Here is a 57,671-nt window from a genome sequence, read left to right on the forward strand (position 1 = left end):
TAGTTTGACATAGCAGTATGGCGTAGGAATATGCCACATCACGTACCTAAGTGATGAATAAGAGAAGAAAACAAAACGTATTTATTATCATTGAGACACGTCTTAATGATGCAGCTTTTTAGATTGACCCTTTTTTGTCTAGCGACAATAGCGACATGGCCCCACCTGATCCCATTCCGAACTCAGCAGTGAAACGTGTTAGCGCCGATGGTAGTGTGGGAGTTCCCATGTGAGAGTAGGACATTGCTAGGCTTCTATTTAGAGAAACCTGTAGCTGACGCTACAGGTTTTTTGTCTAAACCTTATGACTTAGCTAATTTTAAAGTTAATTAACTCATAAAGTTTTTAGTCTGATGACAATAGCGACATGGCACCACCTGATCCCATTCCGAACTCAGCAGTGAAACGTGTTAGCGCCGATGGTAGTGTGGGAGTTCCCATGTGAGAGTAGGACATTATCAGACTCCTATTAAAGAAGCCCGATTCGAAAGAGTCGGGCTTTTTGCTGTCTGATATAAATCATACTAATTGAAATAATTAATCGCCTATTCTGGAATGGCTTAAATATCAAAGACCTATGTTGCTTGCAGGGATGCAGGAACTTATGTCTAATTCGGAACAATAAATATCTACTTTCAATCCCTATAGTGAGCTATTACTCAATCAAGTGCCTTGCTCTTGATTATTTATCCTCACTTATAGTTATACCAATTTGATTAACCATTTAATTAATTAAATTGGTATAATTTAAAATGTTGGTAAATTAATTATTCTGTTTGTATAACCTGTAGGTGAATCTATTTATGTCATGGCAACCTAGTATGAATTGGCAGCATGCCAAACAACGCGCGCATGTTTTAAGCCAAATCAGAGCATTTTTCCTAGAGCGTAATGTTATTGAAGTGGATACGCCCTTGTTGTCTCATGCAACGGTTACCGATGTATATTTAGATGCTTTTATAACGCAATTTAACTATTCACAAAACAGTCATTGCGATGAGTCAATCCCTCTGTATGCCCAAACATCACCTGAATTTTCCATGAAACGTTTACTGGCCAGTGGTTATGGTTGTTGTTATCAAATTTGTAAGGCTTTTCGTCATGAGCAACATGGCCGGTACCATAATCCAGAATTTACTATGTTGGAATGGTATCGAATAGGTTTTGATCATTTTCGCTTAATGGATGAAGTTGCCGAGCTAATGAAGTTAATCTTGGCTTGTAAAAATGTTGAATTCATTAGTTATCAAGATCTCTTCAAGCGTGAAGTTGATATGGATCCTTTGATAACAGATAAGAACGAATTAATTGCACTGATTATTAGTCATGATAAATTAAGTGATTGGTTGCTAGAAGAAAATTCTATTGATGCGTTACTGCAATTTGTCATGGCTGAGCTGATAGAGCCTTGTATTGGTAAAGAGGTACCATGCTTTGTTTATAACTTTCCTGCGAGCCAAGCTTCTCTTGCAAAAATAAGTTCAACAGACCCGAGAGTCGCGGAGCGTTTTGAGTGTTATTTCCATGGTATTGAACTAGCCAATGGCTTTCATGAACTTACTGACGTTGAGCAACAAAAACAACGTTTCATGCAGGATAACGTTATTAGGGCTCAACTCGGCAAAGTTGAACCGACTATTGATGAAAATTTCATTTCAGCACTGGAACATGGTTTGCCACCTTGTGCTGGAGTTGCTTTGGGTATTGATAGACTGATCATGCTCGCTTTATCTGTGAATAAAATTGATCAGGTTATTACTTTTCCGATAATAAATGCTTAGCCTAGCCTACGCTACGAATAGGTTAGACTAATCAGCTAATCGGGCATATTTAATTCTTTTAACTTTCTTGTTAAAGTATTTCTGCCCCAGCCTAAGCGTTTGGCCGCTTCTTGCTTATGCCCTTGGGTGTGTTTTAATGCGCTTTCGAGCAATATTTTTTCAAACTCAGGTAGCACTTGCTCGATAATATTACTCTTACCCGATGATAATTCTTTGTCGAGCCAAGTTTTTAAATTATCTTGCCAGCTATCATGTGAATTTTTCACATTGAGTGGCTTTACCGTAAGTTCACTAGGTAAATCTGATATTAAAATTTCTTTACCACTCGCCATCACAGTAAAAAATCGACATATATTTTCTAATTGCCTAACATTGCCTGGCCATTCACATTGCTCTAAATAACCTAGAGTACTTTTATGCAATGTTTTAATTTCTACCGCTAATTCTTTTGCTGCTTGCTTTAAAAAGTGCTGCGCTAATTGGTTAATATCTTCTTTTCTTTCGCGCAAGCTAGGTATTTGGATCCTGATGACATTGAGTCGATGAAATAAATCTTCACGAAAGTCACCGCTATTGACGCGCTTTTCTAGGTTTTGATGTGTAGCGGCAATAATTCGCACATCGACTTGTATCGGTGAATGACCACCAACCCGATAAAATTGACCATCTGAGAGCACCCTAAGTAACCTTGTTTGAATATCGAGTGGCATATCACCAATCTCATCTAAGAACAGGGTACCTTGGTGTGCTTGTTCGAAACGGCCATGTCGTACAGCACTTGCGCCGGTAAACGCACCTTTTTCGTGACCAAATAGCTCCGACTCTATTAAGTCTTTTGGTATAGCGGCCATATTGAGTGGTATAAAAGGTGCGGACGAACGTGGACTGTGCATATGCAGTGCGTGTGCAACAAGCTCTTTACCCGTACCGGACTCACCATTGATCAGTACACTAATACTCGAGCGGGATAGTCGGCCGATAGTCCTAAATACTTCCTGCATAGAGGGTGCTGCACCTATAATGCCAACCGTGTCAACAGATGGAACATTAAGTTGTTTTGTCGACTTTAATTCTCGAGCATGAGTTAAAGCTCTTTTGGCCAGAGTAACTGCGTCAGTAATATCAAAAGGCTTGGGTAAATACTCAAACGCTCCCCCTTGATAGGCATTCACTGCACTATCTAGATCTGAGTGAGCAGTCATTATGATGACGGGAATGTGGCCAAATTGGTCATTAATCTTACCTAATAGCGTCATGCCATCAATGTTAGGCATACGTATATCAGAAATAATCACCTCGGGTTGGTTATGTTCTAAAGCAATTAATAGATCTTCTGGATTATGAAACGTGCCAACAGTTATGTTGGCATTTGACAGGGCTTTTTCTAGCACCCATCGGATTGAGCTATCATCATCGACGATCCATATTTGTTCGGTGACCATTAGTTTTTCTCACTTTCAAAAGGTATTAAAATAGTAAACTCTGTATGTCCAGGTCGACTTTTACAGGATAATTTTCCGTGATGCTGATGAATAATAGTTTGGCAAATAGAAAGCCCTAAGCCGGTACTCGATGGACTACCTGAGACCATAGGATAAAATAATGTACTGCGGATATGCTCAGGAATACCCGGGCCGTTATCAATTATACTGATTTCTGCACAAAGCTTGATACGCTTACCATTAATAGTTTTATTGCTTGCGGCACGAGTTTTTAAGGTAATTTTACCTTCACCATTTAATGCTTGCATGGCGTTATGGACAATATTGATCACCGTTTGCTGGAGTTTGTCTTGATCAAAGGTTAATTCTGGTATTGATGGGTCATAGTCGCGGGCTAAGGTAATATGCTTAGGGTTATCAAATTTAGACAGTTGAAATACTTTTTCAATCACAATATGAATATTTTGTAATTTCATTAGCGGCCGATTGTTAGGTCCTAATAGTCGGTCGACTAAGTTGGTTAACCTATCGGCTTGTTCTATGATCATTGCGGTGTATTCTTTTTGTTCGAGGTTAAGTTCTAAATCCAACAATTGTGCTGCACCGCGCAGACCACCGAGGGGATTTTTAATTTCATGGGCAAGACCACGGATAAGATCGCGTGCAGACTCCCATTGTTGTTGTTGAAAAGCTTCTGCACTGATCTGTTTTTGTTGATCAATTTGCTTGAATTCGAGCAAAATGTGCGGACATTGCTCGAAAGTAACTGAAGAGGCGGTAATTTCAACCGTGATTTGTCGCTGATCAAAAAATTCAATTGTCACATCGCTATCACTGAACTCTTGTCCTGTCGTCAGTAGCTGTTGTAAGCGTTTACTATTAATAGGGGTATTGTAAAAGACTTGGTCAATGGGCAGTCGGTATATTTTACTTAAGCTTTTAACTAGTAAAGCTTCAGCAGCCGGATTGACATAGCAAATAGCGAGTTCACGGTCTAACACCACAACGGCTGTTACCATTTGGTTAGGTAAAGCTTGTTGATAGTGCTTTTTTATTTTGTTTAAATTTATCGCATTGCGAAACATTACTTTTCCTTGCACTAAAATGGTGCGTTAAGTAACGAGTGTAAATAAAGTTGGTGCAATATGCACTGAAATCCGGCTAGTTTGCCTTGTTAACCGATGCTCTGTGCATATAAAACGTTACTGGAGGAGACGTTGCAATAACCTTGCCTTTATCATTAAGTAAGGACATTTTTATTTGATGCTCACCACGATCAATATCTCGAAGAACGAACATTGAGTGTGTTTGTGGTTCTTTATAGGGTTTGTCATCTACATATAGTTGTATAGTAAGGCCGCGTTTGAAAACGGGCTTAATTCGACCTGAAACGTAAGCTGAACCGGTATTATCTCTGATGGTTGCTTTGTTCTTCGGTTGAATAATTTCTACTTGATAATTGTTATCTATGGCTTTAGGTTTTATGTCTAAAATTGAGGTGTCGATTGAGGATTTTACTGTATTAGGTGTTTTGACATCTAATTCTACCGCACCAGGTTTAGGGCTATCAGAAAAAACCAGTACCCCTTGCTCGTTACGCCAGACATAAACTTGAGCAGAGCCTGCAAACACAGTAAAAGCTTGTGTTAGCAATAGCATAAAAATGCAAAAACGTGCAGTGTGAATCAAAAATAATATCCCTGTTAAAAATGTTCAGTCTTAATCTATCCAAGTAATGTTAAATTTACCACAAAAAAAGCTCACCGAAGTGAGCTTTTTACTTATCTATCTATTTGAAGCGCTATACGCTGTAGTACATATCAAATTCAATTGGGTGGGTCGTTGAATTTAATAATTCTACTTCGCTACGCTTGATGCCAATGTAAGCGTCGATCATGTCTTTATCCATAACACCACCTTCTGTTAAAAAGTCCATGTCATTTTCTAAAGCATCTAATGCTTCGCCTAACGATGTGGCAACTTGTGGAATCTCTGCTGCTTCTTCCGCTGGTAAGTCATAAAGATCCTTGTCCATAGCATCGCCAGGGTGAATTTTATTTTTAATTCCGTCAAGACCAGCCATTAGCATTGCTGAGAAGCCTAGGTAAGGGTTCATTGTTGGATCAGGGAAGCGAACTTCGATTCGCATTGCTTTTGGCGATGGCACAATTGGAATACGAATTGACGCAGAACGGTTACGTGCCGAGTACGCTAACATTACTGGCGCTTCAAAACCAGGTACAAGACGCTTGTAAGAGTTAGTCGAGGCATTAGTAAAAGCATTGAGTGCTTTAGCATGCTTGATGATACCACCAACATAATAGAGCGCCATTTCAGATAATCCGCCGTACTTATCACCAGAGAATAAGTTAACACCATCTTTAGCAAGAGATTGATGAACATGCATACCGGTACCGTTATCGCCGACTAATGGCTTAGGCATAAAAGTTGCTGTTTTACCGTAAGCGTGAGCAACGTTGTGAACAACATATTTATATATTTGCACTTCATCGGCTTTTAATACCATGGTATTAAAGCGACAAGCGATCTCGTTTTGACCTGCAGTAGCTACTTCATGGTGATGCGCTTCAACAACTAAGCCCATTTCTTCCATCACTAAACACATAGCTGAACGAAGATCTTGTGATGAATCGACTGGTGACGTAGGGAAATAACCGCCTTTTACACCAGGACGATGTCCCATATTGCCTTCTTCGTATTCTGTACCAGAGTTCCAAGCGGCTTCTTTATCATCTATTTTATAAAATGAACCACTCATGTCGGTATGAAAGCGCACATCATCAAAAACGAAAAATTCTGGTTCTGGGCCAATCAAAACACTATCGGCAATGCCAGTGCTACGCATATAATCTTCAGCGCGTTTCGCAACTGAACGAGGATCACGGCTGTAGCCCTGCATTGTTGAAGGTTCAAGAATGTCACAGCGAACATTCAAGGTAACGGCTTCAGTAAAAGGGTCAAGTACCGCAGACTCAGCAATAGGCATCATCACCATGTCTGATTCGTTAATACCTTTCCAACCTTCAATTGAAGAACCGTCAAACATTTTGCCGTCTTCAAAAAAATCTTCTGTTACTTGATGATGAGGAATTGAAATGTGTTGTTCTTTACCTTTAGTGTCAGTAAAGCGTAAATCAACAAATTTGACGTCATGTTCTTTAATTAGATCTAAAACTGCGTTTGACATTAAAAGTCTCCAGTGTAGTTGGTGCTTAAATTTTATAGTTAGTGCTTAAATTTTATAGTTTGTGCTTAAATTTTGAAAAATTTAATTCTCTATTGACTGTGCTTAAGCGAATACTATGCCAAAGCTAAAGTCATTGAAATATATCGCTTTAATGTTTTCCATTAATTTAATCTGCACCATTATCGTGCGCTATTTGCTGCATTGTGGTGCGTATACTCTAATCTGATCATCGGTAATATACTAACAGAATAATATTTTGTTGGTTATATTTTTCTATTGCGGTGTATTTGCTGCGACTTGTGCTGTATAATATGCGCCCAATTGTAGCCCTATTCGTTAATTTGCTTAAAGTAGCAATAAACGAAAGTAACAGCGAGTAACGCCTGTGTTAGATAAATTAAGAAATGTGGCAATTATTGCTCACGTTGACCACGGAAAAACCACTTTAGTTGATAAATTATTAGAACAGTCAGGTACGCTAGACGCCCGAGGCGGTCTAGAAGAACGTACGATGGACTCAAATGATATCGAAAAAGAACGTGGTATCACCATCTTAGCTAAAAACACGGCTATTAACTGGAATGGCTACCGTGTAAACATTGTAGATACTCCTGGCCATGCTGATTTTGGTGGTGAAGTTGAACGTGTAATGTCAATGGTAGATTCAGTTTTACTTATTGTTGATGCACAAGAAGGCCCTATGCCACAAACGCGTTTTGTTACGAAAAAAGCGTTTGCTCAAGGTTTAAAGCCGATTCTTGTTATAAATAAAGTCGATAAGCCTGGTTCTCGCCCTGATTGGGTTATGGATCAAGTTTTTGAATTATTTGATAACCTTGGTGCTACTGACGAACAACTTGACTTTAAAGTTGTTTACGCTTCAGCAATCAATGGTTGGGCTACGCTTGAAGAAGGCGCAACTGGTACAGACATGACACCTCTATTTGATACTATTCTTAAAGAAGTGCCAGCACCAGTAGCGGACCCTGAAGGTCCATTTCAAATGCAAATATCTCAACTTGACTACAGTTCTTACTTAGGTGTTATTGGCGTTGGCCGTGTTACACGTGGTTCTGTTAAGCCGAATCAACAGGTGACTATTAAACTAGCCACTGGCAAGCTTCATAACGCTAAAGTAGGTAAAGTATTTGGTTACTTAGGCCTAGAAAGACTTGATATTGAAGAAGGTTTTGCCGGTGACATTATTGCCCTTACCGGTTTAGGTGAATTAAAAATATCTGATACCGTTTGTTGTCCAACAGAAGTTGAAGGTTTACCGGCATTATCTGTTGATGAACCTACCATCAATATGACTTTCCAAGTAAATAACTCACCATTTTGTGGTAAAGAAGGTAAGTACGTTACTTCACGTAACATTAAAGAGCGTTTAGAAAAAGAGCTTGTTCATAACGTTGCGTTACGTGTTGAAGAACTTGGTGATCCAGATAAATTTAAAGTATCGGGCCGTGGTGAGCTTCATTTAGGTATTCTAATTGAGAATATGCGCCGTGAAGGTTTTGAATTAGCGGTATCGCGTCCAGAAGTTATTATTCGTGAAATTGATGGTCAGATACAAGAACCGTATGAAACAGTGACTATTGATGTTGAAGAACAACATCAAGGTTCTGTTATGGAAAAAATGGGCATCCGTAAAGCTGAATTAACTGATATGGCACCTGATGGTACAGGTCGTATTCGTATGGACTTTATTATGCCAAGTCGTGGTTTAATCGGTTTTCAAACTGAATTTATGACCTTAACTTCTGGTTCAGGTCTAATTTATCATACCTTCTATGAATATGGCCCGCATAAAGGTGGTGATATCGGCCAACGTAAAAATGGCGTAATGATTGGTAATGCAACCGGTAAAGCATTAACCAATGCGATATTCAACTTACAGTCTCGTGGTCGTATGTTGATCGGACACGGTGTTGATATTTATGAAGGTCAAATTATCGGTATTCATAGTCGTGACAACGATTTAACCGTCAATGCGCTTAAAGGTAAGCAATTAACTAACGTTCGTACTGCTGGTACAGATGAAGCACAAACGTTAACGCCGCCTATCGTTATGTCACTTGAGCAAGCGCTTGAGTTTATTGATAATGATGAATTAGTGGAAGTTACGCCGCTAAGTATTCGTATTCGTAAAAGATTCTTAAAAGAAAACGATCGTAAACGTGAAGGTCGTGGACCAAAATAATATCGTAAGCTAATCTCGATATAAAGCCATCTAAAGCAATTTAGGTGGTTTTTTTTTTGCTAATTTTTGTAAAATAGTCGCTAATACCAATTTGATGAAATAAGTAAATTACTTTTTCATTTTAACCATTAAAAATGAACAGGTAATTATACTAGTTCCATTAAGTTTGTGATCTTGTTGTGCGCAGGAAAAATAATTCAAGGTAAGGCGCTCGATTGAGCAATAGCTAGCTATTGGGATTGAGAGCAACACAGCCTTGAGCTACTTTAACTAGTACAAGTGAGCAATAACTTAATGGGATTGGTATTAGTCAACTTGTTATAAAAATTAGCAATAGTTCTATAAATAACATGGATGACTTTATTTATAAGGTAAAATTATTGAGATTATGACTACCGTTATTTTAGCCATTGCCTTAAAATAAATATAATGGTTCTAACTAGAAGTTTATATGCACCCGAAATTAGCAGAAATAAAACAGCATCGTTATATCGAATCAGCTCTTGGTTTTTTGTTATTATTTTTTAATAATTTTCAAAAAGAACGTATTCATGTCACCGCCGGTTATTTATCTTATGTTACCTTGATGTCTTTAGTACCTTTAATGGTGGTGATGTTATCGGTGATGACCGCTTTTCCCATTTTTTCTGAAATAAGAGAATTGATAGAAAACTTTATCTATCAGAACTTTGTCCCCGCTTCTGGCGATGTTGTGCAAGAGCACATTACCGGCTTTGTCAGTAATGCTTCTAAAATGTCTGTTATAGCGATAACTGCGTTATTTATTCTTGCCATGTTACTTATTTCAGCGATTGATCAATGTTTAAATAAATTATGGCGAGTCAATGAAAAACGTCGAATCATCACTTCATTTTCAATGTATTGGATGGTGCTAAGCTTGGGTCCGGTGTTGGTGGGTAGTAGTTTAGTCATGACCTCTTATATTCTTTCATTGGTATCGATAGGAGATTATGACTTATTAGGGCTAAGTAATATTGTTGTTCAGGCTCTGCCGTTAGTCGCTTCAATAGCAGCCTTCTTCATTTTATATATGGTGGTGCCAAACAAGGTCGTTCCGGCTAAGTTTGCGCTTGCGGGGGCGACCTTAGCCGCAGTGCTATTTGAAATTGCAAAAAAAGCTTTTGCAATTTATGTGACACAACTTCCTTCTTATGAGGCTATATATGGTGCGCTATCCAGTATTCCTATCTTATTTTTATGGGTATACTTAAGCTGGTTGGTGGTGCTTGTTGGGGCATTATTTACGGTATCATTAGAAGATTATGACAGCGAAAAAAAGACAAAATTATCTCAGCAAGACGCTAATTAAATATAAGTAGACCAAATAAATTATCCATAAGGAGCGGTATATGTCTAGAGTGCTTTTCCCCAATATAGCGGTTTATCAACAACAATGGCTTGAGGTCGGTGATGGCCATCAGCTCTACCTTGAGCAATCAGGTAATCCCAATGGTATTGCCGTAGTATATCTACATGGTGGCCCTGGTGGTGGTACAAGCAAAGATCATCGTCGATACTTTGATCCCGACAAGTATCGTATTATTTTATTTGATCAACGTGGTTGTGGACGCTCTACACCATCGCCAAGTGTTCGCCATAATACCGCGGCTCATTTAGTTGCTGATCTTGAGCTAATCCGTCAACATTTAAGCATATCACACTGGTTAATTGCCGGAGGTTCATGGGGCACAACCTTGGCATTGCTTTATGGCATTCAATATCCTGAAACTGTGTTAGGTTTTATTCTAAGAGGGGTTTTTCTTGGTACAACGGCTGAATACAACTGGTTATACAGTCAGGATGGAGCAGCAAAATTTTTTCCTAAATATTACCGAGAATTTACTGAGCAACTTATCGACGTTAAAGCTAATAATATTGTTCAGGGCTATTATGATGTACTAACTGGAGCCAATGAAATTGCTGCTATTGCTGCCAGTAAAGCTTGGTGCTTATGGGAGCTTAGGTTGTCAACCATTGAGCATCATCCTGTTGATGTCCACCACATAGAAGATTCACATCAAGCGTTATGTATGGCGAAAATATCAAGCCATTATTTTGTCAATAAATGCTTTATCGATGAAGGTTTGATTTTAGCTTCAATTGAAAAAATTAAAGCCATACCGGCGATTATTTTACATGGCCGCTACGATATGGTTTGCCAATTGGACAATGCAGATAAATTGGTGCAAAAATGGCCTAATGCACAATTGCAAATATTACCCAAAGCAGGTCATAGCGGTTTTGAGTCTCAAACTATTGATGGCTTTTGCAAAGCAACAGACACGATGGCTAACTTCATTGCACAACAGGGGCCTACTGATTAAATGATAGCATTGATGCAAAGAGTATCCGAAGCAAGTGTCAGCGTTGATAATAATGTTGTTGGAGAAATCGAGCAGGGTTTATTGGTGTTTTTAGCGATTGAACCTGCAGATACCCAAGCAAAAGCTAAGCGTTTAGCTGAACGTGTTGCCGGTTACCGAATTTTTGCCGATGATTGCGGTAAAATGAATTTAAATGTTCAACAAATCAGTGGTGAAATACTTGTTGTTTCGCAGTTTACCTTAGCGGCGAATACCACAAAAGGAATGCGACCGAGCTTCAGCCGTGCAGCACCAACAAAATTAAGTGTAGCGCTTTATCAATATTTTTGTCAGCAATTGCGCGAGCTTGGCTTCAGGACACCCACGGGAGTTTTTGGTGCTGACATGCAAGTGCGGCTGTTAAATGATGGTCCGGTCACTATTAATTTACAAGCTTAATACAAAATTAATACAAGTAATATCGGCTAGTTAGCGCTCATATGATGGTTAAAAAACTTTCGCCATCTAAGGTACTGCGTTGGCGGTAGATAGGATGTTTTTGAACGCTTTTTTAGGTTGTCTATCATCCAATGCTTTGGCAGCAAATGAATAATCACATTAAGATAGCGTGGAATGTGAAAGTAGATAATATGATGCGAACTTTGTAGTTGCTTTAAAATGGTCAAGCATAAGTTAATTTCCTGGTCGTCCAAGTCGGGCAAATTAAGCGTTAAACAAGCATCATCTTGTAAGTTATCTATCAGTGCAGTTAATAGGGCAACTCTACTTTGAAAGCTTTTAGCATGATGCTGATAAACATCACAAATTAACCAATCAGCTGATGACCTTGCTGGGCATGTTGTGTGCTGTAACCAAGCTAAGGCTTCGCTTTTTTCAATTATTATTTGATGTTGTTGTGGATTAAAATAACGTTGAAAGCAATCAATTACCGTTTGAGACAGTTCGACACTTGTGACCTGAATATTGGGCTGTAGCGCACTTAAGAATCGACTTATATTTCCACCACCAAGACCTAGCTCTACCACCTGATTTGGTTGAAAAAACAATAAAGGCATTAAAGCCGCGTAGTGATGAGGTAAGGTTAGCTTTTTTGGACAGCGTAAATGCATAACACTTTGAATAACGTTGTCAAATGCTAACCAGCGATAATGTGTATTTTCACTAATGGTTATTTGGTCTGAGGTGTTACTGAGGTACACTAGTTGACCTTGGTTAACATGTTGGTTAAGTTTCACGTGTTGTTAAATTCCTGAAATGAATATATTTCACTTGCCATAAGATTAATAATAGACGATGTACAAATGCAGAGCGCCAAAAAATCAAGCTGAACTAGCACAATATTATCAATTACGCTGGCAAACGCTTCGCCAGCCATCACAACAACCCATGGGTAGCGAAAAAGACGACCTTGAAGCACAATCATACCATCGGGTTATTGTTGACGATATGGATAACATTGTTGGCGCTGGGCGATTACACAATACTAGCCAAGAACAAGCACAAATTCGTTATATGGCGATCAGTGAGCATGTCCGCGGCCAAGGACTGGGTAAGGTACTGGTCAATGAGCTAGAACGGACTGCAGCAAAAGCGGGGGTGAAAACCATTGAGTTAAATGCGCGCGTTGATGCCATTGGTTTTTATCAGCGACTCGGTTATAGCAATGAAGGATATTCACATACACTTTTTGGTGTAGTAAAGCACAACAAAATGATTAAAAGTATAATAAAATCAGATAATCATTTAGCCGAACTTGCCGACAACTTACAGCAACTTTGGCATCAAACTATTCCGCTTAGTAAAGCCATGAATATTAATATTTGCTATTTTGACCAACAAAAACTGCTGACTAATTGTGAACCTAACTTTAATAAAAACCTTCATAATACTATGTTTGCTGGCAGCATTTATACTTTGGCAACTCTTACTGGCTGGGCCTGGGTGTATTTGGCTCTGCAAGCCCAGCAAGCAGACATTGTCTTAGCACAAGGAAATATTCGCTATATCGCGCCGCTTCTAGGTATCGCCTATGCCCAAACGTCGTTAAACCTAGTTACGGGTAGCGTAGAGCCGTTACTACATGGCAAAAATGCTCGCTTTAATATCGAAGTTGAAGTGTGTTGTGGTGATAGTGTTGTAGCACTTTTTACCGGGGCGTATGTCGCTATGGCAAAGCGAAAGTAATCTCTTGACAGCGCTACTGAATGTAATAATCTTGCTCGTATAACATCAGTGTTGAGTTATTACTGAATGAGAATTTGAAACTAAAAGTAGAGCAATATGTATAGAGTTTTTGTAGGGTTTATATTTTGCAGTTTCTTTACAATGGCAACTGTGCCGGTAAACAGCGAACTTAATGCAGTATTAGATAGTTTTCACCAAACTGCAGGCGAAGCTAACGATGAGAAATATCTTGGCTTATTGGCAGAAGGTGCTATTTTTCTGGGTACAGACAGTGCTGAGCGCTGGAATAAAAGTGAATTTTCAGCTTTTGTAAAACCCTACTTTAGTCAAGGCAAGGGTTGGTTATATCGGCCCGTTAAACGTCATATAACACCAACTCAAGAAAGTAATGTTTTCTTTTTTGATGAGTTGCTGGAAAATAAAGATTACGGTCGTTGTCGGGGTAGTGGTTTGTTAATTAGTACTAAAAACGGATGGAAAATATTGCAATATAATTTATCTATTCCGGTGCCAAATGCTATTGCTCTGCAGGTGGTCGCGTCTATTAAGGGTTATCGAACCTCTACTATCAATAAATAAAGTCAGCTTAGTCATCACTATCAGTGGTGTAATTTTATGGAGAAATTTTAATGACCAGTGTTAGTATTATTGGCTGTGGTTGGTTAGGGCAGGCGTTAGCACAACGTTTACTTGCCAACCATACCAAGCTTATTGCAAGCTACCAATCAGCGCAAAGCCATGACAAACTTAATGCGCTTAATATTCCCGCCACTCAGCTTATTTTGCCGCTTGTTGATGATGTGATGGGCCGCAAGCACTTAGATAATATTACCGGCGTTGACCCGCAATTATTTCAACAAGATGTGCTGATTATTGCTATACCACCCCAGTTGAAAAAAGGTCGGGTAGATTATCCACAAAAAATTCAACAGCTAGTGCATCTGGCTGAGCTTGGCAAAACTCAGCATATTATTTTATTGAATTCGACAGCTATTTATAATGGTTTAGTAGGGAAAGTAGATGAAGCCAGTCAGTTAAACGTTAATGCTGAAAAAGTAGCGAGCTTACTGGCAGCAGAGCAAGCGGTTAAAAGCTTTTCTAAACGGGTACACATTTTAAGGTTAGCAGGATTAGTTGGGCCTGATCGACATCCAGGTAAGTTTTTACAAGCAAAGCGTGTTTTTGAAAATGCTAGTGCGACCGTTAACTTGGTGCACCAAACCGATGTAGTGAACATTCTTGACAGGCTTATTCATCTTAACAGTACTGGTAGTAAGCAACACATTTATAATGTGGTCAGTAGTACCGAGAGTGATCGCCAAGGTTATTATCAGCTAGCCGCGCAAGCCTTAAATTTGCCACTGCCACAATTTGCCATAGAGCGAGAGCAAAGCTCAGGTAAAAAAATTATCGGTGCAGCATTGCGTGATGAATTGGCTTATCACTATACGCATGATGACTTGTTAGCTTGGTTAAAAGCGCCTGATGTTACTGCATTAGATAGAGCTTAAGGTGTGGCTTTTGAAGAGATTAAGGTGTAAACGCTATGGCGAATAATGTCATTGTCAAAATGCTAAAAGCAATCTATCAATATAAAATGACCTTGTTGTTTTTTATTTTGTGGGCCCATGTTTCATTGTTAAATTTATTTTATGTCAATTACCGTGGTCCGGTATTTCTTTGGCAGGAGAATAGTGAATTTCGGACCATTCTAACGCATTTTTTAATTGCCTTAATAACCACAGCGTTTTTTTTAGCGATAACAAAATTAAGACAAATAAGCCGTTCAAATTCACCGGTAAAATAGCGATAGCTTGTGAAATTATTGCAATCGCTGCCATAGTGTTTATATTTATTTAAGCTGAATAATTATTCTCTTACTTCCCTGTTATGCTTTAGGTTTCCTTAGCTCGTTGTGGCGATTAACACTGATGTGAAAGACTATGTGTTACTTTGTTATAGCTAATAAAAACCCGACTTCTTTGTCGGGTTTTTACGTGTTTAGACGGTTTTAAGATTTATTGTGAATACCGGCTGTTGCTAGCCATTGTTTAAAATCAAGCAAATTCGCGGGTAGAATAACTTTGGTTGATGGCTGACTTAAGCCTTTCATTTGTTGCAGATATTGCTCACTTAACTGCATATCCAAAGCTTGTTGCCCGCCTGGTTGCTCAATAGCCGCTGCTAACTTACTAATAGAGTCACCGGTTGCCTGTGCAATGGCTAATATTTCCGCCGCTTTACCTTCAGCTGAGTTGATTCTGCGTTGCTTCTCACCTTCAGACAAATTAATTAATTCGGTCATTTTTCCTTCTGAACGATTAATACGACTGGCTCTGTCACCTAAACTTTTTGCTAAAATAGCGCGGCGTTCACGTTCGGCGTTAACTTGCATTTCCATGGCATTGCGAACGGTCATTGGTGGGGTAATATTTTTAATTTCGTAGCGGTGTACTTTAATGCCCCAGCTTTCGCCAGCCTTATCAAGCACCTCTACCACTTTCGCGCTAATGACATCACGTTCTTCGAAAGTGCGATCTAACTCTAAAGTACCAATAACTGAGCGGGTAGTGGTTTGAGCAAGTTGCATAGCAGCGAAGCGATAGTCGGTTATACCGTAGCTTGCCTTGACGGCATCAATTACTTGGATGTAAATAACACCATCAACTTCGACATAGACTTCATCTTTTGAAAAGCATTCTTGAGGCGGCACATCGATAGTTTCTTCTTTCTGGTCTTGAATAAATGCCACCCGATCAATAAAAGGTAAGAGTAGATGAAAGCCCGCCTCTAAGGTGCACCGATATCTCCCCAAGCGTTCAACAATATAGACTGATTTTGTCGGCACTAAACAAATAGCTTGGAAAAATTTAAAGGCTAGAAACAAGAAGATAAATGCCCAAATAGCCAATACCGCTAAATCGATGGTGTTTGCATCAAGAGCTATCATGATTTTGCTCCTTGAATATTTTGCGTTACTTTATCCATACCTTGAAAAAAGCTCTCTAATTTAGCCACTTCGCTTGGCACAATTGACACGTCAGCATGCTGTAAAATATTGCCAGTTTGCGCGATAAACTGTTCTAATAAGCGCATTTTTATTGCTTTTTCGCCACCAGGTTGCGCTGCCGCTTTGGCAATAAAGTTAATACCTTCTGCGGAAGCTTGCGTTAGAATCGCTATCTCTTGTGCTCGGCCATGCGCTTCGTTAATTTGTTTTTGTTTATCGCCTTCAGATAAGTTGATCGCTTCTTGGCGTACACCTTCGGATAAGTTAATAGTCGACTCTTTCTCTGCTTCTGCTAAGGTAATTTCAGCACGCTTTTGCCGTTCAGCTTCCATTTGTTTTTCTAGGGTATGAATAACATTATCAGAGGGCGTAATATTGCGCACTTCATAGCGCAATACTTTAATGCCCCAAGGGTCAGAAGCTTTGTCAATTTCACGCACTATGGTTTCATTTAGGGTGTCGCGTTCAGAAAATGTTTGGTTTAAGTTTAATTTACCAATTTCAGAGCGCATAGTCGTTTGTGCTAAATTAACACTGGCGCGGCGGTAGTCTTCAATGCCATAACTGGCTTTAGCACCGTCCATTACTTGAATATAGACCAAGCCGTCGACATTAATTTGAATATTGTCACGTGAAATACAACTCTGCGCCGGTATATCCAACACTTGTTCACGGGTTTCATGGCGATAAGCGACGCGGTCAATAAAAGGGATTAAAAAATGTAGCCCCGGTGGCGTAATGGCGCGAAATTTTCCTAGACGCTCTATGACACAAACTTCTTTCATTTGTACTATCAACACTAGCTTTATGACAATAAATAGTAATGCTAGAAAAACAAAGGTAACCGTAGCTAACATAAGGATGCTCCTTTTCTTATTTTATAGTTTTTAAATGGCTTTAAATTGAGGCTTTAACCTCCACGGTATTACTTGATAGGCTCAACCACTAAGGAAATGTTTTCTTTACAAACAATAGCGGCTTCGCTACCCGCTTGGATAATAGAGCCATCGCTTAACGCCGTCCATGTTGTGCCTTGATACTCAACTCTACCTGCTTGTGTACCTGGACCTATTTGTTCAAGCACACGTACTTTTTTACCATAAATATCGACCTCTTCATAAATATTTTCAATAATCGTTTCACCAGCAAAAAATCGCTCAGTAATAAAGTAAACTAAAATCAGTAAAAATGTTGCGAGGACGAACCAAGTGGTGAGGGTTAATACCCAAGTATCAAGTATTTGTTGTTGTACGCCGATAGCGACAAGTAATGAGGCTATGCCTAAATTAAGTAAAATACCGCCTGGAACAAAAATTTCTAAACAGGCAAATAAAATAGCTAGGGCGATCCAAGTTTCAAAAAACAGTAAGTATTCCATTGCCACCTCTATGATGTATGTGCTGTTAATTTGACGTTAACAGAGATCTATTCAAAGTAGCAAGTGCGACATATTATGTCAAGTGATTCAGCTTGGTATTAAAGGCAATTATATGAAAGAAAGCTGGCGCTAGGGGTAATCTGATCAGGTAATACCAATTTCATTAAGTTTGTGATCTTGTTGTGCGCAGGAAAAATGGATAAATACAAGGCATAAAATTTAGTCAGTAGTTATTCACCTTATAAATTTTATAACGCTGTAGTTATTTATTTTAACCATTAAAAATGAGCAGGTAATTAATCAACTTGGTATAAGTCAGCATAATGTTAGCTAATGAGGTAGTAATGCCTTGAAAGACAGGATGTCTGAGAAAGGCCTGAACATCGTCACTCTTTCACATCGACGTATACGGACGTACTAATGCCGTGAGCCATGGATGGCTAGGAACGGCCATGTGATCGTGACACACCGTTCATCCTGAACATAAAAAAGCCAAACATTGATGTTTGGCTAGATTAAGTTAATTTAAATTTAGGGGGAACTAGAAGCTAGGTAGTAAGGCTTCAGGCATTAAATCGTTTAATTCACCTTCAGCAATAATCCCCGATGCATCAGCAATATCTGGCGCAAAGTATCTGTCTTTATCATAAAAGCTCACGACTTGGCGTAACATAGCTTTGGCTAGTTCAATATTTTTAGAACCTTTCAATGGCGCTCTAAAATCTAGACCTTGTGCAGCTGCAAGATATTCAACCGCTAACACACCGTTAGTGTTTTCTGCCATATCAGCCAAGCGACGACCGGCAAAAGCGGCCATAGATACGTGATCTTCTTGGTTAGCCGAAGTGGGTAAGCTATCAACTGAGGCCGGATGTGCTAACGATTTATTTTCTGAGGCTAAAGCAGCAGAGGTGACTTGTGCAATCATAAAACCAGAGTTTACCCCGCCATTATCAACTAAAAATGCGGGTAATTTACTGAGGTTTGCATCGATTAATAGCGCCATTCTACGTTCTGATATCGAACCAATTTCGGCAATGGCTAGCGCCAAATTATCTGCTGCCATGGCAACAGGCTCGGCATGGAAGTTACCAGCAGAAATAAAGTCACCTTCGTTGGCGAAAACTAACGGGTTATCTGTTACGCCGTTGGCTTCAACATGGAGCACTTCAGCGGCTTGGCGAATTTGTGTTAAACATGCACCCATCACCTGTGGCTGGCAACGCAGTGAATAAGGGTCTTGCACTTTTTCACAATCCACATGTGAAGAGCCTATGGCTGAACTGTCGTCTAATATGTGACGGTACGCACCAGCAGCATCAATTTGTCCACGTTGACCACGAATTTGATGTACGCGATCATCAAAGGGTGCGCGCGAACCCATGGCTGCTTCAACTGACATCGAGCCAATAACCACGCCGGCGGCAAATAAGTCTTCGGCGTGAAATAAGCCTTCTAATGAAAATGCGGTTGACGCTTGTGTACCATTAAGTAGGGCTAAACCTTCTTTCGCCGCTAAGGTCATTATTTCAAGGCCGGCTATTTTTAAGCCCTCAACCGCTGATATAACTTCATCATTATGTGACATTTCGCCTTCACCTAATAAGGGCAATACCATATGAGAAAGCGGCGCTAAATCACCAGAAGCACCGACAGAGCCCTTTTTAGGCACACATGGGTATACTTCGGCATTTAATAAGGTAATTAACGCTTGAATAACTTCTAAGCGAATACCTGAAAAACCACGTGATAAGGAGTTGATTTTCAATACCATCATTAAACGAACGGTGGCATCATCCATATACTCGCCAAAGCCAGCCGAGTGAGATAAGACGATTGAGCGCTGTAATAATTCTAATTGGTCATTTTTGATACGGGTACTGGCAAGTAAACCAAAGCCGGTATTAATACCGTAAACCACGCGATCTTCCATGATAACTTTTTGTACTGCTTCAGCGCTTTTATTGATACCTTCAAAGGCGCTTTCATCTAAGCTAAATTGTATACCTTCGTATTTAGTTACAGCGCGTAATTGTTTTAGTGTAAGCTGACCTGGAATAATATTTAATGTGTTCATTACTGACATGTTAATTGTCCTATCTTTAAATCTTTATGAATTCGATGAAAGAAGCACCACAATTATTGCTAATATAAGTGCAACTTTACCTTAAGCTAAACAACGTCCACTAGGCCTTGCCGTTAGCACCATCAATCATTGGCAGATCTAAGCCTTGCTCTTTTGCACAATCAATCGCGGTGTCGTAACCGGCATCGGCATGGCGCATAACACCGGTAGCAGGATCGTTCCATAATACTCGGCTAATGCGTTTTGCTGCGGCGTCGGTACCATCAGCGACAATAACCACACCAGAATGTTGACTAAAGCCCATACCTACACCACCACCATGATGTAAGCTAACCCAAGTGGCGCCGCCTGAAGTTGACAATAAGGCATTGAGTAGCGGCCAATCAGATACCGCGTCAGAGCCATCAAGCATGCTTTCAGTTTCACGGTTGGGTGAAGCAACTGAGCCCGAGTCTAAGTGATCGCGACCAATGACAACAGGTGCTGATAATTCGCCGGTTTTTACCATTTCGTTAAAAGCCAATGCTAAGCGCGCACGGTCTTTTAAGCCGGCCCAACAAATACGGGCTGGTAAACCTTGAAAGGCAATACGCTCACGCGCCATATCTAACCAGTTATGTAAGTGTGGGTTGTCTGGAATAAGCTCTTTGACTTTGGCGTCAGTTTTATAGATATCTTCTGGATCACCAGATAATGCTACCCAACGAAAAGGCCCAATGCCTTCACAAAATAGTGGTCTAACATAAGCGGGTACAAAGCCAGGAAAATTAAAGGCATTTTTCACTCCTTCTTCCAAGGCCATTTGACGAATGTTGTTACCGTAATCTGTGGTAGCAGCGCCAGCTGCTTGTAAATCAAGCATGGCTTGTACTTGCACAGCCATTGAATGTTTAGCGGCTTTTACAACGCCAGCTTCGTCTTCAAGACGCATTTTTTCCGCTTGCGCCATACTCCAGCCTTGCGGTAAATAACCGTTGAGCGGATCATGTGCTGAGGTTTGGTCTGTTACTATGTCGGGGATAACACCACGTTTGACCAATTCAGGGAAAATATCAGCGGTATTACCTAATAAACCAACAGAAATCGCTTCGCCTTTTGTCGTAGCGTCATTGATCATCGCTAATGCGTCATCTAACGAGGTGGCTTTTTTATCCACATAGCGAGTTTTTAGACGAAAATCGATACGAGATTCATCACATTCAACCACTAACGCAGAAAAGCCCGCCATAGTTGCTGCAAGTGGTTGAGCTCCGCCCATACCACCTAAACCACCGGTAAGTACCCATTTACCTTTAGCGTTACCAGCAAAGTGCTGTTTTGCCATGGCGACAAAAGTTTCATAAGTGCCTTGCACTATGCCTTGCGAGCCAATATAAATCCATGAACCAGCAGTCATTTGGCCGTACATCATTAAACCTTGTTTATCTAACTCGTTAAAGTGCTCCCAGTTTGCCCAGTGCGGCACTAAATTTGAGTTAGCTATTAATACCCGTGGCGCATCAGCGTGAGTTTTAAAAACGCCAACGGGTTTACCTGATTGCACCATCAAAGTTTCGTCATCTTCTAGGCGATCCAATGTTTCTACAATTTTGTCGTAACATGCCCAATTACGTGCAGCGCGACCGATACCACCATAAACGACTAATGACTGTGGGTGTTCGGCAACTTCTTCATCTAAATTATTCATTAGCATGCGTTTTGCCGCTTCAGTTAACCAGCTTTTTGCGGTGATTTTACTGCCACGTGCGGCACGAATTTTACGGCTAGTGTCAATTCTATTATTTATTGTCATGGTGGACCTCTAAAGATGTAAATTGTTGGCTAAAAAGAGAATTTCTCGATTCAAAATGCTTAAACTAAAAAATTAAATGACTGCCTAACCGGTATTTATTACCCGGTGAGGTTAAGGTAGCTAAACTCACCACACCTTGGCTTGACCAGGTGCGACGTTTAACCTGCAAACAAGGGGTAATATCACTAATGGCTAATAACTGGCTAATATTTTCACTGGCTAATACGGCCTCAACCTGATGTGTTGCTTCGGTTAATGGTGCTTCGGATGATAAATATGCGTGTGGTGTTATTTGGGTAAAGTCTTGTTCAAGATAATTAGCCACTAGTTTGGGATTAACAAATCGTTGTTCTAATTGTATGGGTACATTATTTTCAAAATGCAGCACACTTGAGTAATAGGCGCTATCACCGGCTTTCAGGGCTAATAAAATCGCTACTTCCTCGTTGACCTCAACCGCTTTTAAGGCCAGTTGTTGAGCATGATATTGATGACCACGATCATGTATTTCATCAGCAATATTACGAATTTCTAATAATGAGGACTGTGACTTAAAGTTTGCAACAAAAGTGCCTGAGCCCTGAGAACGCACCAATAAACCCTGTTCGGTAAGTTCTTGTAAAGCACGACGGGCGGTCATTCTACTGACTGAAAACTGCTCGGTAAGCTCATTTTCTGAAGGCACTTTACTGTGTTCAAGCCACTGACCAGATTCTATTTTTTCACAGATGTGCTGTTTGATAACACGGTACTTTGCGGTTTTTACTTGTGTCATTGTCATACCTAATACGAGATAATGTGCAGAGTAAACTCTTACTTGTATATACAATCTCACTTTTTCTCTACAACGTCAAGAGTTGTATATACAACTCTTGATTGTTAATTTGCTATCAGTTAAAGTAAAATTATAAATAAACGCTAAGCTTCGTTAGGTCATATTCATATGCTATAAGCCATGGCATTTTGAAAAGTAAGCTAAAAATAACGTTAAGGTTAGCGGCAAATAAGCAATTTGGAGTTTTTATGTCGACGAAAACACAACACTGGCAAACCCTTTGGACTGATGTCAATTTAGCCACTATGACCGATGGAGCAAAAACTTACGCTGTGATTAAAAATGGTGCTATAGCGATTGCGAATGGCAAAATTGCTTGGTTGGGAATGACAGCCGAACTACCCGATTTTGACACGGCTAGGGTAAAGGTCATTAATGGCAAGGGCGCTTGGTTGACGCCAGGCTTTATCGATTGTCATAGCCATATTGTTTATGGTGGCAATCGTGCGAATGAATTTGAAATGCGCCTTGAGGGTAAGGGTTATGAAGAAATTGCCAAGGCTGGCGGTGGTATTATTTCAACGGTTAAAGCAACCCGTGCCGCTAGTGAAGATGAGCTATTTAACAGTGCACTAAAACGCTTAACGGTTTTGCATCAAGAAGGTGTTACTAGCATTGAAATTAAATCGGGTTATGGCTTAGACACCGATACTGAAATTAAAATGCTCAATGTCGCTAGTAAATTAGGGCAAACATTACCGGTTACTGTACAAAGAACCTTTTTAGGTGCGCATGCGCTGCCTGTTGAGTACCAAGGTCGTGCAGATGAGTATATCGATTTGGTCTGTAAAGAAATGATACCGATAATTGCACAAAGCAAATTGGCTGATGCGGTGGATGTGTTTTGTGAAGGGATTGGTTTTAATTTAGCGCAAACCGAAAAAGTGTTTGCGGCAGCCAAGGCGCATAATCTACCGATAAAAGTGCATGCCGAGCAGTTGTCTAATCTTGGTGGTACTGAGTTAGCAGCAAAATACCAAGCGCTATCTGCTGATCATATTGAATTTTTAGACGAGGCAGGTATCGCGGCAATGAAAGCGGCCGATATGACCGCGGTATTGTTACCGGGTGCATTTTACTTCTTACGTGAAACCCAGTTACCCCCGATTGAACTATTACGTAAATACGGCGTGAGTATCGCTATTGCTACCGATGTAAATCCAGGTTCGTCGCCAATTAATTCACTGCAGCTTATGCTCAATATGGCTTGTACATTCTTTAGGTTAACGCCGGTAGAAGCGCTTGCGGGTGTGACCTGTCACGGCGCTAAAGCCCTAGGGCTGTCGAAGCATAAAGGGCAATTAGCGGTGGGTTATGATGCCGATATTGCTTGTTGGGATATTAATCAGCCGGCTGAACTATGTTATCAGTTTGGTGTTAATCCGCTAACCCACCTAATGAAGGCGGGGGAGATGGTGATTTAGCCTAGGGTGAGTTAACTTGAAGTGAAACGGGCAACTAGAACAGCTAGTGATTACTCAGTCTTAGTCAATGTAACTGGCATTCAAATAGAGTGTAGTCATGCGGTAAGGCGGCAGCTGGCTTGGCAGATATAATACCAAATTAATCTGCTCATTTTTAATGGTTAAAATAAAAAACTACGGCGTTATAAAATTTATAAGGTGAATAACTACTGACTAAATTTTATGCCTTGTATTTCTCCATTTTTTCTTATGAAAAAAGTGACCACTTAATTAATCAAATTGATATAACCATCATTAATGCTTTGCTCAGCTTAACAAGCAGAATTGTTCTGTCATTAGTCGGCTAGCATATTAATATAGTTGCCATCGACAAAATATTGATGGCGATGTTGATGGTGATGGATGGGGGATTTGCCCAAAGGCAGCGCTATCATAAAGGTAAATCAGCAAGTGTTGCCATACGGTTTAAGTATGGCAAGCAGCACTATGAAAGCTCTTCATTTGCTTAAACTAGATTAAGCCAGCCTTAACTAGTCAATATCCAAGGGGTCAGGCGATAAAATAACACCGGTATTATCAGCATAGATATGATCGTCAGGTAAAAATGTTACGCCGGCAAAGTTTATTGCCAAGTCGCTTTCACCAATATTGCTGGTGCTGGCACCAACGGGTATTGACAATAAACCTTGAATGCCAATATTAACATCCTCTAAAGCGTCAACGTCTCGCACGCTACCAAAACAAATAATGCCTTCCCAATTATTTTTCGCTGCTTGCTCAGCAATATTAATATTAATCAGTGCACGACGTGTTGAGCCACCGCCGTCAATAACCAAGACTTTGCCGGTACCGTCAGTGTTAGCAATATCGGCAATTAAGCCATTACTTTCGAAGCACTTTACCGTTACAACTTTACCGCCAAACGAGCTTCTGCCGCCATAATTACTAAATAACGGCTCAAGTACATCGATTAAATCAGTGTAAATATCGCAGAGCTCTGAGGTGTTGTATTCCATAGTAAGTTTTTCCTAATCGCATTTCTTGTTAACTAGTATAACGGTTGAATACACAGGCACAACCGCTAAGCTGCTATAGTTATTAAATAAATATAGCGGAAGCAGAGATAAAATACATTATTTAATTGCCGGTATTATCTTTCAATAAGGGGTATATTTATCGCCGTTGGGGGATTTTCAGAGCTAGGCTTTTCTTTATAAACTATCATAGCGCTGCAAATATAGCGGTCGTGTTGGGTCTTGGTAAATAGCTTTTAGCAAAAGCTGTCGAGACTTAATAACAATTGCCGTTATTACGTCATATAGCTGGTGATGCTGTTCTTAGCACTCATGTTATAAAGGAGGAGGGGGGTTACTCAGTAGCTAAAGTGTAAATGGCTTTAGCTAAAACCATTAAATCTAAAATAAATGACACTTTAGAGCTTGTAATACCAGTTCCATTAAGTTTGTGATCTTGTTGTGCGCAGGAAAAATAACTCAAGGTAAGGCGCTCGATTGAGCAATAGCTGGCTATCGGAAGTGAGATCAACACAGCCTTGAGCTATTTTAACTAGTACAAGTGAGCAATAACTTAATGGGATTGGTATAATACCAAGTTGATTAATTATCTGCTCATTTTTAATGGTTAAAATAAAAACTACGGCGTTATAAAATTTATAAGGTGAATAACTACTGACTAAACTTTATGTCTTGTATTTCTTCATTTTTTCTTATGAAAAAGGTGACCACTTAATTAATCAAATTGGTATAACATATTTTGTATAACTGCCCATTTTAAATAAAATCCTTTAAATGTTTAAAGCCCTACCTCATTCTTTTCTCATTGTTATCTCCCTGCAAAAAATAACAAAATATTTCACAGGGAAAAGAGAAAGAGGACTGCAGGAGGAAACACTAACAACATAAAATGCTTTTATGCTGCTAGTTGCTATTAAAGCATTTAAGAGGCATTACTTAACTTCTTTAATTTCTATCGATGCTTCTCGGCTATTTACCGCTGTGCCTGTACTTTGTAGGTAATTTTGCCAACGCTGTTGATATTCCGCGCCTAGTGTTTTTAAGTAATCACTATCATAAATATTGCTGTGTTCATCATCAAAAATAAATCGGTAGCCATGTTTGCCGACCGATTCAATTTTTAGCAGCCGTACCTGCTTTTTATGATAAACCTTTGGCGCTGAACCTGCTACTTGACCTTTGTCGGTGGTTGGAGCAAACACACGTAAATATTCGAAGCTTAAATCAATATCTTCGAGCTCAGCCTTATCAAAAGAAACTAACAAGCTTGCTGCAGTACTATTGATGACAAAGCGGTTGATCTTACTCATGTTGTACTCCTAACCCTATTCTATCTATTATAAAATAAAGCGACTTAGATCTTCATCTTTAATCAGATCAGATAAAATATTAGCAACAAAGTCAGCATTAATCAGAATACTTTCACCGGCTCGATCATTGGCGGTAAACGAAAGCTCTTCGATCAGGCGTTCCATCATAGTATGTAAACGGCGCGCGCCAATATTTTCAGTGCTTTCGTTAACTTGCCACGCGGCATTAGCAATCGCTTGAATACCATCTTCACTAAATGAAATATGTACGCCTTCCGTTGCTAACAAAGCAATATATTGCTCAGTTAAAGAGGCATTAGGCTCGGTCAGTATCCGCACAAAGTCTTCAGTGGTGAGTGGCTTTAACTCAACACGAATCGGTAGACGACCTTGTAATTCTGGAATTAAATCAGACGGCTTTGACATTTGAAAAGCACCCGAGGCAATAAATAGGATATGGTCAGTTTTAACCATGCCGTGTTTAGTGCTAACGGTAGAACCTTCAATTAACGGCAGCAAGTCTCGTTGTACACCTTCTCTTGATACGTCAGGGCCTGAGCTTTCGCCGCGCTTACAAATTTTGTCTATTTCATCAATAAAGACAATACCGTTTTGTTCAACTGCGTATAGCGCTTTTTCTTTGATGTCGTCTTGATTAACTATTTTCGCTGCTTCTTCTTCCTGCAACGCTTTGAAAGCATCTTTAATTTTCAGTTTACGTTTGTTGGTTTTCTCACTCGACATGCTTTGGAACATGTTTTGTAATTGTGAAGTCATGTCTTCCATGCCAGGAGGCGCCATAATTTCAACGCCAACTTGCGGTGCCGCTAAGTCGAGTTCAATCTCTTTATCGTTGAGTTTACCTTCGCGTAATTTTTTACGAAAAGCTTGGCGAGTCGCACTATTCTCTGATGGCTCGTCATTGCCTGAACCATCACGAGCTGGCGGTAATAATACATCTAGAATTCGTTCTTCAGCAGCTTCTTCGGCCAAGTGCTTTACACGTGCCATTTCCTGCTCTTTAGTCATCTTAATCGCCATGTCAGCAAGATCGCGAATAATTGTTTCGACTTCTTTACCGACATAACCTACTTCGGTGAATTTAGTTGCTTCTACTTTAATGAAGGGCGCATTGGCTAGCTTCGCTAAGCGTCGGGCTATTTCTGTTTTACCAACACCTGTTGGGCCAATCATCAGAATGTTTTTAGGCGTAACTTCATCGCGCAACTCTTCATTAAGTTGCATTCTACGCCAGCGGTTTCTTAGTGCTATGGCAACCGCACGTTTGGCATCGCTTTGACCAACGATGTGGCTATCGAGTTCGTGAACTATCTCACGTGGTGTCATATTCGACATATTAATTCCTTACAAATTGGCGGTTAGAGTTCATCAATCACGTGTTGTTGATTGGTAAATACACAAATGTCACCAGCAATTTTTAATGATTTTTCAACAATTTCTTTGGCAGAAAGGTCGGTGTTTTCAAGTAATGCCGTGGCGGCTGATTGGGCAAAGTTGCCTCCACTGCCAATAGCAATGAGATCATGCTCTGCTTGGATAACATCACCATTACCGGTAATGATCAGCGAGGCTGTTTCATCGGCAACGGCTAATAAAGCTTCTAGTTTGCGCAGCGCACGATCACTGCGCCAATCTTTTGCTAATTCAACGGCCGCTTTAGTTAAGTGACCTTGATGCATTTCTAGCTTGCTTTCAAAACGTTCAAACAGAGTAAATGCATCAGCTGTGCCGCCGGCAAAACCTGCAAGTACTTTGCCATTATATAAACGGCGCACTTTGCGTGCATTACCCTTCATTACAGTGTTGCCAAGGGAAACTTGACCATCACCACCAATGGCAACTTTGCCATTACGTCGGACAGAAACAATAGTAGTCACAATTAACCTCTTCCATATTGCCAACTGAGATAGTCGGCTTGTCTAATGTAGATGAGATAAGGGGTAGCTGAAGCTTTTTCAAGGGAGTGGCGATGAATAATAGTAAACGGGCATTTTTAAGAAGTTTTAAGCTATTAGCTTTAAGCTATTAGTTAAAGGCAACAGCGGTCAGTTTACAATAATAGAGGGCCGTTAAAGGCAAGAGTAGTTGGTTTTAAATTGGCGCTATAAATGCTGACCTGCAGGTGCTTACTACGCCTAGATCATGAAGTCAGATCTGAGGCAAGTAAGATATTTTTGCCGGTAAAGGGCATTTGATGTCGGCCAATCTTTAAGGCTCAATTAATCCCAACCCCAAATTTTACAAGCGTGGATGGCGTTGTTTTTTAATTTATGTTTGTCTTTTTCTGCCTGACGTTTTTTATCGTAAGGGCCTAAATAAACTTTATACCAAGTTGACGAGCTACCAACAGATTTGCCCACTTGTGCTTCCAGGCCGGTGAAGGCTATTTTTGCCTTTAATGACTCAGCTTGTTTACGAGTTCTAAACGAACCACATTGCATTTTATAGGGGCCTTTGTTCTTAACTTCGTACTGACCTACTTCAACTTGTTTACTTTTTAGGTCATCAACGTAAGTCCACTTTTCTTTTGGTAGTTCAGGTAGCTTGGTAGCTTTCTTTGTCTTGACTACTTTAGCAGCAGGCTCTGGTGCAACAACGGCTGCAGGCTGCTTGTCTTTAATACTCCACAGTAGGTAGCCAAAGCTCGGTAAAGCGATCACTAAAAAAATAGTAATTAATTTTACTTTCAATGAGATACCTTGAGCTGGTTCGACATTTTTTTTATATGGGCTTTGTTTTTTATTTTTTACTCGAGAGCGGGAAACGTAATCTTGATGTGCCATGAAAAACTTTATACTAGAAAACTTTCGTCAATTCTAACCAACTACTAAAGAAATATCACCCATTGAGTTTATTAATTGCATAAAACCCAGCCTAGGCTGAGCATGAGTAGAGATTAAGGGACGTTTAAAGACAAGTTTTTAGCGGTCAGCTGTCAGTAAGTTAAAGGCGTTTTAAGATCGGTTTGGCTGTGCTTTTTCTTCTGCATTCTTTCTGCCTGTGAAATAGGGCTTTATTTTTACAGGGAGGAAACAAGGAGAAAAGCATGAGTAGAGATTAAGGCACGTTTAAAGACAAGTTTTTAGCGGTCAGCTGTCAGTAAGTTAAAGACGTTTTAAGGTTTGTTTGGCTGTGCTTTTTCTTCTGCATTCCTTCTGCCTGTGAAATAGGGCTTTATTTTTATAGGGAGGAAAGAAGGAGAAAAACATGAGTAGAGATTAAGGCACGTTTAAAGACAAGTTTTTAGCGGTCAGCTGTCAGTAAGTTAAAGACGCTGTACGCTTGGTTTTGCCTTACTTTTCCTTATTTTGCCTTCTGTTGTTCTCCTGATTCTCTTTCTGTGAAATAGGGTTGTAGGGTGTGCTTTTTGCACCATTAATTACCAGCTTAAGTCTACTGGGTCGATATCAATTGACCATCTAACTTTTGATAGCCATTCATTTGTGGCGCTATGGTGAATTAGTTTAAATACTGCTTGATGCAGCTGCTTTCGAGATTTGGCTTGTAAAATTAAGTGGAATCTAAACTTACCAGCCTTTTTTTCCATTGCCGCTGGTACGGGCCCAGCAAACTGGCAACCTGCAAAGGGGATCTCGGTCATAGCGCGTAAAAATTTCTCGGGATAAGACGGGTAGTTAGCATCAGCTCTAAACAACGCTTGAAAACTAAAGGGCGGTAATAGGGCTTGCTGGCGTTCAATAAGTGCCTGTTTAGCAAAGTGTTGATAGCCATTTTGCACTAAGTCTTGCAGTAATGGGTGCTCAGGGAACTTACTTTGTACCATCACTTTACCGGGCTTACTTGCCCGACCGGCTCGGCCTGACACTTGCACTAAAAGCTGTGCCATATGTTCAGCCGCACGAAAGTCATAGCTAAATAAAGCCCCGTCAACATCAAGTACAGCGACTAAGGTGACATCAGGAAAGTGATGGCCTTTTGCCAGCATTTGCGTGCCAATCAAGAGTTGATGTTCTTTATTGCTTACCTCGGTTAATAACCTGGCTAATGCACCTTTTTTACGTGTGCTGTCTCGGTCAATTCGCACGGTAGAGTAATCAGGAAACAAGGCGCCGATTTTTTCTTCTAATTGCTCAGTGCCTTGTCCTAAGGATTTAATGCGCACACTGCCACAACTTGGGCATTGTGGTGGAATGCGCTTTTGGTGGCCGCAATGATGGCAAATCAGCAATCCTTGGCCTTGATGTAAAGTATAAGGCTTGTTACAACGTTGGCAGTCGGCAACCCAATGACATTCTTGGCAGTTAATCGCCGGCGCATAACCCCGGCGATTGAGAAAAATTAAGGCTTGCTCGCCACGGGCTAAGGTGTTTTTTATCGCTTGTTTTAAGGTGCCCGAAAGGCCATGTTCCATTTGTTGTTGTGCGACATCTATTAAGCTGATTTTTGCTGTTGAGGCATTACCGGCACGTTTACGCAATTGGTGGTAATAATACTTTCCAGTTAAGGCATTTTGCAGCGATTCAAAACTGGGTGTGGCAGTGCCCAGTATAATAGGAATATTAAGTTGCCTAGCTCTTAGTATGGCAATATCGCGGGCATGATAGCGAAAACTATCTTGTTGTTTAAATGAAGCATCGTGCTCTTCATCAACAATGATCATACCTAAATCATTTAGCGGAGTAAAAATAGCCGAACGAGTACCAATAACAATAGCCGCGGTTCCTCGCTGTGCTTCTAACCAGGTTTGTAAGCGCTCTTTGTCGTTCAAACCTGAGTGATGCAAACTTATCGGTACATTAAAGCGTTGTTCGAAGCGACTTAAGGTTTGTGGTGTTAGGCCAATTTCAGGTACTAAGACTAACACCTGTTTATTGCTGGCTAATATTTGCTCCATGGCCTGCAAATAAACCTCGGTTTTACCACTACCGGTTATACCATCGACTAAGTGACATGAAAACTGCGCTTGTAGCTCTTTCACTGTGGCGACAATTAGCGCTTGTTCGGTTGATAGTTCTAGCCGGTTATCTTGCTGTAATGCTTGCTCTTGCCATTGAAATAACGCTACCGCACGGGTTTTGCTATAAATGAATTGTTTTTTCTCCAGCGCATTAAGCTGTGCTTTATTAAAACCAAGGGTTAGTAACTCTGACCACGTCATGCCTTGATGCTGGTTAAGCATAGTTAGCAACTCAGCTTGTTTGGCTGAGCGTTTGGCCGTAATCGTTTGCTCATCTGCGCTTAAATCTGCTTTGGTTAACCAAATTTGTGGCAATTCAACATCAGGTTGTTTTATTTGTCGTAATAAAACTGGCAAGGCTTGTTGGAACACATCACCAATGGGGTGATGATAGTAATCGCTACAACGTTGAATAAAATGCAACAGTTGTGGAGGAAAACTGAAGTTGTCATCAACCCGGCTGAGCACTGATTTTAATTTTTTAGGCGCATATTCAGTGCTTTCATCTATCGACAAAACAATCCCCACTACTTGGCGAGAGCCAAAAGGCACAATAACCCGTTCACCTAACTGCACGGCTTTAGTATTTAGCTCACCAGAGAGTTTGTAAGTAAACAATTGGCGCATAGGAACGGGTATTGCCACTTGCAGGTATATGTCTGTTGAAGTTATTGCCAAAAATACGGTCATATAGAAATAAAATGTTATGCACATTCTACTGCTTAATGACGTAATGCCAAGCGAGAAAATTAAGCTAAGGGTATTTTTATGAAATTAAGCCATCAATTGCTCAATTTTTTAGCAATTTTTATTGCCATGGGAGGAACGATACTATAACATTCGCCTCCATTATTTTTAACTCGTATGGTGCTTGGCAGCAATAATGACTGACCGAGTGGCGATGCGGCCTTAACAGAGGTTTCCCATGAAAGACGGTATCCATCCAAATTATACAGAGTTCAAGGCAACTTGTTCTTGTGGCAACATTATTACAACGCGTTCAACGGTAAGTAAAGACATACATCTTGACGTGTGTTCAGAATGTCACCCATTCTACACTGGCAAGCAAAAATCTGCTGAGACCGGTGGTCGTGTTGATAAATTCAACAAGCGTTTTGGTGCTATTAGCAAGAAGTAATTCTGCTAACATACCAGTAGAGAAAAGCACCTTAGGTGCTTTTTTTTTGTCAAAATTAACGCATTGCCAATATTAATTTAAAACATTTTCTCCTCTTAAAACCGCCCTGTGCTTAATGCTTTTTCAAAATAACTACGTTGACTTTTTTAACGGTAAATTAGCATTAGGTTGCTCAGCATGACGACATCAAGTGATGAATGCAATGGCGATGCTAAATGCTCTACAAAACCTAAACAACGGTTTAGCTCAGGTTTTTTAATAGCAAAGTTAGCGGTTAAAATATCGTAAGTAGTGTTTTATTTTTCGAGTTTATCATAAGCATTTTTAAAGCCTTTTATTGTCTAAAATAGTGAAATATTTCTTTTTATTATTATTTTGCTTACAGGGAAATTCTGCTATATTTGCTGTCTTTATTTTCGAATAATTTTATAACGTTTATTGCGCGGATATGCTCGCTAATAAACAGAGATTATCGCCAAGCATTTAAGGTGTGATATGGCCGATCGCAAGCCAACCAAGTTTAGTAAAAACAATCAGTTTGCTCGAGACAAGCAAATTGATGAGTTAAAAGTTCCACCACATTCATTAGAAGCAGAGCAATCAGTGCTAGGTGGTTTATTGCTAGATAACGAAACTTGGGACCGCGTAAGCGAACGAGTCGTTGCACAAGACTTCTACAGTAGATCACATCGCATTACCTTTGAAACAATTGGTCGGTTAATTGAGTTAGGTGAGCCGGTTGATTTAATCACCCTATCGGAAGCGCTTGAAAACGATCAAAAGCTTGATGATGTCGGTGGTTTTGTTTACCTCGCTGAAATGATGAAAAACACGCCAAGTGCGGCCAATATCACCGCCTATGCGGTTATCGTTCGTGAACGTGCGGTAACGCGTGAAATGATCAGTGTTGCCAATGAAATTGCAGAAGCAGGTTATGATCCACAGGGGCGTAGTAGTGCCGATTTACTCGATTTTGCCGAAACTAAGGTTTTTGCGATTGCCGAGCAACGCGCTAATAAATCTGAAGGCCCAGAAAATATCAATTCAGTATTAGAAAAAACCGTTGACCGTATTGAAAAGCTTTGTGCGTCACCGACTAACGGTGTTACTGGCGTTTCAAGTGGTTTTACTGATTTAGATAAAATGACTGCAGGTTTTCAAAAATCTGATCTAATCATTGTCGCTGGCCGTCCGTCTATGGGTAAAACGACCTTTGCCATGAACTTGGCTGAACATGCTGCGATGACCGAAGATAAACCGGCGCTAATTTTCAGTTTAGAAATGCCGTCCGAGCAACTGATGATGCGTATGCTCGCTTCGCTTGGCCGTATTGATCAAACTAAGATTCGTACCGGTCAATTAGAAGATGAAGATTGGGCACGGTTATCATCAACCATGGGTTTGTTAATTGAAAAAGGTAAAATGTTTATTGATGATGCAGCGGGGTTAACACCGACAGACGTACGCTCGCGAGCACGACGTATTGCCCGAGATCATGGCGGTATTAGTATGATCATGATCGATTACCTGCAATTGATGCGTGCGCCACAATTTTCTGATAACAGAACCTTGGAAATTGCTGAAATATCTCGTTCATTAAAAGCCTTGGCAAAAGAATTAGAAGTGCCAGTGGTGGCGCTATCTCAGCTTAACCGTGGCTTGGAACAACGTTCTGATAAACGACCAATAAACTCAGATTTACGTGAATCAGGCTCCATTGAGCAAGATGCTGACTTAATCATGTTTATTTATCGTGATGAGGTTTATCACGATGATTCTGAATACAAAGGTATGGCTGAAATTATTATTGGTAAGCAGCGTAATGGCCCTATTGGTCGAGTACCATTGACCTTCCAAGGGCAATTTTCCCGCTTCGACAACTATGCCGGCCCGCACGTACTAGGCGAAGATTAAGCGCCCATGACATTGCACACAGCCACAGCGACTATTGATTTACATGCGCTAAGTCATAATTATCAGCTCATTCAATCACTATCGCCTGAGGCTAAAATTTTAGCGGTACTTAAGGCGAATAGCTATGGCCATGGTTTAGAACTTATTGCTAAAGCATTGCCCAATGCCGATGCTTTTGGTGTCGCGCGTATTGATGAAGCGCTTGCGCTTAGAGCGGCTGGTATTGTAAAACCTATTGTATTGCTTGAAGGTTTTTTTGCTAAAGAAGATATTGATACGCTGGCGGCGAATAACTTAGAAACCATAGTGCATAACGAGCAACAACTGGCTGCTATTTTGGATGCTAAGCTGGAGACTGCGCTAAAAGTTTGGCTGAAAATCGACACTGGCATGCATAGGTTGGGTATTAATCCTGAGCAACTAGCACACTTTTATCAAGCGTTAAGCCAATCCAAAAATGTCCAACAGTCGATAGTGCTGATGAGCCACTTAGGTTGTGCGGATGAAAAAGACAACTTAGCTACAACGAAACAAATTGCCTTGTTTGATGAACTTACTGCTGATTTATACCTTGAGAAAAGTTTGGCTAATTCAGCTGGTGTTTTACTTTGGCCGAAAAGTCATTATCAATGGATCAGACCCGGCCTGTTACTTTATGGTGTTTCACCACTGCTGGCAGATAGTGCCATTAAAGGCATTGCGCCAGTGATGACTTTGCAATCGAGTTTGATATCCGTACGTGAAATCGCTGCAGGAGAAGCGGTTGGCTATGGTGGCGCTTGGGTGAGTGAAAGTAACACTATTATAGGTGTAGTGGCCATTGGCTATGGTGATGGTTATCCCCGCCATGCGCCCAATGGTACGCCAGTGTTAATTAATGGTCGACGTGTGCCGCTTATTGGTCGGGTAACGATGGATATGATTACGGTGGATTTAGGCGCTCAAAGCCAGGATAGTATTGGTGATATTGCCACCTTATGGGGCAAAGGTTTAGCGGTTGAAGAAGTCGCTGAATTTGCCACAACTATTCCTTACGAACTCTTGTGTAATATAACCCGTCGCGTGCATATTCAGCTCGCAGAGTAACAATCAACAATTAACATTCAATCTTAAAAATTAATAAAAAGTCGCTAGGCCACGATAGTAAAGTTGCTCTACATTATACTTTAAAATTAAACGGTTATAAATTGTCCATTTTATTTTTGCTGTTAGCAGAGAACATAGCTACCAAACCATCTAGATGATTTGGTAGCTAGATAAAAGCGCTAGTTACTTGGCGGCTTTTTCCCAAGCAAATGGTTTAAAGGCTTCATCGACAGCGGTGCCAGCAATGTGATTGGTATAATTACTGATCACTTTTTGTGATAAACCTAAAATTATTTCCAATAATTGTTGCTCACCGTAACCAGCAGCATAGAATGCCGCTAATTCTTCATCAGCAACATTACCTCGATTACGAACAATAACTAAGGTCATATCAAGTAAAGCTTGCAGTTTAGCAGTAGGCATTGGTTGTTCATCACGTAATGCTTGCGTCAAGTCAGCGTCTACTTTCATTGAGTGTGCAATACCGGTATGAGCGGGCACACAGTATGTACAGCCGTGCTCAACATTGATGCCTTGCCATACAACGGTCAGTTCTTCGGGGTTAAATGAAGAGTTAACAAAAAGCTCGTGCAACGTTTGGTATGCATCTAATAAACCGGGTGATGTAGCTAACACGCCATGCAGGTTCGGTAACATACCGTATGCATTGACTGATTTCTCTAAAAGTGGTTTGCTTGCTTGTGGTGCTGATTCAATGGTGTGAGTAGTTAATGTAGTCATATCAAATTTCCTTTATAAAAACAGGGTGCAACAACATATTACTGTCGCAACAAACTTATTGTTATTTAATAGTTAAAAAATTAACCAACCGGCTAAAAAAAAATTAACATACCGGTCGGTAAGTAATTGGTTGTTATTGTACCGATCGGTAACCTTAAGTCAACAGCCATTCATATAAATAATTTATTCTTATAGAGTATCTATCAAAATAATGTTAATTAAACAATAAAATCATAGGATTATAAATTTACCTGGTGTTCGATATTGATTGATAGCGGCGAGGTTAAATAAGGTAATGAAGTATAGGTTCGTTTATATTTAAGCTGAATATGGACAGATGTATATCAATGGGGGAGCATGCACTAGCTTAATTTTTTCTTAAAACAGCTAGTGGTGCAGTAAAGCTATTGCAATGTTGGGCTTGGTATGGCGTGGCTTTTACCGGTACTAAATACACCAGTTAACATAGTATCAATAACAAATTCAAGCTCTGTTGGTGGTACTTTTGAGCGCGCCATTGCTGCGGTGCCCTTTAGTGCTGTGTATAAACTTAAGGCGTTACCGGCTGAATTTTCATTTAGGCCTAATGAGATGGCTTCTTTATCAGTAGAAAATAGTTTGGCCAATAAAGCTTTGGGCGCAGCTTCTATTTCAATAAGTAATTTTGTCGCTTCTGCTGGAATATCACCACCAGCCACTTCTGATTGACACAGTACCAGGTAACAACCTTTTGGTTGCTCAGTGCTACATTGCATACCTACGATTGACATCATATAGTTTTTTAAACGCGTTTTTAGTGGTATGTCTGCTGCGTATAAAGCGCCAAGGTGGGCTTTCATATTATTGTCTATATAGTGTTGAGTCGCTTTAATAAATAAACTTTCTTTATTACCAAACGCGCTATACATACTGGGTTTGTTAATATTCATGCTCTTTGTTAAATCAGCTAAAGAAGCGCCGACAAAACCTTTTGCCCAAAACACTTCCATTGCTGCTTGCAATGCAGTTTGCTCATTAAATTTGCGTTTGCGACCACTAACCACAACAATATCCGTTTATTCTGTTTGAATTTTCATATTGTACCAAAAGGTATTTTTAAGTTCAATCGATCAAACAGCTATCAAAAAACACTTAGAAAACTATTATTTGAATCTAAGCATCATATATACCCGTTCCACTTCAAGATGCAGTTTCAGCGTTAAGCTAGGAAATCAGATCAAGGCGCGATACGAAGATAATGGTTATTCCCTTATCAAGTAGTGCAACGCTGGACTGGTTTTCTAGCTTAGCTCCCTACGGGCAAGCCGATAAAGGGTCATCTCCTGCGTTATGGATTTCGACAATATTCCCACATGGATGTGGGTTATTAGAGCAACGCAGGAGCAGTTGCCAAGAATAATTATTCTCTTCAATCCATGCCTGGTACCTAACCCTTTCTCGACTTGCTGAAACCTGCACCTTGAAGTGGAGCGGGTATAAATAGCCATACTTTACATTTTTTAACAACAAAAGCTTAGTGCTTAGCTAAGCAATATGGCACGACATTATTCGCCACTAACGGTTAGTATTAAGGTTCTTGAGCTGCTATGAACACGGTGTTCGCCAAGATAAATACCTTGCCAAAGGCCTAAGTTCATTTGGCCATTTTTTAATGGAATACTTACACTACTGCCTAATATACTCGCTTTAATATGGGCTGGCATATCATCTGGGCCTTCATAGGTATGACGATAATAAGGGGCATTTTCTGGGACGAATTGATTAAAGTGTCGCTCCATATCATCACGCACTGTTGAGTCAGCATTTTCATTAATCGTCAATGATGCTGAAGAGTGCTGGATGAAAATGTGTAACAAGCCAAAGCGTACGGGAGAGAACTCAGCAAGTGCTTGCTCAATATCTTTTGTGATCAAGTGAAAACCACGTTGATAAGATTGTAGTGTTAACTCTACTTGTTGCCACATAAGGCTTCTCCGAGGATAATTTTAATTAAAGTATTATACCAATTTGATTAATTAAGTGAGCTACTTTTTCATGAGAAAAAACGGATAAATACAAGGCATAAAATTTAGTCAGTAGCTATTCACCTTATGAATTTTATAACGCACTAATTATTCATTTTAACCATTAAAAATGAGCAGGTAATTAATCAACTTGGTATTATAGTGTAGTGTATAGGTTTTATACGTTGAGGTGTATGTTATGACATGAATATACCTCGTTAGAGTCGTGTCTTAAAATGCAGCTTTGTTGTCGTTAATGGTTGTCGTCTTAGATGAGATATAACCTTTAGCAGCACAAATGCAGAATGAAAAAACCATACTCGCTGCAAGTATTTGTTAACCCAAGAGATTAATTGCCGGTTAAACAGTTGACGGACTGAAGTTTGACCTACAAAAAACTACCCAACGCCATATGCTCTCCCATAGGCGCTACGCTTAATGCAAGTTAATCTAGGTTAGGGTTGGACTTAAGTCCATTAAGTTAAATGAATTTTAACCTTCATCGGCACAAGTGCTGAATGACAATACAATAAACCTGTACCGACTTGGGGTGTGCCTAGAACAAATAATCTGTGCTTGCATGCAGGTCTTTAGTTTTGTCTGGAACATAAAAAAGCCCCGTATTAACGAGGCTAAATACTGTTATTTAGACCTACTATTTGTTGAAGCTAAATTCAATATACGCATTACCGTATTCAGAGGTCAGCGGCATGATAATGACCGGTCCGTCAGCCTTGTGATGAATAGTGTGGTCAATACCAGAAACGACAATAGGCGTTGCCATGTCAAACTCAATACCTTTCTCACTTAGCATGCGCTTTGCACCACCAGTCACCATATTGGTAATTTCACCAACTAAGTCAGTAATTTCATCATTGATTACATCCGGGCCTTCACCGACCATTTTTTTCATAGTGGCAAGTGCTAGCTTAGTTTCAAAGGTAATAGATAAAGAACCTTTAGTTTGTTGGCCCACCATACCAATTAACCCTGAAACATCACCTTTTGCTATTTCATTTTTTTTTAAACGAGGTTTTTCAGGTGTTAATTTCATGTGCGCCATGGTTGACATAACGTTAAGCATTGAAGAGAGGAAAGGGTTAATGAAGTCTACATTCATGAATGTGTCCAAAGGCTTTTATTTTAATCTAGTGAATTGATTTTGCAGATTTATCGCAAAACTTAAATCTAACTATACTAATCATTAATTGCGATATGATTCATAGTAACTGATCTTTTGAAAGTTAGGCTACCTTTTATCGTTTTACTGTAAAAATTAACTGTATTGACCTGTTTTAGATAGTGCTCAGTTAGCAAGCTGTTCATTATTTTTAGCCCAAGTAAAGTGTGTGGGAACATAGCTTCTTGATAAATAAAAATATTACCTTTATTGCTCTCAAAACCGATCCAGTTCAGTGCTATTGCTTGGCCTTGATAATTAAGCTGAAAATGTGCTTCAACATATTGGCGAACAATATTTTCATAATTAGGATGAGCAATTGAAAAGTGAATTTGCTTTGCGTCGGCAATTGCATTTTCTATGTCATGAGCAGTTATCTGATGAATAACCTCAATTGACTGAGTACGCTCATTTAACGTTAAATCTGTCATGCTAAAAAAATAGCGGTGGGCAACCGCATTAGCGGCTAGCCCACACAATAGCAAAACAAAAACGCGTTTAGCTAGGTTTAACAACATTTTTATTGTTCAACCTCTGCCTTTTTTTCTGTATCTTTTTCATCAGTACTTTTTAATTCAACGTTGTAGTCACGCATCATGTCTTTTTTCTTACGTTTGTATAAATCAAAGCGAGACTTAATTGGACGTGCTGGCCAGTAGTTGTTACTAACATCAACATCAGCTGTTTCCCAATTAGGGTCAATCGCAATACCGGTTATTTCTTGGTCACGAATAAATAATTTAGATACTTTTTTGCTGTCACGACGCCAAATTTCAGCCGGTAATGTGACCCGTTCAACGCTGTTATCAGCATAGGTAAGATCTAAAATAATCGGCATAACTAAGCCACCTTTATTTTCAAAATCAACAATGTAGAAGTTTCTTTCGTCAAGTAGTAGGTCTTTTTGCCATTGTTCTAATTTTTTATGGCTTTTGTTATATTTATTACGTGCTTTATTGGTAGCGGTAAACTTGTCATGTTCGTTGTAAAAATCTAATAATTCAGGCTTATCATCCGTGCGAAGCCACTGGCCATTATTACGGACTTTACTAATAAAATCAGGTTGTTCATTGTATAGCGCTCGCTCCCAAGCTTCTTCTGTATCTGGGTTTTGGCTATTTGGGCGGTACAAGTGAATGTTACCTAAAGCAATATCAACATGATCTGTAGTGTAGAACCAACCACGCCAGAACCAGTCTAAATCAATACCTGAGGCATCTTCCATGGTACGGAAAAAGTCAGCAGGGGTCGGGCGTTTAAACTTCCAACGTTGGGCATACTCTTTAAAGGCAAAATCAAATAATTCACGACCCATAATAGTTTCACGTAAAATGTTTAATGCTGTTGCTGGTTTACCGTAAGCGTTGTTACCAAATTGCAATATTGACTCTGAGTTAGTCATGATGGGCACTTGGTTATCACTTTTCATGTAACTGATCATATTAGCGGCATTACCACGGCGAGAAGGATAGCCTTCTTCCCATGCTTGCTCAGCAACAAATTGTAGGAAAGTGTTTAAGCCTTCATCCATCCAAGTCCACTGACGTTCGTCAGAGTTAACAATCATGGGGAAATAGTTATGACCCACTTCATGAATAATAACGCCAATTAGGCCATATTTAGTCTTGCGAGAATAAGTTTTTTCACCCGTTTTTTTATCTAACGTTGGGCGTGGGCCATTAAAAGTGATCATGGGATATTCCATGCCACCAACCGGACCATTTACCGAGATAGAAACAGGATATGGGTAAGCAAAGGTATATTTATTATATTGTTCCATCGTATGGATAATGGCTTCAGTAGAGTACTTTTCCCATAATGGATTACCTTCATTAGGGTAGTAAGACATCGCCATAGTGTCGGTTTTACCCCCTTGATAGCCTTGTGCGTCCCAAATAAACTTACGACTTGAGGCAAAAGCAAAATCACGAACGTTTTTCGCTTCAAACTGCCAAGTTTTGGTTTTAGTTGCACGAGACTTTTCATTTGCTAAGGCTTCATCAGGTGTAATAACTAAAACCGGCTTATTGGCTTTTTTCGCTTTGGCTAAACGATTACGCTGAGTTTTTGTTAAGACCTCTTTCGGATTTTGCAAGACACCGGTTGCTGCAACAACGTGATCAGCAGGAACAGTAATGCTAACGTCATAATCACCAAATTCTAAAGCAAATTCACCGCTACCGATAAACTGCTTATTCTGCCAACCCATTACGTCATAATAGGCTGCTGCACGCGGGAACCAGCTAGCTACTTCGTAAAGGTAGTTATCATCCTCTTTAAAGTATTCGTAACCTGAGCGGCCACCGAGTACTTTTTGCTCATGTAATTGGTAATTCCAATTAATGTTTAACGCTACACTATCACCGGACTTAAGTACTTTTGGCAGGTCGATGCGCATCATGGTGCCATTAATGACATAACTTAAAGCTTTGCCGTTTGAACCAGTAACCTGAGTAATATCATAACCACCCTGAAACTCGTCTGTTGCAATGGCATTGCGGAAACTGCTGTAAGTCACCTTTTTCTTTGGCGCGGTTTGGGTTGTTTTTGCCCCCGAATTTTCTGCTAATTTATTTTGGTCTAATTGCAACCATAAGTAGCGCAGGGTATCAGGAGAGTTGTTGGTATAATCAATCGTTTCACTGCCTGATAACGTTTGTTTTTCATCATCGAGTGTAATGTTAATTTTGTAATCAACCTCTTGCTGCCAATACTGATGGCCCGGTGCACCAGACGCGGTACGGTAAGTGTTGGGCGTTGGTAAATTCTCTTCCAGTTGACGAAATTTATCGTCACTAATACTATTTTTTGCTAAGGCGTGGCCACTAGCAGCAATACAAAGACAAAGTAAGGCTGATTTAATTGAATATTTCATGATTCCCCTGATGACTGTAAATCGAGTAATTTTTTAATAACCCCGTTTTATAACATTTTTTTAACCATTAGGTCAGGCCGGCGCAGTGAAATATGCGATAAATTGCACAATAAATAGGTTAAGTTGTTGCTATTGAATGTTTATCATGGCGGAACCCATTAAGTACTAAGGAGTAACACTGTCGTTCTGCTCAATGCTTTCTGGCAGCTGTCTACATTATGGTATCTAATATTAATAGCCTTTTTCCCACTTAACTCTCTATTGGATTTTAGTTATGCGAAGACTTTTAGCATCTATAGCGCTAAGTCGATGGTATAAATTTTAGAGATGTTGCTGATATTAATGGCTATGTTAACCTTGAGCCGGTCAATGGATAATGCATCAAGGCTTGTTATTAACTCATGCTAGTAAATATGAAGCGATAGCAGTAACCGGTTAATAGACGATGCTTTTTTAAGCAGAATGAACTTGTTTACTTGCTATGTGGCATGCAGGATAAATTATCTTATAATTTTGTAATCTATAGTAAAAATAGGCTTGTTAAGTTCCACTGGTTTTTTGTAGTAGTAAGGTATGTAAAACCAGTGTTTTATTCATTTATATTCAACCATATTTACCGATATTAAACCGAGTTACGTATAAAAAAGGATTTTTATGTTTTCAAAATTTCTAAAATCAGTGCTAATTTTTAATCGTTCAGAAAATAAAGCGCCAAACTTTATCCTCGTCTATCTGTTAATCACTTGCTTGGCACAATCAAATTTTTATTACTTTTTTTGTCAGTCATGGCGATTTTAGTGAACGATTAAATGCTGCATTAGTTGAAAATTTTCATCAATATGTGGTGGTACTTTTTTTTACCGTGTTATTTTTTATCCTTCGTTTGTCGATGCTTTACTTGCTTAATAAAACCGATCAATTTATTGAAGCAGATGAACCAATTAAAATTAAAGTAGGCAGTGACCAAATCGTTAAAGAAAATAAAGATGTTGTTCGCTTATTAGCGTTGTTGACAGAAAACAAAGCGCAATTAGCTAAAGTAAAAGCTCGTGAGGCTTTAGCGCAGGCGGATAAAACCAAGATAATAAGTAATACCAATCCCATTAAGTTATTGCTCACTTGTACTAGTTAAAATAGCTCAAGGCTGTGTTGCTCTCACTCCCAATAGCCAGCTATTGCTCAATCGAGCGCCTTACCTTGAGTTATTTTTCCTGCGCACAACAAGATCACAAACTTAATGGAACTGGTATAACATGTTGGCTGCGCAAGCCGGGTTAGATCTAGCGTTGGCTGATATCGCTATATTGGGTCAGTCTAATGAAGAATTAAGGGCTAAACTTAATGAGTATTTAGTGGTTTAAGGGATAGATTTATAATTAATGATTAACAAAATTAAATTATTTAACTTTGTCTTATTAGTTGAATCTAAGGTTATATTTAAACAAAAAATGGAAATTATTAGCATTGTCAGTGCCATAGCTAAATATTATTTCTTTTGTTTAGCATAGCTAAAGCCTCTATAATTGGTCAATATTTCAGTGGCTGTTATCTACAGCTACATTTGCTTTACACTTAAAGGTTTTTTATCACTTTATGATTTCACATAAACTTTCTATTGCGCCCATGCTCGATTGGACAGATCGTCATTGTCGCTATTTTTACCGCGTCATGTCTAAGCAAACGGTGTTGTATACCGAAATGGTCACCACGGGTGCAATATTGCACGGAAAAGGTAATTACTTGGCATATAACGAGCAGGAGCATCCCTTGGTGTTACAGCTTGGTGGTAGTGATGTTAATGCCATGACCGAATGTGCAAAAATTGCTGAGCAGCAAGGTTACGATGAAATAAATATCAATGTTGGTTGTCCGTCAGACCGTGTGCAAAATGGCAAGTTTGGTGCTTGTTTAATGGCTGAGCCACAATTAGTTGCTGATTGTGTCGCTAGTATGCAAAACGCGACTAAGATCCCCACTACGGTAAAATCTCGTATTGGTATTGATGACCTCGACAGTTATGAATTTTTACAGCAGTTTTTAACGACTGTTAGTGCGGCAGGTTGTCAGCATTTTATTATTCACGCTCGCAAAGCTTGGCTCAGTGGTTTAAGTCCGAAACAAAATCGAGATATACCGCCACTAGACTATCAAAGGGTTTATCAACTTAAACAAGACTTTTCAAAGCTTGAAATTTCAATTAATGGTGGCATAACCACCTTTGCACAAGCCAATGAGCATATGCAGCATATTGATGGCGTAATGATTGGTCGAGAAGTTTATCAAAACCCTTATATGTTAACTGAGGCTGATAATGAAATTTGGCAGGCTAGCGCTGAGGTTAAGTCACGACAAGCGGTGCTTAATGAAATGGTTGACTATATTGACCGTCATGTTGCTAGTGGTGGCCGTGCCTGGCATGTGGCCAGGCATATGTTAGGTTTATGTAATGGTTTAGCCGGCGCTAGACAATTTCGTCGTTATTTAAGTGAAAATGCTAATGGTGAAAATGTTGGTGGTGAAGTACTGCAACAAGCCTTTGCTAAAGTATTGCAACTTAACCCTGACTTAACCCTGACTTAACCGTTATTTAAAGCTAATTTAAAGATAATTTAGCTTTAACCTTGGTTTGTTATCACTGAACTAGGTATTTTACATTCTGAAAATTTAGCACCACTCAGTGCTTTAAACGTCCCAATATTGTAAAGTCAGTGCTTGATTTTGGGACTTTTCTATTAGTTTCTAAATAGTGCTTTGCTTGGTTAATGTTTTGCATAAATATCACTATATATTAGTAAATTTAACCACGTCGCAGTGATATTAGCATCTACTTAGCATAGTTAATGCTTGTATAAAAATAAATTAGTTTTAAAAACAATGGCTAAATTTTTATTTAGACCATTTAAAAAGATCACTTAGTTAGTTTGATTGGTATTACTGACAGCTTAAAAGGTATTATACAATGCTAAGTTTGACTCTATTATTTACCCTATTTGTGTTGCTAAGTATTTTTTTTTGGCAACCTCATTGAGTGTCGCTCATTTAGAACAAGGTAAATAATGCTTGTTAGCTGTTAGCTGCTACCTTAGGATGTAAAGTTAACGAAAAATGACTTAATATTGTTTATGGTTCTTTAGTAACATCGCTCATCAATCTAACTGCATTTTATACATTTATTACGCTTTTAAAGCTCTCTTTAGCACTAAATACTGTACTTTCTTATTTAACTCAGCTAATTTTTCTTTATGCTCATCAGTAAGAACTTAGATTATGACGTATTTTCAGCAATTAATTTCTTGTATCGATTTGCACGCGATATTAGCTAGTAAAGATCTTGTGGTACTAGATGCGAGTATTCCACCTGTAGGTAACATGGCTGCGCCAGAATATAGTTGGCCTGAATATCGTCTGCCTAACGCTCGCCGTTTCGATTTAAATCAAGACTTTTCAGATCTCACTAGCGATTTACCCCACACCATGCCATCAGCTACTCATTTTGAGCAAGCGGCAAAAGCGTTAGGTATTAATCAGCAAAGCCAAATTGTGGTTTATGATGATTTAGGTTTATTTTCCGCCGCGCGGGTTTGGTATATGTTTAGAGCTATGGGCCATAAAAATATTGCCGTATTAAATGGTGGCTTACCTTATTGGTTAAAGTTAAATAAACCCATTGCTGATTTATCTGTTGATCTCCATGCTAAGCAGCAGCAAGTTATTGGTAATTTTATTGCTAAAGAACAAGTTGGCTATTTTTGTGACTGGCGTGAAGTTGCCACTCAAACTCATTCGCAAGCTGAACTTATTCTCGATGCTCGTGCTGAACGTCGCTTTAAGGGTTTAGATGCAGAGCCTCGTGTGGGTGTGCGTAGCGGTCATATGCCAAATTCAAAAAACTTAGCTTACAACCATTTGTTCAGCCAAGGGCTGTTTAAATCTCCTAATGAATTGGCAGAAATTTTTGCGCATATTAACGCCAATAAACAAGCTATGATTATGAGCTGTGGCTCAGGTGTTACCGCTTGCGTTTTGGCGCTGGCTGCAGACATTGTCGGCCATAAAGATGTGCGAGTATATGACGGTTCTTGGAGCGAATGGGGCTCGTTACCTAACACCACCGTTAAAACCTCCACGGATAACATTTAATAAAAAATAAGACTATTAGTACTGTCCCACCTATCTATGATTACGGCAGCGTTTATTTTGCCCTAATCATAGCGATAAATTCGCCTGCTAACCGCCTAGCTATAAATTTTATTACAGTTACAAAGCTGCCAAGTAAAACCTTAAATTAATTATTGGTCAATTTCACTAGTTTTAGTGTAGGTATTGACCATATTATAGTCTGACATATTATGTCTGACGATAGCTGCTTATTCCCTTATGTTTAAAATTATAACAATAACAATAATTTAAATATTTTTAATCAATTGGCACAGCACTTGTAATAGTAACGTCAGATAACAACATAAAGAGTTCACTATTAACTCTTTATGTTACTCACATAAGGATATTAATAATGAAACTATTACAGAGTAAACCTATATTATACCAGTTCCATTAAGTTTGTGATCTTGTTGTGCGCCGGAAAAATAATTCAAGGTAAGGCGCTCGATTGAGCAATAGCTGGCTATTGGGAGTGAGAGCAACACAGCCTTGAGCTATTTTAACTAGTACAAGTGAGCAATAACTTAATGGGATTGGTATTATGCACCATTTTATTATCTTGTACGTTGCTATTTACGATTAATGCTTATGCACAAGACGCTGCTTTAGAGAAAAGTTTAGCTGTAACCGTGCAGGCACAAAAACAGAAAATTCAGCGTGATCTTTCTGCAGAAATATCGCACTCAATCAAGGCTGAGCTAGATCGTTTTTCAATTCGCTACAGCACAGTGAAAACTCAAGCGTTAGCGGCGGTTTTAAAGCAAACAAAATTAGCACCAAAAAAACAACAAACTTCAGAGTATTAATAGGAGAAATACCATGGGTATATTTTCAAGATTTACCGACATTATTAACGCTAATATTAACGCTATGTTGGATAAAGCAGAAGAACCAGAGAAAATGCTCACGTTGATCATTGAGGAAATGACAGCAACCCTGGTTGAAGTGCGTTCGACAGCGGCTAAGCAAATTGCAGAAAAGAAAACAGTGATGCGCAATATTCGTGCAATGGAAAGTCGCGTTGCACATTGGCAGCAAAAAGCTGAACTGGCTTTAAATAAGGGTCGTGAAGACTTAGCCAAATCTGCGCTAGTTGAAAAGCAAAGTTGCACACAAAAGTTAACTGAGTTTCATGAAGAGTTAGGCCAATTTGATCAGTGTTTAAATGCGCTTCAGCTAGATAGTCAACGTTTGCAAGATAAGTTAACAAAGGCAAAGCGTAAACAGGAAGCCTTTGCAACACGTCAGCAATCTGCAGAAGTGCGCTTGAAAGTGCGCGAGAAAGCTGCCACTAATAATATCGACCAAGCGATCAGTAAATTTGAGCGTTATCAAGAAAAAATTGACCGTGTTGAAGCACAAATTGAAGCCTATGATATGACATCGTCAAAAGCTTTAGATAGCCAATTTCGTGCGCTAGAAAATGATGAAAACATTGAACAAGCGCTTGAAAAATTAAAGCAAAAAGTAGCTAACGGTTAACTGGCGGTAATTATTAATGTCGACTTTGATCTTAGATAATCGTTGGTGTTATGTTGATAACGCCTGTGGTTAGTTATTTTATCGGCGTATTATTAATATTTTTTCAATGTAATGTATAAAAGTGCCCAGTTTGGGTACGAGGAGTAAGTGATGAGCTTTAATCGTGAATATTCAGTTAATAAAACCTTAACTAAAGATGTAATACATAAAAAATTATCAGGTGTTTGTGGCGGTATTGCTAAGCATTACAATTTGCCTCGCCTAGCAGTTAGAGTTGGTGCCATTGTCGCTTTATTGATATTTCCTGTTGCCACAGGCGTTGCTTATCTAGTCGCGACGATGTTAATACCGACTAAAGCGTAAAGCATTAAGTTTGTTTAAATATGCTAAAGGGAGCAAGTTATGTCATTTTTTAAATCATTATTTCTAGCTATTTTTGCCACACTATTTTTAACTTATATTTTAGGTGTCAGCTTTATAGATTTATTTGATGTCGACATTTATATGGGAGAACAAGTAGTTGAACCTTTAAAGGCTATTAGTATCTCAGCATTAGTCGTGGTGCTACTGGTGTTAGTTGCCTTAGCAATAGTGATGAGTGTATTTGGTTCATTGATTTTTGTTGTTATGCTGCTGCTTGGGGGTTGTGCTATGTTGTTGGTTGGCGTGTTTTGGCCAATATTTTTAGTTGCTGGCGTTATATGGCTAGTGACACGAGATAAAGGCGCTGTTCAGTGTTAATTTTTTCCGCCGATATTAATCTTAATGAAGATAAAATGTCAGCATAAAAGTTACAAATAATAATATGTTCAAATTATCTAGTTGATTATTATGCTTATGTTCACGGCAAAACACTGACAGTAATAGCAATGACTTTCAGGGCGCTATATTGAATGTCTGATCAATATAGCTATGAGAAAAAGGTCGCTAAAATAGTTTAACTGATTGGTCTTAACTAAACGTTTGAATGGTTTGGCTGTGTTTTCAACACTTGTGACAACTGCTTAGGTGTAAATTTTATTATTTTTGCATTGGTGATTAAAGAGTCTGATGGCAATTTAGCTCTCTTGTGTGCCGTTTTTAAGATTGTGCAGAGTAACTCATCAATAGGACAAACATTATTGATTAATACCAATTTGGTATAATACCAAGTTGATTAATTACCTGCTCAGTGATCACCACTTCACCTAAAACCTAAAACCTAAAACTAAAAGCTTAAAGCTTAAAGCTTAAAAGTACGGAGATTATTATTGGTATTAATGAGGATATATAAATGACACAGCTCAATATGGATTTTTTCTTAAGTGGTTAATACGGGTGAGTAGAACACCATGGAGGTTATTTGAAATAATTAAGTTATCCATTTCGTTCAAGCTTAGTTACAATAGTGGCAACGAATCATAATATGAATAAAAAGGATGTATAGCAGCTTATGAGGAATGTACTTTTACCCATAATTTCACTGGTGATATTCGTCAGTAGTATTTTTGCCAATGTAAGCCTGGCTAGTGAAAACTCCAAGCTTTTAGTTGAAAATGGCTATGCGAGGGAAAGTATCCCTGGTACGTCTATTTCTTCTGCCTATATGACGATAAAAAATTTATCAGCAAAAAATATTCGACTCATCGCAGCAGCAAGTGCAGTAAGCGAACGGATTGAAATCCATCAACATACCATGTCTGATGGTTTAATGCGTATGCGTCAACGTGACTATGTAGAAATTTCAGCTCAAAACAGTACGGTATTTCAACCTTCAGGTTTTCATTTAATGATCTTTGACTTAAAACAGCCATTAAAGGCGAAAGAAAATATTATAATAACCCTGTATTTTGACGATCAATCTAGCATCAATGTAAATTATACTGTTCAAGGCCTTAAACAGAAAAAGCATGAGCACCATTAGGAGTAGTTATGAAAGTTAATATCTCAATAAAAGCGGTTATTTCAGGAATTTTAGCGCTATTTTTTGTGCTGTACTTACTTGGCGTCTATTGGAGCTTTGAGCCAGAAAAATTCGATATTCGTGCCGAAGTGACGAAAGCAGCAACAGCAGAAAATGTTACTCCTGTTGTGGGTTATACCACCACAACAGCATTAATTCGCGTCACCGAAACCTTATTGCATAAGCCAGGTGGTTATTTATCAAATGATGCCATTCCGCCGTCAGTGTTTTTAGATAATATCCCAGCATGGGAGTTTGGCGCACTTGAAATGATAAGAGATATGTCATTAGTGATGCGCCAAGAATTTAGCCGTTCGCAATCTCAGTCAGTTGAAAATGAAAATTTAAAGGTGGCGCAGCCTCAACTCAATATTGACAACACCAGTTGGGTTATTCCCAGCGCCGAAGGTGAATACCAAAAAGCCATTAATGAGTTATATGCTTACAGAACAGCCTTGACCCAGGTTAATAATCAATCAGCCCAGTTTTATGCGCGTTCTGATAATTTACGCGCTTGGATACAAGAAGCAACGAAACGCTTGGGGAGTTATTCGCAACGCTTAAGTGCCAGTGTTGGTCGTGAACAAATTAATGTTGATCTTGCTGGCGAGAGTGTTGCACAACAATCAACATCAAGCTCAGCAAGCATGCAATTGAAAACAAGTTGGTTAACCATAGATGATGAATTTTACGAAGCTCGTGGCGCTTGTTGGGCCTTGTTGCATTTCTTAAAAGCTATCGAAATAGACTTTAATGATGTTCTAGAACAGAAAAATGCTAAAGTTAGTGTACAACAAATTATTCGCGAACTAGAAGCAAGTCAAGAGCTAATCTGGAGCCCGATGATTTTAAATGGTGATGGTTTTGGTGTGCTGGCAAATCATTCGTTAGTCATGGCCAATTATATATCACGAGCAAATGCAGCACTGATTGATTTAGACGACTTATTGAGTCAAGGGTAATAAAACATGAAGAAAATAGCACTAGCAACAGCACTTGCATTGACTTTATCCACTAATGTTAAAGCGGATGCTTTAGGTATTTATTTGGGTGGTCAAGTCTGGGACAACCAAGCTTCTGGAACTTTTGGCGATGGCAGTTCACAAATTGATTTTAATTTAGCTGATGAAAAACAAAACAGCTTTTTTATCGCTTTTGAGCACCCTTTGCCGTTAATTCCAAATATACGTATAGCCTCTACTTCGTTGGAGACCATAGGTAACACAACACTAACGACCAACTTTGAATTTGAAGGCGAAACTTTCAGCGATAATACTAATGTTAATGCTGATTTTAAGGTCAGTTATATTGATTACACACTTTATTATGAGTTATTTGATAATGACCTATTATCATTTGATTTTGGTTTGACCGCCCGTGATTTTGACGGTGACGTAACCGTTTTTGCACAAATTAATACCGGTTCTGAAATGGTTAGACAATCAAGTAGTGTTGCAGTAACTGATGTTGTACCTATGTTATATGTAAGAACCAATGTTGGCTTACCATTAACCGGTTTTAACTTATATGCACAAGGTAACTTTTTATCAATCGACAATCACACACTTTATGACTATGAAGTAGGCGTAAGTTATGAACTTATTGATAACCTAGCGGTTGATGTAAATATTAATGCCGGTTATCGTGCGGTTAAGTTAGAGTTAGACGACTTGAACGACCTGTATACCAACATCGAATTTGACGGTGTGTTCGTCGGTACAACTATTCATTTTTAACCTTTTAAGTTATACCAGTTCCATTAAATTTGTCATCTTGTTGTGCGCAGGAAAAATGACTCAAGGTAAGGCGCTCGATTGAGCAATAGCTGGCTATTGGGATTGAGAGCAACACAGCCTTGAGCTATTTTAACTAGTACAAGTGAGCAATAACTTAATGGGATTGGTATTAGTGGGTAAATCGCCACTATTTCACATCCATGTGATCGTGGCATACCATTCATTCTGAATATAAAAAAGCCATCAACATTATGTTGATGGCTTTTGCTTTTATAAATCTTCCATTAAAGCTTAGGTTATTTAATTACGCTTTTTTACGACGGGTAAATAACATAGGGGTAAGTAGTAACATTAACCAACCGAATGAACCACTTTCTTTCTTATTAACAATCGATACTGAAGCAACCATTGAATCTGAGTTGCCGTTGCCATCATTTACTGTCAACTGAAAAGAGATGGTTTCATCTTTCGACACTTTGGGTGCTGTAAAGCTAATTGACTCAGCACTTGCGTTGAAAGCTACCGGAGTACCCGCCATCTGTACCCAAGCATAAGTAAGTGCATCACCATTAGGATCTGATGAGTTAGCAGCACTTAGTTGTACACTTTCTGTCTCAACAACAGCCGTACTACCTGTAATCACTGCAGTAGGAGCGCCTTCAACTTGAAACATAACCGCTGAGCTATTTACCGCTACAGTATTCACGTCATTAGTCGTGCTAGAAAGCACTATTGCATCAACAGGACCACCTAAAAACTCATCAGCCACTTCAGCTGAGAATTTAACTACTGTTGGAGAACTATCTACTGACGTTAATTCATAACATATGACTAAGCCAGAATATATATCTGAAATATCACCAACAGAACCAGCTTCACCACCATTATATGGTGATGTTGCATAGACATCTGTACGACCTAATGTACCCGTAGCATTTTCAAGGCCAACAGTAACACCTAAAGCAGCGCCGTCAACATGGGTAACATTATCGTAAGCAAACATAATATTACCCGTAACGTTATCAAATAGTACTTCAAAATCGATATTATCAGCAACATCAGCTTGACCGTTGTGGAAGAAATAATGTCTCATATCATCAAATTCAATGATGCTATAACGACCAGTGTCGACAGTACTGACACCCGAGGTATCGCTTCGAACAATTTCCATATCACGCCAAAATGGTGCGATTAAGTTGTTTGCCTCTGCTGCATTAGGTAATAACTGGTTAACCCAAGGGCTTGAACCTGCTGAACCACCTAAGTAAATAAAACCATCATCAGTAACAGAAACTGAGCTATATGATTTGCCTAGGAAGTTAGCGGCTAAAGGATATGTAGCCGTAACCGTGTCACCATTTAGCTCACCAGGTAAGATACCAAAAGCAGCTAAATCGAGGTAACCGCTGCCTTGACCAAGATCTGGTAATGCACAACTAGCATCATCAGCATTGGTCGTTTTAGTATAGAAAGGCTCAATACCAAATAATGATTCTTGAACAACAGTCCAGGTAATTTCATTACCAGAAATCGTTGCATCACTCGTCACCGAGGTTTTATCAAGCGTCATCTCTGCAGGCAGAGTTGCTTTAATAGTATAAGTACGGTCGTTTGGTGTTACTTTTGCAAGAACACTGACTTCATAATCTATTTTAGTATTACGCTCAACATATGTATCTGCATCGCTTGAAATAGACACATCATCCATGCCACGCATAAGATCAACAGATACTAATCCCAAGTTACCAGCATCTTCAAAGTTAGTACCTAAGTCCAAAGCACCGTAGTACATATCACCTTGTGTAGCACCATCAAGTGACCATTTAACACGTAAGTCAAATTCAGTTAAGGCAGGAATAGCCATATCAGCCTCAACAGCTAAGTTATCACCTACTTCACCGTCGACGATAGCAGTTGCTAAGGTATATGCATCTTTAGCATCTTCTTCAGAAGCAGACCAGTTTTGCACCGCAACCCAATAACTGCCGGCTTCAGGCATAATTAGGTCAACTTTTTCAAGCGCTGTGCCAGTAGCACTAATACCCACTTCTTCGTCTTCTTGTGGGATACCATCGCCATTAGTATCTAAACCTACGCGTAAATCTAAATCCGGAGATTCAGATGCTAAGATTTCTGCAACAAAACGCTTGGCATCAGCAGGAACAGTATGCAGAGTAACATTAATACCATCCGATAAATCATCGTAAGCATCACCATTGTCACTATCGACAGCTAATGTTGCCTCAGTTTTATCTGCTTTAGTTAACCCGTATGAACGACTGGTAAATTCAGTAATTTCAACCGCCATAACATCTTCAATTAAGAAGCTGTCTTGATTACGATTTGCATCAAAAGATAGCTTGTCCGGGATGTTACCATTTGAAGCTTGAACACTAACAGGGATTCTAGCGGTTGGATGAACGTTAGAAGTCATCACAACATGACCAAAGGCCCAAGCGTCACTTTCTGCTCTTACTGCATCAACATCAATGGTTATAATTTGGCTCTCACCTGCAGCCAACTCAAATGTTGCTGGTGTAGCTGTAATAACTAAACCATCAGAAATAGCGGTACCTGCAACTGTCCACGAACCTGCAGCCGTAGCTGTTACTGTACGAGTCCAATCACACAAACCGACACAGTTAGCATTTGAAACGGAAGGAATATTTAATGTTTTAGGATCACCACCTGTTTCAGGATTTGCAGCCGTATAGTTCGCTGCGCTTTCATTCATTACAAGACCTGTTAGGTGTGCTAAATTCACCCGAATACTACCCGCACCCATATCAAAGAAATCAGCAGCTGTCGTGCCATCTTCTTTGCGAACATCAGTAATTGCAGTCAACATTAATGCCGAGCGAATATTATCAGGTGTCCAAGTTGGATGAGCTGATTTTAATACCGCACCCGCGCCAGCAACATGAGGGGCTGACATTGAAGTCCCTTGTAAAAATGAAAAGTCTGTTGGTGCTGGTGTTGTTTCGTCATGACCAAATTGTTGATCTGAATAAGCGGCATAAATTGAAACACCTGGTGCTGTTACAGAAGGTGTCATAACATCAGGGACTGTATTATTACCACCACGTGAAGAGAAGTCAGCCATATCATCCGCTTGGCCAATTTTCAACTCACCTACTGCAGCGGTAATAGTTGCAGTATGTCCTTCACCGTTTGCTAACCAAGTTCGAAGCACATTGCCGTTTTCTGCGTTGATATGAATACCAGGCACAACGTAAACGTCATTAGCTACAGTATTTGAGCCACCATCTACATTACCAAGTACAAAACCACCTGCACCACCATCAGCAGCATTTATTGCTTTTTGTACTCGAGCAATTGCGCCTCGATCACAAACAACTATTTCACCTGAGAATGTATCTGTAGGAAAAGGCTGTAAACATTGTGCAGGGTCACCATCAGGATCGTTACTGTTAGCGTAATCACCAGCCCAAACAATATTTGCTGTAATACCTTGTGAAGCGCTCTGACCTTCAATAGCCGTTAATTCAGTAGCACCACCAGTAAATGCACCAATTTCTTTTTCAAAGGCAACTTCACGGCCGTGCGTGGAAGCACCAACAACGGTATACCAAGGAGCATTTTTCGAAGTAGTAAATGCTTCTGGACCACTATTACCGGCAGAAACAGAAGAGAAAATACCGGCTTCTTGAGCGGCTAAAAATCCTAGCTCAGTTGAGCTTACCCAAGGATCGCCACCACCACTAATTGAGTAGTTAATAACATCAACGCCGTCAACTAATGCATCATCAAGCGCCGCAATAATTGCTGCACCTGGACAACCAGAATAGGTATCACCAGTGTCGCCGCCATGACATATTTGATAAGCAACAATGTTTGCATGTGGCGCTACACCAGAGATTTGCGCAAATTCAAATCCTGTCGTGTTTATACCGTCACCTTCAAGTTCACCTGTTTCAGGATCAACTAAAGGTACATCATATAAAATATTACCACCCGCAGTACTTGCCGTATGAGAACCGTGCCCACCATAATCTTCACCATTTTTTGCTGGTGGGTTACTGCCAAAGACATCAGCATCGTCATAGCTATCGGTAATAGCCGCATATGAGCGTATACCAATTAATTTGTCGTTACACAAAGTAGCAAAATCACCAGCACAGTCACCCGCGTAAACACCCGCCCCCCAAGGGTTAGTATGATCGTAGCCGTCATCACCAACGTCGGCAAATGATCTGTGATCAGTATTTGCACCGGTATCAAGCACACCGATAATGACGCCTTCACCCATGTTAACAGCACTTTGGCCTTGGCCATCCCAAACTAAAGGTGCACCAACATGAATTGGGCCGGTATCAGTTTCTAAATGCTCAGTTTTTTCACGTTCAACGTATGCGACATCAGCAAATGCTGATAAAGCTTGAGCTTCTTTTTGTGTTAAACGCACAGCCATACCGTTAAAGGCATTTTTATATTGATAGGTAACGTTTAAGTTATTACCTAACTTTCCTGATGCTTTTGTGAGGAAAGCCTGGTGTTTAGCTTCTAAATAATTACTGTAGGCAATTATTTCAGGTGCTTGAAAATCAAGGCGTAACTCTTTTCTAATTTGTTTAGAACTTTTTTTACTATTAGCTAAAGATTTAAAAAGAGATTTTTTGGCAATTTGAGGATTAGTCGCTGTTAAACCGGCAACAGAACCGTCGTATGTTGCAACGGGTTGGTCTTCAAGGCGAACAATATAAGTATAAGTGCCACCAGCTAAGTCTTTTTCAGCACGAAATTTTTTAACTTGGGTTTTATTGTATGTGCCACCTTTATTAATTGAAATTGGTGCGACTGATTTTAATGAGTCGGCCAAATATTGTGTTTGAACTGTGCTGGCAGATGCCTGCATAGTAGCCATTGATAATAGCGCTGTAGAAACAGCAATTGTTACTTTGTTATTCACAAAGAACCTCCCTAAATGCACAAATAGTTGTGCCGGTTATTATTTTATATTAAGTAAATCCATTTAATATCAAAACTTACTTGTTTCATAAGACGAGAAACGCACAGGTGCGATGACTAAACATAACAATATGTAAAGTTACTGTAAAGATATTGTAAATTAATATCCATTACGACCTTTATTAAAGAGTATATTAATTGTAGAAAGTGAAAGGTAGTGTCTACAAAATTCACATTTAGTTCTTATTACATCTAAAATTAACTCTTGATTCGTGACGAAAATTAATCGGCCGATTATTTAGTATCTTTTTTTTTAGTACTATTTAACAGTAATTTTAGCCATTTAATCAAAATTTAATTAATTCATATATTTTGGCTGGAAAAACAGTGGATGATGTGATCGTTAGGGGGTAATTAGGGAGTTTAAGCCTGATAGCCTAAGCATATATCTTAGGCTATCAGGCGCTGAACTTAGCTTAGTGAGTTGTGCCGTCAATAAATTGTGCTAGTTGAGGGCGCTCAAAACTGTAAGTGGTCAGACAATAATCACAGGTCATCGACACGCTACCTTGCTCGGCAATAATACTTTCAAGCTCATTAGGTTCAATTTGAGAAATAGTATTTAAACACTTTTCTTCCGAGCAACTACATTGATAGCTAACAGCTTGCGGTTCAAAGAGTCTCACCTCTTCTTGATGATATAACCGGTAAAGCAAGTCTTCGCTAGCTAATGAGAATATCTCTTCAGATTTAATGGTATTAGTTAACTGGCACAAGTGCTCAAAGTCTGTTTGTTGCTGCTCTTTATCACCACCATCAGGTAGTAATTGAATTAAGGTTCCTGCTATTTGTGAGCTTTGTTCATCACTAAATAACCAAATTTTAGTGGGTATTTGTTCTGAAACATCAAAGTAGTGCTCCAAGCATTCGGCCAAGGTATCGTGCTCAAGCGCCACAACACCTTGGTAAGGTTCACCATTGCTTGGTCGAATAGTGATGATCATATTGCCTTTACCGATAAGGTCTTTCAGCGCTGTTGCATCAGTTTCGCTCACCATACGGGCAATACCACGCATTTCTTGGCGATTGTTACCATTTACCGCTAAATAACCTATTGGGCCATCACCTTGCAGTTGTACGGCAATTTCACCTTCAAACTTTAATGTTGCCGTTAATAAGCAAGTGGCGGCAACTAATTCACCTAACAACTGCTTTACGCCCGGTGGGTAATCGTGTGCGGCAACAATGTCTTGGAAGGTTTGGCTTAAGTTAACCAATTCGCCTCGAGCATGTAGGTTGTCAAATAAATAGCGGTTTAAGATATCTTTTTGCATGGTCACTGTTTATATCCTTTCTTTTAAATGCCGAATTTGTCGACGTTGTTTCTTATCAGGTTTAGTGTTACTGGCTGGGCTGAGCAAAATACCCTGCTGGCGAGCTAAGTTGTTTTTCTCTCGAGTTTCAATACTTGCCGGGGTTTCTTGATAAAGTGTTTGAGCAAAGCTTGCATCTC

The 57,671-nt window shown here is 39.5% G+C and carries 49 protein-coding genes and 2 rRNA genes (1 of these 51 running past the window's edge); 25 read left to right on the forward strand and 26 right to left on the reverse strand.

The window, feature by feature from the left end; all coding sequences use genetic code 11:
• Positions 1-137 precede the first annotated feature (137 nt).
• The 3 genes from rrf (ESZ39_RS05800) (at position 138) to epmA (ending at position 1,781) form a co-directional block, all read left to right on the forward strand.
• Positions 138-252, forward strand: a 5S ribosomal RNA gene (gene rrf, locus ESZ39_RS05800).
• 97 nt (positions 253-349) lie between these two features.
• Positions 350-464: ribosomal RNA gene (rrf, locus tag ESZ39_RS05805) — 5S ribosomal RNA — on the forward strand.
• A gap of 339 nt (positions 465-803) precedes the next feature.
• Positions 804-1,781 (forward strand): elongation factor P--(R)-beta-lysine ligase, encoded by a 978-nt coding sequence (gene epmA / locus ESZ39_RS05810; RefSeq protein WP_146878929.1) that lies wholly within the window; start codon positions 804-806, stop codon positions 1,779-1,781.
• 35 nt (positions 1,782-1,816) lie between these two features.
• Here epmA and glnG read toward each other — a convergent pair whose 3' ends face one another.
• The 4 genes from glnG to glnA all read right to left on the reverse strand — a co-directional run bounded on the left by glnG (position 1,817) and on the right by glnA (position 6,431).
• Positions 1,817-3,223, reverse strand: coding sequence for a nitrogen regulation protein NR(I) (gene glnG / locus ESZ39_RS05815; protein WP_146878931.1), 1,407 nt, complete (start codon positions 3,221-3,223; stop codon positions 1,817-1,819).
• Positions 3,223-4,308, reverse strand: coding sequence for a nitrogen regulation protein NR(II) (gene glnL, locus ESZ39_RS05820; protein WP_146878933.1), 1,086 nt, complete (start codon positions 4,306-4,308; stop codon positions 3,223-3,225). The genes glnG and glnL overlap by 1 nt, the downstream gene beginning before the upstream one ends.
• Before the next feature lie 76 nt (positions 4,309-4,384).
• Positions 4,385-4,912: a DUF4124 domain-containing protein gene (locus ESZ39_RS05825; protein ID WP_223270260.1), complete on the reverse strand. Its 528-nt coding sequence runs from the start codon at positions 4,910-4,912 to the stop codon at positions 4,385-4,387.
• Positions 4,913-5,024: 112 nt separating this feature from the next.
• On the reverse strand, positions 5,025-6,431 hold the full coding sequence (gene glnA, locus ESZ39_RS05830) for a glutamate--ammonia ligase (protein ID WP_146878935.1): 1,407 nt from the start codon (positions 6,429-6,431) through the stop codon (positions 5,025-5,027).
• 385 nt (positions 6,432-6,816) lie between these two features.
• Between glnA and typA the strand changes: the two genes are divergently transcribed.
• The 4 genes from typA to dtd all read left to right on the forward strand — a co-directional run bounded on the left by typA (position 6,817) and on the right by dtd (position 11,417).
• On the forward strand, positions 6,817-8,634 hold the full coding sequence (typA, locus tag ESZ39_RS05835) for a translational GTPase TypA (protein ID WP_146878936.1): 1,818 nt from the start codon (positions 6,817-6,819) through the stop codon (positions 8,632-8,634).
• 451 nt (positions 8,635-9,085) lie between these two features.
• Positions 9,086-9,964 carry a virulence factor BrkB family protein gene (locus tag ESZ39_RS05840; RefSeq protein WP_146878937.1) on the forward strand — a complete coding sequence of 293 codons (879 nt, stop codon included), beginning with the start codon at positions 9,086-9,088 and terminating at the stop codon, positions 9,962-9,964.
• A gap of 40 nt (positions 9,965-10,004) precedes the next feature.
• Entirely contained in the window at positions 10,005-10,979 is a 975-nt protein-coding gene (gene pip / locus ESZ39_RS05845; RefSeq protein ID WP_146878938.1) for a prolyl aminopeptidase, read from the forward strand.
• Positions 10,980-11,417: a D-aminoacyl-tRNA deacylase gene (gene dtd, locus ESZ39_RS05850; RefSeq protein ID WP_146878939.1), complete on the forward strand. Its 438-nt coding sequence runs from the start codon at positions 10,980-10,982 to the stop codon at positions 11,415-11,417.
• A 26-nt stretch (positions 11,418-11,443) separates the two neighbouring features.
• Here the strand turns inward: dtd and ESZ39_RS05855 are convergent, their stop codons facing one another.
• Complete coding sequence (locus ESZ39_RS05855) at positions 11,444-12,214, reverse strand: spermidine synthase (RefSeq protein WP_146878940.1); 771 nt, start codon at positions 12,212-12,214, stop codon at positions 11,444-11,446.
• A gap of 58 nt (positions 12,215-12,272) precedes the next feature.
• Between ESZ39_RS05855 and ESZ39_RS05860 the strand changes: the two genes are divergently transcribed.
• From ESZ39_RS05860 to ESZ39_RS05875, 4 genes are all read left to right on the forward strand, one after another.
• The gene (locus ESZ39_RS05860) at positions 12,273-13,163 is read left to right on the forward strand and encodes a bifunctional GNAT family N-acetyltransferase/hotdog fold thioesterase (protein ID WP_146878941.1); all 891 of its coding nucleotides are present in this window, start codon (positions 12,273-12,275) and stop codon (positions 13,161-13,163) included.
• Between the two features lie 96 nt (positions 13,164-13,259).
• Positions 13,260-13,742, forward strand: coding sequence for a nuclear transport factor 2 family protein (locus tag ESZ39_RS05865; protein WP_146878942.1), 483 nt, complete (start codon positions 13,260-13,262; stop codon positions 13,740-13,742).
• Between the two features lie 50 nt (positions 13,743-13,792).
• Complete coding sequence (locus ESZ39_RS05870) at positions 13,793-14,674, forward strand: SDR family NAD(P)-dependent oxidoreductase (protein WP_146878943.1); 882 nt, start codon at positions 13,793-13,795, stop codon at positions 14,672-14,674.
• A gap of 35 nt (positions 14,675-14,709) precedes the next feature.
• The gene (locus ESZ39_RS05875; protein WP_146878944.1) at positions 14,710-14,970 is read left to right on the forward strand and encodes a hypothetical protein; all 261 of its coding nucleotides are present in this window, start codon (positions 14,710-14,712) and stop codon (positions 14,968-14,970) included.
• A gap of 204 nt (positions 14,971-15,174) precedes the next feature.
• Here ESZ39_RS05875 and ESZ39_RS05880 read toward each other — a convergent pair whose 3' ends face one another.
• The 6 genes from ESZ39_RS05880 to hutC all read right to left on the reverse strand — a co-directional run bounded on the left by ESZ39_RS05880 (position 15,175) and on the right by hutC (position 22,204).
• Positions 15,175-16,113 (reverse strand): SPFH domain-containing protein, encoded by a 939-nt coding sequence (locus ESZ39_RS05880; protein WP_146878945.1) that lies wholly within the window; start codon positions 16,111-16,113, stop codon positions 15,175-15,177.
• Positions 16,110-17,030: an SPFH domain-containing protein gene (locus ESZ39_RS05885; protein WP_146878947.1), complete on the reverse strand. Its 921-nt coding sequence runs from the start codon at positions 17,028-17,030 to the stop codon at positions 16,110-16,112. The genes ESZ39_RS05880 and ESZ39_RS05885 overlap by 4 nt, the downstream gene beginning before the upstream one ends.
• A gap of 68 nt (positions 17,031-17,098) precedes the next feature.
• Positions 17,099-17,551 (reverse strand): NfeD family protein, encoded by a 453-nt coding sequence (locus tag ESZ39_RS05890; protein ID WP_146878949.1) that lies wholly within the window; start codon positions 17,549-17,551, stop codon positions 17,099-17,101.
• A 541-nt stretch (positions 17,552-18,092) separates the two neighbouring features.
• Positions 18,093-19,628 carry a histidine ammonia-lyase gene (hutH, locus tag ESZ39_RS05895; RefSeq protein ID WP_146879039.1) on the reverse strand — a complete coding sequence of 512 codons (1,536 nt, stop codon included), beginning with the start codon at positions 19,626-19,628 and terminating at the stop codon, positions 18,093-18,095.
• Between the two features lie 109 nt (positions 19,629-19,737).
• The gene (gene hutU, locus ESZ39_RS05900) at positions 19,738-21,423 is read right to left on the reverse strand and encodes a urocanate hydratase (RefSeq protein WP_223270267.1); all 1,686 of its coding nucleotides are present in this window, start codon (positions 21,421-21,423) and stop codon (positions 19,738-19,740) included.
• 70 nt (positions 21,424-21,493) lie between these two features.
• Positions 21,494-22,204, reverse strand: coding sequence for a histidine utilization repressor (gene hutC, locus ESZ39_RS05905; RefSeq protein ID WP_146878953.1), 711 nt, complete (start codon positions 22,202-22,204; stop codon positions 21,494-21,496).
• A 248-nt stretch (positions 22,205-22,452) separates the two neighbouring features.
• Here hutC and hutI point away from each other — a divergent pair, with 248 nt between their 5' ends.
• Positions 22,453-23,688, forward strand: coding sequence for an imidazolonepropionase (gene hutI, locus ESZ39_RS05910; protein WP_146878955.1), 1,236 nt, complete (start codon positions 22,453-22,455; stop codon positions 23,686-23,688).
• A 530-nt stretch (positions 23,689-24,218) separates the two neighbouring features.
• On the opposite strand, the gene rraA is transcribed toward hutI, so the two are convergent.
• The 6 genes from rraA to priA form a co-directional block, all read right to left on the reverse strand.
• A complete protein-coding gene (gene rraA, locus ESZ39_RS05915; RefSeq protein WP_146878957.1) occupies positions 24,219-24,704 on the reverse strand; it encodes a ribonuclease E activity regulator RraA in 486 nt (161 codons plus the stop codon).
• 950 nt (positions 24,705-25,654) lie between these two features.
• Positions 25,655-26,032, reverse strand: a complete 378-nt coding sequence (locus tag ESZ39_RS05920) for a gamma-butyrobetaine hydroxylase-like domain-containing protein (protein WP_146878959.1) — start codon at positions 26,030-26,032, stop codon at positions 25,655-25,657.
• Between the two features lie 27 nt (positions 26,033-26,059).
• Positions 26,060-27,388, reverse strand: a complete 1,329-nt coding sequence (hslU, locus tag ESZ39_RS05925; protein ID WP_146878960.1) for an ATP-dependent protease ATPase subunit HslU — start codon at positions 27,386-27,388, stop codon at positions 26,060-26,062.
• 23 nt (positions 27,389-27,411) lie between these two features.
• Complete coding sequence (gene hslV / locus ESZ39_RS05930; protein WP_146878962.1) at positions 27,412-27,930, reverse strand: ATP-dependent protease subunit HslV; 519 nt, start codon at positions 27,928-27,930, stop codon at positions 27,412-27,414.
• A 342-nt stretch (positions 27,931-28,272) separates the two neighbouring features.
• Complete coding sequence (locus tag ESZ39_RS05935) at positions 28,273-28,743, reverse strand: SPOR domain-containing protein (protein WP_223270261.1); 471 nt, start codon at positions 28,741-28,743, stop codon at positions 28,273-28,275.
• Positions 28,744-29,432: 689 nt separating this feature from the next.
• Positions 29,433-31,685: a primosomal protein N' gene (gene priA, locus ESZ39_RS05940; protein WP_223270262.1), complete on the reverse strand. Its 2,253-nt coding sequence runs from the start codon at positions 31,683-31,685 to the stop codon at positions 29,433-29,435.
• Positions 31,686-31,896: 211 nt separating this feature from the next.
• Between priA and rpmE the strand changes: the two genes are divergently transcribed.
• The 3 genes from rpmE to alr all read left to right on the forward strand — a co-directional run bounded on the left by rpmE (position 31,897) and on the right by alr (position 35,109).
• Positions 31,897-32,109, forward strand: coding sequence for a 50S ribosomal protein L31 (rpmE, locus tag ESZ39_RS05945; protein ID WP_146878965.1), 213 nt, complete (start codon positions 31,897-31,899; stop codon positions 32,107-32,109).
• A 495-nt stretch (positions 32,110-32,604) separates the two neighbouring features.
• On the forward strand, positions 32,605-34,023 hold the full coding sequence (gene dnaB / locus ESZ39_RS05950) for a replicative DNA helicase (RefSeq protein WP_146878967.1): 1,419 nt from the start codon (positions 32,605-32,607) through the stop codon (positions 34,021-34,023).
• A gap of 12 nt (positions 34,024-34,035) precedes the next feature.
• Complete coding sequence (gene alr / locus ESZ39_RS05955) at positions 34,036-35,109, forward strand: alanine racemase (protein ID WP_191321714.1); 1,074 nt, start codon at positions 34,036-34,038, stop codon at positions 35,107-35,109.
• Positions 35,110-35,292: 183 nt separating this feature from the next.
• Here the strand turns inward: alr and ESZ39_RS05960 are convergent, their stop codons facing one another.
• The 6 genes from ESZ39_RS05960 to ESZ39_RS05985 all read right to left on the reverse strand — a co-directional run bounded on the left by ESZ39_RS05960 (position 35,293) and on the right by ESZ39_RS05985 (position 41,908).
• A complete protein-coding gene (locus tag ESZ39_RS05960) occupies positions 35,293-35,850 on the reverse strand; it encodes a carboxymuconolactone decarboxylase family protein (RefSeq protein ID WP_146878971.1) in 558 nt (185 codons plus the stop codon).
• 404 nt (positions 35,851-36,254) lie between these two features.
• Positions 36,255-36,893, reverse strand: a complete 639-nt coding sequence (locus ESZ39_RS05965) for a TetR/AcrR family transcriptional regulator (RefSeq protein WP_146878973.1) — start codon at positions 36,891-36,893, stop codon at positions 36,255-36,257.
• Positions 36,894-37,394: 501 nt separating this feature from the next.
• Entirely contained in the window at positions 37,395-37,814 is a 420-nt protein-coding gene (locus tag ESZ39_RS05970; RefSeq protein WP_146878975.1) for a secondary thiamine-phosphate synthase enzyme YjbQ, read from the reverse strand.
• 694 nt (positions 37,815-38,508) lie between these two features.
• Complete coding sequence (locus ESZ39_RS05975; protein WP_146878977.1) at positions 38,509-38,973, reverse strand: chemotaxis protein CheX; 465 nt, start codon at positions 38,971-38,973, stop codon at positions 38,509-38,511.
• Between the two features lie 77 nt (positions 38,974-39,050).
• Complete coding sequence (locus ESZ39_RS05980) at positions 39,051-39,551, reverse strand: DUF6702 family protein (RefSeq protein ID WP_146878979.1); 501 nt, start codon at positions 39,549-39,551, stop codon at positions 39,051-39,053.
• Positions 39,552-39,553: 2 nt separating this feature from the next.
• Positions 39,554-41,908: a M1 family metallopeptidase gene (locus ESZ39_RS05985; RefSeq protein ID WP_146878981.1), complete on the reverse strand. Its 2,355-nt coding sequence runs from the start codon at positions 41,906-41,908 to the stop codon at positions 39,554-39,556.
• A gap of 862 nt (positions 41,909-42,770) precedes the next feature.
• On the opposite strand from ESZ39_RS05985, the gene ESZ39_RS05990 reads away from it, so the two are divergent.
• The 10 genes from ESZ39_RS05990 (at position 42,771) to ESZ39_RS06035 (ending at position 51,229) form a co-directional block, all read left to right on the forward strand.
• Complete coding sequence (locus ESZ39_RS05990; RefSeq protein WP_146878983.1) at positions 42,771-43,040, forward strand: DUF4398 domain-containing protein; 270 nt, start codon at positions 42,771-42,773, stop codon at positions 43,038-43,040.
• Positions 43,041-43,501: 461 nt separating this feature from the next.
• A complete protein-coding gene (gene dusA, locus ESZ39_RS05995; RefSeq protein WP_146878985.1) occupies positions 43,502-44,488 on the forward strand; it encodes a tRNA dihydrouridine(20/20a) synthase DusA in 987 nt (328 codons plus the stop codon).
• A gap of 687 nt (positions 44,489-45,175) precedes the next feature.
• On the forward strand, positions 45,176-46,048 hold the full coding sequence (locus tag ESZ39_RS06000) for a sulfurtransferase (protein WP_146878987.1): 873 nt from the start codon (positions 45,176-45,178) through the stop codon (positions 46,046-46,048).
• Between the two features lie 548 nt (positions 46,049-46,596).
• A complete protein-coding gene (locus ESZ39_RS06005; RefSeq protein ID WP_146878989.1) occupies positions 46,597-46,875 on the forward strand; it encodes a hypothetical protein in 279 nt (92 codons plus the stop codon).
• A gap of 13 nt (positions 46,876-46,888) precedes the next feature.
• The gene (gene pspA, locus ESZ39_RS06010; protein ID WP_146878991.1) at positions 46,889-47,551 is read left to right on the forward strand and encodes a phage shock protein PspA; all 663 of its coding nucleotides are present in this window, start codon (positions 46,889-46,891) and stop codon (positions 47,549-47,551) included.
• 150 nt (positions 47,552-47,701) lie between these two features.
• Positions 47,702-47,914: a PspC domain-containing protein gene (locus tag ESZ39_RS06015; RefSeq protein ID WP_146878993.1), complete on the forward strand. Its 213-nt coding sequence runs from the start codon at positions 47,702-47,704 to the stop codon at positions 47,912-47,914.
• A 39-nt stretch (positions 47,915-47,953) separates the two neighbouring features.
• Entirely contained in the window at positions 47,954-48,292 is a 339-nt protein-coding gene (locus tag ESZ39_RS06020; protein WP_146878995.1) for a hypothetical protein, read from the forward strand.
• 691 nt (positions 48,293-48,983) lie between these two features.
• Positions 48,984-49,454: a copper chaperone PCu(A)C gene (locus tag ESZ39_RS06025; protein ID WP_146878996.1), complete on the forward strand. Its 471-nt coding sequence runs from the start codon at positions 48,984-48,986 to the stop codon at positions 49,452-49,454.
• Positions 49,455-49,462: 8 nt separating this feature from the next.
• Positions 49,463-50,455, forward strand: a complete 993-nt coding sequence (locus tag ESZ39_RS06030; protein ID WP_146878998.1) for a DUF2333 family protein — start codon at positions 49,463-49,465, stop codon at positions 50,453-50,455.
• Positions 50,456-50,461: 6 nt separating this feature from the next.
• A complete protein-coding gene (locus ESZ39_RS06035) occupies positions 50,462-51,229 on the forward strand; it encodes a TIGR04219 family outer membrane beta-barrel protein (RefSeq protein WP_146879000.1) in 768 nt (255 codons plus the stop codon).
• A 304-nt stretch (positions 51,230-51,533) separates the two neighbouring features.
• On the opposite strand, the gene ESZ39_RS06040 is transcribed toward ESZ39_RS06035, so the two are convergent.
• The 3 genes from ESZ39_RS06040 to ESZ39_RS06050 form a co-directional block, all read right to left on the reverse strand.
• Positions 51,534-56,159: a S8 family peptidase gene (locus ESZ39_RS06040; RefSeq protein WP_146879003.1), complete on the reverse strand. Its 4,626-nt coding sequence runs from the start codon at positions 56,157-56,159 to the stop codon at positions 51,534-51,536.
• Positions 56,160-56,634: 475 nt separating this feature from the next.
• Positions 56,635-57,492 (reverse strand): Hsp33 family molecular chaperone HslO, encoded by an 858-nt coding sequence (gene hslO / locus ESZ39_RS06045; RefSeq protein ID WP_146879005.1) that lies wholly within the window; start codon positions 57,490-57,492, stop codon positions 56,635-56,637.
• Positions 57,493-57,501: 9 nt separating this feature from the next.
• A protein-coding gene (locus ESZ39_RS06050; protein WP_146879007.1) for a S4 domain-containing protein crosses the window boundary here: on the reverse strand, positions 57,502-57,671 show its 3' end. It continues 244 nt past the right edge of the window; only the last 170 of its 414 coding nucleotides appear in the window; its start codon lies off the right edge, out of view; the stop codon is at positions 57,502-57,504.

The sequence above is a fragment of the Colwellia sp. C1TZA3 genome (assembly GCF_007954265.1).
Taxonomy (GTDB): domain Bacteria; phylum Pseudomonadota; class Gammaproteobacteria; order Enterobacterales; family Alteromonadaceae; genus Cognaticolwellia.

Coding starts and splice junctions, on each gene's coding strand:
- epmA (WP_146878929.1), top strand. CDS start 804: ATGTCATGGCAACCTAGTATGAATTGGCAGCATGCCAAACAACGCGCG.
- glnG (WP_146878931.1), bottom strand. CDS start 3,223: ATGGTCACCGAACAAATATGGATCGTCGATGATGATAGCTCAATCCGA.
- glnL (WP_146878933.1), bottom strand. CDS start 4,308: ATGTTTCGCAATGCGATAAATTTAAACAAAATAAAAAAGCACTATCAA.
- glnA (WP_146878935.1), bottom strand. CDS start 6,431: ATGTCAAACGCAGTTTTAGATCTAATTAAAGAACATGACGTCAAATTT.
- ESZ39_RS05840 (WP_146878937.1), top strand. CDS start 9,086: ATGCACCCGAAATTAGCAGAAATAAAACAGCATCGTTATATCGAATCA.
- pip (WP_146878938.1), top strand. CDS start 10,005: ATGTCTAGAGTGCTTTTCCCCAATATAGCGGTTTATCAACAACAATGG.
- dtd (WP_146878939.1), top strand. CDS start 10,980: ATGATAGCATTGATGCAAAGAGTATCCGAAGCAAGTGTCAGCGTTGAT.
- ESZ39_RS05860 (WP_146878941.1), top strand. CDS start 12,273: ATGTACAAATGCAGAGCGCCAAAAAATCAAGCTGAACTAGCACAATAT.
- ESZ39_RS05865 (WP_146878942.1), top strand. CDS start 13,260: ATGTATAGAGTTTTTGTAGGGTTTATATTTTGCAGTTTCTTTACAATG.
- ESZ39_RS05870 (WP_146878943.1), top strand. CDS start 13,793: ATGACCAGTGTTAGTATTATTGGCTGTGGTTGGTTAGGGCAGGCGTTA.
- ESZ39_RS05875 (WP_146878944.1), top strand. CDS start 14,710: ATGGCGAATAATGTCATTGTCAAAATGCTAAAAGCAATCTATCAATAT.
- ESZ39_RS05880 (WP_146878945.1), bottom strand. CDS start 16,113: ATGATAGCTCTTGATGCAAACACCATCGATTTAGCGGTATTGGCTATT.
- ESZ39_RS05885 (WP_146878947.1), bottom strand. CDS start 17,030: ATGTTAGCTACGGTTACCTTTGTTTTTCTAGCATTACTATTTATTGTC.
- ESZ39_RS05890 (WP_146878949.1), bottom strand. CDS start 17,551: ATGGAATACTTACTGTTTTTTGAAACTTGGATCGCCCTAGCTATTTTA.
- hutH (WP_146879039.1), bottom strand. CDS start 19,628: ATGAACACATTAAATATTATTCCAGGTCAGCTTACACTAAAACAATTA.
- hutC (WP_146878953.1), bottom strand. CDS start 22,204: ATGACACAAGTAAAAACCGCAAAGTACCGTGTTATCAAACAGCACATC.
- hutI (WP_146878955.1), top strand. CDS start 22,453: ATGTCGACGAAAACACAACACTGGCAAACCCTTTGGACTGATGTCAAT.
- rraA (WP_146878957.1), bottom strand. CDS start 24,704: ATGGAATACAACACCTCAGAGCTCTGCGATATTTACACTGATTTAATC.
- ESZ39_RS05920 (WP_146878959.1), bottom strand. CDS start 26,032: ATGAGTAAGATCAACCGCTTTGTCATCAATAGTACTGCAGCAAGCTTG.
- hslU (WP_146878960.1), bottom strand. CDS start 27,388: ATGTCGAATATGACACCACGTGAGATAGTTCACGAACTCGATAGCCAC.
- priA (WP_223270262.1), bottom strand. CDS start 31,685: ATGTGCATAACATTTTATTTCTATATGACCGTATTTTTGGCAATAACT.
- rpmE (WP_146878965.1), top strand. CDS start 31,897: ATGAAAGACGGTATCCATCCAAATTATACAGAGTTCAAGGCAACTTGT.
- dnaB (WP_146878967.1), top strand. CDS start 32,605: ATGGCCGATCGCAAGCCAACCAAGTTTAGTAAAAACAATCAGTTTGCT.
- ESZ39_RS05960 (WP_146878971.1), bottom strand. CDS start 35,850: ATGACTACATTAACTACTCACACCATTGAATCAGCACCACAAGCAAGC.
- ESZ39_RS05970 (WP_146878975.1), bottom strand. CDS start 37,814: ATGTGGCAACAAGTAGAGTTAACACTACAATCTTATCAACGTGGTTTT.
- ESZ39_RS05975 (WP_146878977.1), bottom strand. CDS start 38,973: ATGAATGTAGACTTCATTAACCCTTTCCTCTCTTCAATGCTTAACGTT.
- ESZ39_RS05980 (WP_146878979.1), bottom strand. CDS start 39,551: ATGTTGTTAAACCTAGCTAAACGCGTTTTTGTTTTGCTATTGTGTGGG.
- ESZ39_RS05985 (WP_146878981.1), bottom strand. CDS start 41,908: ATGAAATATTCAATTAAATCAGCCTTACTTTGTCTTTGTATTGCTGCT.
- dusA (WP_146878985.1), top strand. CDS start 43,502: ATGATTTCACATAAACTTTCTATTGCGCCCATGCTCGATTGGACAGAT.
- ESZ39_RS06000 (WP_146878987.1), top strand. CDS start 45,176: ATGACGTATTTTCAGCAATTAATTTCTTGTATCGATTTGCACGCGATA.
- ESZ39_RS06005 (WP_146878989.1), top strand. CDS start 46,597: ATGGGATTGGTATTATGCACCATTTTATTATCTTGTACGTTGCTATTT.
- pspA (WP_146878991.1), top strand. CDS start 46,889: ATGGGTATATTTTCAAGATTTACCGACATTATTAACGCTAATATTAAC.
- ESZ39_RS06015 (WP_146878993.1), top strand. CDS start 47,702: ATGAGCTTTAATCGTGAATATTCAGTTAATAAAACCTTAACTAAAGAT.
- ESZ39_RS06020 (WP_146878995.1), top strand. CDS start 47,954: ATGTCATTTTTTAAATCATTATTTCTAGCTATTTTTGCCACACTATTT.
- ESZ39_RS06025 (WP_146878996.1), top strand. CDS start 48,984: ATGAGGAATGTACTTTTACCCATAATTTCACTGGTGATATTCGTCAGT.
- ESZ39_RS06030 (WP_146878998.1), top strand. CDS start 49,463: ATGAAAGTTAATATCTCAATAAAAGCGGTTATTTCAGGAATTTTAGCG.
- ESZ39_RS06035 (WP_146879000.1), top strand. CDS start 50,462: ATGAAGAAAATAGCACTAGCAACAGCACTTGCATTGACTTTATCCACT.
- hslO (WP_146879005.1), bottom strand. CDS start 57,492: ATGCAAAAAGATATCTTAAACCGCTATTTATTTGACAACCTACATGCT.